This window comes from Pseudoalteromonas sp. C2R02, assembly GCF_018860845.1.
GTDB lineage: Bacteria > Pseudomonadota > Gammaproteobacteria > Enterobacterales > Alteromonadaceae > Pseudoalteromonas.
This window is the reverse complement of sequence record NZ_JAHKQC010000030.1, coordinates 57,672-115,342: the sequence shown is the minus strand read 5'-3', so window position 1 is coordinate 115,342 and position 57,671 is coordinate 57,672. Positions and strand designations below refer to the sequence as shown.

Sequence of the window (57,671 nt, the reverse complement as noted above, 5' to 3'; positions counted from 1 at the left end):
AAAACTTGCTGTGTGGTCATCTCTGTACGGATTTCTTCGCGGTAAGCTTGGTAGTTATCGCCTGAATTTTCTATGGTTGTTCTTAAATCTTCAATGCTACCATTTTGTTCTTGTGCCATTCTCATTAATGTTTGATCTAATTGACCATCAGATATTTTAAGGCCCATTCTATCGGCCATTTGCATTAATAAAGATTGATTGATCAAACGATCGACAGCTTGGCTATAAAGCGCTTTATCTGAAGGCAGTGTTTGAGATTCGGTTTTAGCTCTGCTCTTGACTCGATTAATTATAGTGTTTACTTCGCTTTCTAAAATCACGCCAGAATTCACGATTGCAATGACTTTATCTAGCTCAACTTCTTTTGCGACTAAGTTACTGCTTAGGCCAAAATTGAGACCTATTCCAAATACTGTACTTACTAATAGTGTTTTTAACTTCATTTTAATTTCTTGATTTAATTATTTATAAAATAAGGGCGACGGTAACCAAAAATGCCTTGTTGTAATAACTTTTTAGCATCGTAGTTACTTTTTCCACCCAGCCCTTTAAATACAAAATTCAGTCTAAATCCTGAATTAAATACTGCGTCTTGTTGTCCAAACTCTGAGTCTGATTGATTTAAATCAGTTTCTATTTGTCTATGGCCTGTGAATTGAATTGCCCAACAACATGATTCATATTGCAGTCCTGATAAAATTTCAACACTACGGTTATGCTCTAAGTCCCTTTGATAACTCGCAATAAACTGCCAATTATCAGCAATTGGAATGCTAGTAAAGGCACCCATTTGTTCAATTCTATTATCTGAGACATCATTTGCAAAGCGATGGTTCAATTGTATAAGCTGATTATTATCACCTTTATAATCTAAAGTCATATGTGATTGAACTAACTCTTTGCCTTCAACATCATATTGAATGCCAGCGCCTAAATACCATCTTCTATGCCAATGTAACATGGCTTCACCAGCAAACAAGGAATTATACGTTTTTTGTTCATCTAATTCTTGCTCTGAAGGTTTTGCAGAATCAGATAAATAAAAGGTCTGCCCAGCACTTAAACTGAATAGCTCATTGTTTTTTTCTCCAAAAATACGTGTTGTTGCACCAAATGTAATCTGATTAGCGGCTGCAATGCGGTCAACACCGGAGAATCGTTTATCACGAAATAAACCAAAGAAATCATCTTGTAACTTAGTTGTATCGTATAAACCAATATTAGATTGATCTTTTTTTGGTACGTATAAATACTGAATTTGAGGCTCTAGTACTTGATAGCCATTTTCTACTAACCAAGGTGTTTTTCTTTCTAGGTTTAGCTGTGTATGCAATCTCAGTTTAGGTAAAGTACGGCTGACACTTTTTTCAATATCAGTGCCTTCAAAGTTACCATTTTGTTGGTAATTGGTTTGTAAGAGACTTAGCTCAGATAAAAAGGACCAGCCAAATTCTTGATAATTGTAACGTGCTTTTGGCTCTATGTGTAATCTAGACGCTTCAGTGATCATTAAATCAGTATTCTGAAAATGGCTTAGCTCGCCATTTAACGTAAACTGAATATCGTTCCAATTAAAAGCTTGAATTTGATTAAAAGTAATTTGTGGCATAGCGGAGTAAGAGGCTAAATGATCGCCTAGCACTTCGAAATTTTGTACTTTTATATCTGTTTGCCACATATCACCGAAATGTGTCAGTAATCCTGTTCTATAAAGCTGAGTATCTGTTTTATTAGCAAAATCAGACTCTAAATCAGTTAAGTAGTTGTCATCACTTACATTAGTAACATCTATGCTAGCACGCCAATCATCGTTAAAGTTTGTAACTTGCTGCCAATTAAAAAGGTATCTCTCATTTAATTCTGGTTCAGATTTATCTTCATTAAGATACTCTATACCGATAGAGCCTTGGTGCTTTTCGGTTAGATAACGTACTTTGGTTTTTAATTGCACACCTTGGTTTGCCATATAGCGAGGTGTAATTGTTGCATCAACGTTTTCTGCAATGTTCCAATAGAAAGGTGCTTCAATTTCAAAACCATATTTAGAAGAGGGTCCAAAGCTTGGAATTAAAAATCCTGATTGCCTCTTATCTGAAATAGGGTACGTAAAATATGGTAAATAAAGCACTGGTGTATCGAGTACTTTTAGCGTCATACCATAAGTTTCACCCCAACCCTCTTCTTGAGATAATATTATTTGATCGGCTTCAATTGACCAGAACTCATTATCGACAGGACAAGTTGTAAAACTACCATTATTTAAGATGAATTCATTTTTATTGATTGAAAGCAGTTCTGCGCCACCACGAGCTTGTTGTTGTGTTAACTGATACTGCGCACCTAATAAGTTGATTTGAGAACTACTTAAGTCGGCATTTAAACCAGTACTGCTTATTTTTGAAATCACATCTTGATAGCTAATAGGACCTGTTGCATTAAATAATCCAAGCTGCTTATCAATTAAAGCTGACGTTGCCCTAATATTAAACTTGGCCGAATTAATATCAACATCACCTGAAAATTCAGCACTTTGAGTGCCTAATAGCTCAACATTATCTGATTTAATGTCCATGCTACCAAATTGGATGTTTTTTAAAGGAGACCAAGTATTTAACTGATTTTGAGAATGACACAACAAAGAAGCATCTTCAGCATGGCTTATCATTGGAAAACATAAGCCTGTGAGCAACAAAAGGCTCCTAGTATTGTTCATTTATTAACCTTAATGCTCAGGTGGTTAGGGAGAATTAGATATAATAAAACAATTTGGTCAAATTCTCTAATAAATGAGATTGCAAAATTAGTAAAAAATTGTATTTTACAGGGTATAAATATAAAAACTGTTAAAATAGAGGTAAAGCAATGTGGGGTAAAATACTAGGAACAGCTTTTGGCTTTTTATTTGGTAAGTTTTTAGGAGCTGCATTAGGGTTTTATCTTGGCCATATGTTTGATAAAAGTTTAAAGCAAAATTTTGATAAAGCAGGTGGATTTCAAAGCTTATTTTCAGGTGAGGATGTTCATGAACGCCAAGCTTTATTTTTTTATACCTGTTTTTCAGTAATGGGGCATATCGCAAAATCAAACGGTAGAGTAAGTGAAGTGCATATAAAAGCAGCTTCTCTTTTTATGGATGAAATGGATTTAACAGGGGAAAGTAGGCAAGAAGCAAAAGATGCTTTTGTCGCAGGCAAAGATGCTGAGTTTCCGTTAAAAGATACATTATCTGATTTTAAGGCACGTTTTGCAGGGCGTTTTGATTTATTACAGTTATTTTTAGAAATACAAATTCAGATGGCATTTAGTGATGGACACTTATCAGAAGAAGAAAAATCGCTGCTGCAAAAAGTAAGTAAACAATTAGGTATTTCAAAAACACACTTCATTTTCATTTTAAAGCGTTATCAAGCTGAATTTAACTTTAGACAAGGTCAGCAAAAATCAAACAAGCAAGCACAAACTAATAAAATGGGCCGAAAACAGGCTTTAGAGGTATTAGGTTTATCTGATACTGCAAATGAAAAAGAGATAAAAAAAGCATACCGTAAACTGATGTCACAGCATCATCCCGATAAACTAGTATCCCAAGGTTTACCTGAACATTTGATGGAAATAGCTAAAAGAAAAAGTCAAGATATTCAAGCTGCTTATGAGTACTTAAAATAATAATTCTGCTGCGCAGGTTTATTAAGGCCACTGCGTGGCAAGATACAGAGCTGTCGGTTTGGATTGATCCGTACAAGACAAAAGTAAATTTTCAAATACAAGTAAATTATGCTTGTGGCGAGTATTAAAAGGCTGGGATTATTTATTAAAAGATGCGCAGCTGAAGCCAAGCCTATAGTGTAGATACGTTAATCTATGTCCATAAAAATTGTATCTTATATTCCTATCTTAGTTAAAAACCCGTAAACCTCTTTCAGCAAACGAGCATGTTGGAGTGAGGAGTCGTTATTACCAAATAGTTCTCTTTGTCGATAATCAAGTTTATGTGCTTTTCTATTAGCTTTTTTCCTATTGGAAACCTCGGATAAAACCCAGTTATTATCATGGGTATGGTAAATATCTAGCACCGGGGCTATCACCTTAGCAATCGTATTGCTTAAATCTCTATTTAAAGCGGGATCAGGTAAAAAGCTACTTAGTAAAATGATCGCATCTACTTCTTCTTCTGGCTTAGTCGCCAAAAATTCAGCTATCATGGCTGACGTTGAACCTTGGGCTATGATAATAATAAACCCAGGATGCTCTAAGGCTTGCTGATAAATCGCTTTTATGCGGCTAGTAAGCAGTAATTTATATGTTGAAAGTTCGGCTTCAGATAATACAGGTAGATCTGGCGCATGAAATAAAGCTTCATTGGTGAGCGCTGTAGTGGTATTTAAAGGAATTTGATCGGGAACATTGAGTGCATACGATACCCAACCATAATCATTTAACTCTTTTCTAAGGTAATCTAGACCAAGTTGATTATTTGCAGGTGAGCTCCAATCGGGAAATAACAATACAACCCCTTTAGCTTGGGCGGCAGTATGATCACGATACAAAGCACTAAACTCGCTATCGCCAGCGAGTATTTGTTTTATCTCGTCACCTTGTAAATAATGATATAAATCTTGCTGATAGATACTTTCAAGCGTCGGCGGTGCTTTTACATCAATATCTTCTGATTCAGCCGCCCAAGAAGTACAGCTAATAAAAAATAAACTCAAAATGAAGATGTAAAAAGAAGTGCTTTTCAAAGTATTCCTAAATGTCATAAGGTAATATTTTATTATCGGCTTGTGATTTAAAACCTTGAAGCTAAAAATATATAGAAGCTAATTTAGCAATCACATCGTTATTTTTATTATATAAAAATAAGCTATCACCTGATATTTTATATGAGTTAACTTTTTGCAACATAGGCGCAATGCTGGTCTGTAGTTCCATGCCCTCAGTGCAAAATTTTTCGGTGGTATTTATTTTATTAAATCTAAGTGTTTGCTGTGAGGAGGTGGTATTTACACTATAAGAACCAGTAATGTGGTTACAGCCTGTGAAACCTTTTATTTTATTGTTATGACGCAATTGAATAAATGCTTCTCTTTGCCCTTCACTGACTAAAATTGTTTGCTTATTGACTTCAAGCATCTTCCAGTAAGAATTGATAAGAGGTGCGTTAGATTTGTATGACTGGGCTAACTTCGCTTCTGTTATACTCTGACAGGCACTAATAGATAAAAAGCATATAACGACTATAAGATAAGTGTAAATTTTATATATGCTTTTCATTTAATTCTCAATTACTTATATAACAGGTTAATTAGAAAGGGCTCGGTGCATTGAACTCTAAAATTTCTTCCGTTACTGGATGTCGCACAGATAAAAACTCAGCATGTAGTTGTAATCTTGGCTCAGCTTTTAAAGCATCTTCGTGAGCATAAAGTCTATCACCTAAAATGACATGCCCTTGAGATAACATATGCACTCTTAATTGATGAGAGCGACCCGTTATTGGCGTTAACGCAACACGAGTTACAGTATTGCCACAATCAAGGGTTTGAGTTGATAATACTTGCCAAAGGGTTTGTGATGGTTTGCCACGCTCAAAATCGACCATTTGCTTTGGGCGATTTGGCCAATCACAAATTAACGGTAAATCAACTAATCCAGATTCTGGTGCTAGTGCTCCCCAAACGCGTGCAATATAGCGCTTTTTCGTTTCTCTTTGCTGAAACTGGCGGCTGATATGTCTATGAGCTGGTTTATTTAACGTCATACATAATATGCCTGAAGTCGCCATATCTAAACGGTGCACTATCGTTGCTGTAGGAAAAACACGTTGAACACGTTTTTCTAAAGAGTCTGCATGTTTAGGATCTTTTCCTGGAACAGTTAATAGTTCGCTTGGTTTGTTTAATACTACTAAGTCATCATCTTGGTAGATAATTTCAAGATACGGATCTGTTGGCGGATTGTAATTAAATAACATGCAAAGCTCGTATGTAATAGGAGGGAAGTAGTAAGTTAATGCAATATTAACTTACTACGGGATCAACTTACTAATTAATTTAGTTGTACACGGATAATTTCCGTGTACGCACTGCTTAGTGTGTTACCACGATTAAGCGAATAGCATCTAATTTAAGTTGTGATTTATCTATATATGCTTCTAAATCACTTGCTTGTTTTGTAAAGAAGTTAATTTCTTCATCACGAATATTAGGATTGATTTTTTTCAATGCCGTTAATCGTTCGATCTCTTCTTTCATAGATACTTGCATTTTTGCGGTTGCCTGCTGTTTTAGTTCAGCTAACTGTAGCTCTGCTTTACCAGTCGCATTGGTGATCAAAGGGTGTACTGCACTTTGTAAAGCACCCGCAAGTTTACTTGCCGTTTGACGGCCCACAGCTGATAACTGTTGGTTAAACTGATCAAAACTGACATTACCGGCTAAATCATTACCTGTTTTATCTAAAAGTATACGAACAGGCGTTGGTGGTAAAAAGCGACCCATTTGTAAAGACTTAGGTGCACTGGCTTCAGCAATAAAAATAAGCTCTACAAAATAGTTACCTGCAGGTAGCTTTTTATTCTTTAATAAAGCAACTGAGCTTGAGCCAAAATCATCATTACAGATCATATCCATACAACCTTGCACCATAGGATGATCCCAGCTGATAAGATTAAGATCTTCTTGTGCTAAAGCGGTATCTCTATCAAATGTCACTGTCATGCCATCATCTTTTAACATTGGAAAAGACGGTGTTAGCATATGCTCAGTTGGTTTTAAGATAATCGAGTTTTCACCTTTATCTTCTTGGTTAACACCAAAGATATCGAATACTTTGATCATAAAGATCGCAAGATCTGTTTCATCATCTTTTTCTTCAATGATTTTAACCAATTCTTTTGCACGGCCTTGGCCACTTGAATGTAGCTCTAATAATCGATCTCGGCCTTGTTCCATTTTCTTTTTAAGTTGTAAGTTTTTACTTGCAGCTTGTTCAAGTAATGGAGCTAACTCATCTTCATCACAGTTATGAGCTGCAATAAATTCTAATAATTCTTCACTAAACTCTTTATACAGTAACTGACCTGTTGTTGAAGTTTGCTCAAATGCATTTAGACCTTCGTGATACCAGCGGAATAATACTTCTTGTGCGGTATTTTCAAAATAAGGTACATGAATTTTAACATCTTGAGTCTGACCTATACGGTCAAGTCGACCAATCCTTTGCTCTAACAAGTCAGGGTTTAAAGGTAAATCAAACAGTACAATGTTATGTGAGAATTGGAAGTTACGACCTTCAGAACCAATCTCAGAACATAATAATACTTGCGCAGCATCTCGGGCATCTTCAGAGAAGTAAACGGCAGCACGGTCACGCTCTAAGATGCTCATGCCTTCATGGAATACCGCTGCTTTAATAGCTTCTCGTTCTCTTAATTCTTGCTCTAAAGCCAGTGCTGTTTGTGCTTGGGCACAAATAACCAATACTTTTTCACGTTTAAGTTCTAATAGCTTATCAACTAACCAGTTTACACGTGGGTCAAATTTGGTCCAACTTGCATCACTGCCTTCAAATTCTTGGAATATTTTTTCTGGGAAAAGTGCGCGTAATGCATTTTTTTCTGGCTTTTGTACGCCGCCCATATTACCCATAACTGACATAGCAGTTGCATATTGCTTTGGCATAGCAACTGGATAAGGATGTAAAGTACGACCAGGGAATCCTTCAATGCCGCTACGGCTGTTTCTGAATAATATGCGACCTGTGCCATGGCGATCTAACAGCATATTTAAAATTTCACTGCGAGCAGATTTTTTATAAGTCTCATTGGTATTTTCAGCTTCACTTAATAAAGCTTCAATATTAGTTTCTTTTAACATTGATACTAATGTAGATTTTGAATCATTAGATAATGCTGAATCAGTTAATAATTCATTTGCTGCATCGGCAACTTCGGTATAGTGACTTTCTTCTTCTACAAATTTTTCATAATCATAAAAACGGCTCGGATCTAGCAGTTTTAATCTGGCAAAGTGACTTTCATGACCAAGTTGATCAGGTGTTGCTGTTAATAATATTAAACCATTAATATCTTGGCTTAACTCTTCAATGCGTTTGTATTCAGTACTGGGTTTGTTTTTATCCCAAATAAGGTGATGGGCTTCATCAACGATCATTAAATCCCAGTCAGCTAAAGCAGCCTGTTCAAACCAGCGTTTTTTCTTAGTTAAAAACTCTAAGCTAGTTAAGATCAGTTGTTCAGTTTCAAATGGATTTGGTGAATCTGCATAGGCTTCAGTACAACGTTCATCATCAAAAATAGAAAATTTAAGATTAAAACGGCGAAGCATTTCAACTAACCACTGATGTTGTAGGTTTTCTGGTACAACAATTAATACACGTGAAGCTAAACCACTGATAATTTGTTGATGTAAAATCATGCCAGCTTCAATGGTTTTACCTAAGCCAACTTCATCAGACAGTAATACACGTGGTGCAAATCGTTTACCAACTTCTTCAGCTATATATAATTGATGCGGGATCAAGCTTGCGCGAGGTCCAATTAAGCCCTTTAATTCAGATTGTTGGCTTTGGTACTGATACTGCCACGTATTGTATCTAAGCGTGTATCTATCAAAACGGTCAACCTGCCCAGCAAATAATCTGTCTTGTGGTTTATTAAACTTAATAAAGTGATCTAAAAATGTTTCTTTAAGTTCTGCTTTTTCATCATTATCACAACGTGTGCCGTGATAAGTTAAAATACCATTATTATCAGTGACAGATTCAACTGTTAATTCCCATTCTTCAGTAGATCGGATTTTATCCCCAAGATTAAAAGCAACACGTGTTATGGGTGCTTCTTGCATTGAATAAACGCGGCTATCGCCTGTTGCTGGAAACAATATAGAAAGATGACGCCCTTCAACGGCGACTATCGTTCCAAGTCCCAAGTCTGATTCTGTATCACTTATCCAACGCTGACCTAAGGAAAAATTCATTTATCTACTCTAATCCTACATAAAAAAGGGCGGCTATGTTAACTGCAATCGCACTGAGTTTCACTAAAAAAAAACAATTTACTGTCATAAAAAAGTAACTCATTAAAAATAGACTAAACTTTAGAGGAAAGCATAAAAATTATAGCGTAAAAAAAGGAAATCATTTATGGGAAAAAATTTATCACTTGATCATAAAATGTATGTACTTGATACCAATGTTTTACTACATGAACCGCTCGCTTTTTTATCCTTCCAAGAGCATGACGTCATTATTCCAATGACAGTATTAGAAGAATTAGATCATATAAAAGATAGAAAAAAAGACGTAAGCAGAGATGCGCGTGTCGCGATCCGAGCATTAGATGATGTATTAAGAGATGCAACCCCCGAACAAATGCTAGCGGGTGTTGATTTACCTAAGGTCAGCAATGATGACGATCAGCGTGCAGGTAAGCTAACCATAGTAAATGATCACTTATATGAAGATACCGTATCTGGGCTACCAGGTAATGAAAATGACCATCGCATTATTAATTGTGCTGTGTATCTGCAGGGTAAATATCAAAATGAAAAAGTTGTATTAGTAACCAAAGATATTAATATGCGATTAAAAGCCAAGGGAGCGGGGCTTGAGTATGTTGAAGATTATCGAACAGATCAGCTTATAGATGATATTAGTTTACTGAGTTCTGGTTATAAACGCTTAGATGGCGACTTTTGGCAACAAGTTAAAGAGTGTGAAAGTGAGCAAGTCGGCAGAGAAACATATCATACAATTCCACGCGCTTTAGTTGATGATGTTTTTATCAATGAGTACTTATTAGATGAAACAGGGCACTTTGCTGCCAGAGTTGAAAGCTTTGATGATGAACATATTAAACTATTAGATTTAGGTGTTGAGCGATTAATGTCGCGCATGGCATGGGGAATACGCGCTAAAAATGTATATCAGTCTATGGCATTACAAGCGTTACTTGACCCAGATATAGAGTTGGTTATTTTAACTGGTCCAGCAGGTTGCGGTAAAACATTATTAGCGTTGGCTAGTGCTTTAGAGTTAGTAATAGAGCAAGGTATGTACGATAAAGTCATCGTTACCAGAAATACGCCTGAAATCGCAGAGTCAATTGGTTTTTTACCAGGAACAGAAGAGGAGAAAATGGCTCCTTGGCTAGCTGCGATCACTGATTCATTAGAGGTATTACATAAAGGAGATGAAAACCCTGTTTCAAGCCGTAATTACATTATGGAAAAAGCCAACATTCAGTTTAAGAGCATTAACTTTATGCGAGGACGTAGTATTCAAAATGCAATTGTGATTTTAGATGAAAGTCAAAATTTAACAGCATCACAACTTAAAACGATTATTACCCGCTGTGGTGAAGGCACCAAACTAATTTGTTCCGGTAATTTAGCACAAATAGATAGTAATTATTTAACTGCAGTGACCTCAGGTTTAACTTATTTAGTGGAGCGATTTAAAAACTTTGAAGGGAGTGCAACGGTTAATCTCAATGGCGTTGTAAGAAGTCGTTTAGCTTCATTTGCAGAAGAAAATCTTTGATTTAAAACATGTAATCTTTTTAAACACGCTTACTTATGTAAGCGTGTTTTATACCCAAACCACTTCAATATGTAGAATTCAGTTGGAGTTAGAAGCGCTTTAGGCAAGACATTGATTGCAAAGAATGCTGTTCCCTTTTTAAAAATCAAAAACGCAGCATAAAGCGATTCTAAACCAACCCTACGGGGACTGCAGAGCAATTCATGCTCGTTGTTCCATCTTCTTTTAAGGGAGTAACCATTAACACAAAGGTGCGCCTAGAGCATGAATTGCTTAGAAGTCCTGAAACTCACATATTGAAGAGGCTTGGGTATTATAACGAAAGCTTGTTTTGCCACTTGTTTAAAAGTTTGTCATAGCGGCCATCTGACATGACGAGATCTCTCGCTGTGATAAATTTTTGTACGATACTGTCGTTTGTTTGAAAATTAAAAGCGTAATGCAGTGCGTAATCTTTATTGGGAATGGGGATTTCATAGATGCTTTTTAATTTATTTGAGTTTGAATTATTTTGCAAATAAAGTTCAAAATAACCTTGATATCCAGCTACAAAATCAGCTCTACCATGCAACATTAATTGAATTGATTGTTCCCAATCAGCGGCTTGCAAAACTTGCTTTTTAGGCCAGTGATATTTATCAAGCAGCATTTCAGTTAAGGCATCATTTCTAATTGAACTTACATTATATTGCTTTAAATCATTGAGTGTCTTCACATCATATTGATTTTCTTTTAACGCTAAAAACTCAATTTTAAAGTCTTTTTTATTACTCCAAGGATCTTGTGAATTTTTAAATACAGGTCCAGCCCATTTAAATTGCTTTTCTCTTTTTTTTGTCTTTCTCATACCAAAAATAAGTGTATTGGGTGTTGTTATTGCGGTTTTATAGGCTCTTGCCCAAGGTATAATAATGATTTGTTTGTCTAATTGGGCTTGTTCGAAAATAAGGTTAGTTAACTCAATTAAAAAACCATCAAATTTACCATCACCTAATACAATGGCGTTAGGTGGATAATCTTCGGTAACAGCTAATATTTTAGGTGTGGCATGGGCGGAAAAAGGATTAAAAGATATACACAATAGAATTGAAAGTGATGTAATAAAATTCCATTTTTTAATTAACATATATCTATATTATCTTTTTATTATTTGTACCTGACACTATAACGCATATTTTAAAAGATAATCAATGAGGTAAACATAAAGTAATAGATGTGCCATTTTGCTTGTTAGTTTTCACAGATAAAGTGCCATAAAGAGATTGAGTAACAATGATATAGACGATATGCATACCTAAGCCTATTTTTCCTTTATTTCGCGCTGTAGTATAAAAGGGGTCAAAAATATTTTTTGTCTCTTCATCAGTAAGCCCTCGGCCATTATCTTGAATTTCAATACAGGTGTCATTCTCATCTTGTTGAATACTGATATGTATAGTGCCTGTATGGTTATTAAGGCCATGAGAAATACAGTTATCTATAATATTATTAAAAATGAACTCTAATAATTGTCGATCTGTTTTGATTGTAACCTCAGTATTAGTCGGTAATTCAAAGCAAATGTTATTATTGTTTGATGGAATTTTTTTAATTAACTGCTCACAAAATAAGTTGAAGTTAATATCTTCTAAAACATCTACTTTATGGTAGCTGTTGAGTTGTTTGAATGTCTCTATTAATCCAGAGCAGCGATTTAAATTTTTATCAATAAGTAAGCTACTCTCACTTGCCATGGCTATCATTTGCTCAAAATCTTCTTTGGTAATTGAACCTTTTAGGTATTTTTCTTGGTAAGATTTAAACTGTGAACTCATATGTGAACTAGATGTAATTGCAATACCTAAAGGGGTATTCATTTCATGAGCAACGCCAGAAATAAGCCTTCCCATAGAGGCCATTTTTTCTGCTTCTACCAGTTTATTTTGATTTTCACGAAGCTGGTTTGCCATTTTATTAAAAGCAGAAAATACATGCTGCATTTCATCGTGGGTTTGATAGGTAATTTGTATCTTGAGGTCGCCATCAGCAAGTTGTTGTGCTTTTGATGAAAACTGAGAAATCGTATTTTGCAGAGAATAATAAACACCCACAACTAAGTAAGTGACAAATAAATATAATAATATGGAAAAAGACAGAAATAAAAGAAGCTTATGCTCTTGCTGTTTTATATGTTCTTCTAATTTATCTTCCACTAATGGAATAATTTTTTGACTGAACTGATAAACAGTGATCAGGCTGCTACTGCTGTAGCTGAAAAACTCTTGCCAGTTAACCTTTACTGCCTCGGCTTCAATTATATTGATATAAAAGTAGTCCATGAGTTCATGGCTTTTATCAATTGTATTATCGATATAACTCGCAAGTTCCGTGTTATCTTCTAAGGCTGTATCTTTTACAAAAGCCATACTGTATTCGGCTAAAGACGTTGCTTGAATCAAATCGTCATAAACTTGGTCAAGTAAGGTGTAAGAATGAAAATCAATAGAAGGCATACTCAGTGCATAACTGCCATAAGCTCTTAATCTTCCCAAATTGCGATTTAATAAAGGAATATCATTTAGTAGCATATTTATTAAAAAGAAGTTTGTTAAATTAGGGTCGTGGGCTAACTTACTGTCGTAGGTTATGGCTCTTACTAAAATTTCCATTTCTTGCACTATTTCATCATAATGAAAAAATTGAATATTAGGCCCGCCTTGAACACCTGCAGTTGTGTTAGATAACACCTGCCAGCGTCGATTTATTTTATCTACTTGGGCTTGTATTTTGTCACTGTCTAAATGGTTTTGAATTAAAAAGTTTTTTAATTCAGATAATGACTGGTCAACAAGGTTTTTTTTATCATTTGCAATGACTTTTATTGTAGGGGAGGAATTAACGCGCTGTAACATGGCGTAATCTCTAAAATCAGCTACCCAGAAGAGTAACTCATATGTGTACTTTACAACTTCTAAGCCTTTAAGCTCTATTTTTGATGTTTTTATATTATTTTGAACTTCATCAACTAAAGCAAAGCCTAAAACAGCTAAAGGAAGGCTAAATATGATAATTATCATGGTAAATTTAACTGTAAAAGTTAAATTGCTCATCAATTTAACAGCAGGCTTAAATATAAAAGGTGTAGCCATCTCTCATCCTTTTAATTTTCTTGTAGTTTTTTTATTTGAAGATTACGCAACTTAGTTTTGTGTTGAGAAATCATATTTCTATATTTTTTTTTAGTTAAATCCAACTCCACGCTAAGTTGCATTTTACTGGTGGCGCTTAATTTACCAGAAACTTGTTTCTGTTTTACTTTTCTAACTTGGTTAATGAGTTGCTTTTCTAAAGATTTAATTTGTTTTTCAACCTGTTTGATTTGTTGAATATATTTTTGTTTTTGACTTACTCTATCGATATAAGCATCAGGTTTACTGTTTGTTTGCTGAGTGTGAGATGCTTGTACTTTTTGATTTAAAGCAATAGAGACTTCTTTTTTTAATTTACTAATTTTACGTTTAGCTGCATAAATTTTATTTTTATAAAGCTTGTTAACACTCATAACAGCCTTTTGTTTCGCGATTTTGATATGGTTCTTATCCATTTTTTGCTGGCGTGCTAAGGTGACTTCTTTGTCTATATTGAGTAAATCAGCAGTTTTTTGTTGGTTTAAAAATTTAATGCGTCTTTCAAGTATTTGAATGTCGCGTTTAAGCTCGTCAATTTTTACATAACCAACCATATTTTTAACGCTACTACCGTAACTTGTATGAGAGTTATGCCTGAGTACTGGTGGGGGAGTTAAGTCTATTTCTTCAGATTCATTACCACAGGGGCTTTCGCTAAACATGATAGTGCCATTTACCACACATTTATAAATTGCAGCATCACTGGCATTGCTTGAAAGCAAAATGACAAAGAAAATAAAGGGTTTTATTTTCATAGGCAATTCAAGACCTGTTTAGCAAAGACCGTAAATAAAAGCTTAGCAGTTAGATTTTAAATTGCTGAATTTTACTGTGTAGATGTTAAAAAAGTTTTTACACTTTTAGATATAAAAAAACCCCATAAATGGGGTTTTAAATAATTTGTGTATAAAAAAATGTTTAGCCTATTTTTTTATACTTAATACGCTTAGGTTGCGCAGCTTCTGCACCATAAGTTTTCTTGAACCAAGCTTCATATTCAGTGTAGTTACCTTCGTAGAAGTTGATTTGACCTTCATCACGGTAATCAAGAATATGTGTTGCGATGCGATCTAAGAACCAACGGTCATGCGAGATACACATGATACAACCAGGGAATTCTAAAATTGCATTCTCAAGGGCACGTAAAGTTTCGATATCTAAGTCATTGGTAGGCTCATCCAGTAGGATAAAGTTACCGCCGGCTTTCAATAATTTTGCTAAGTGTAAACGGTTGCGCTCACCACCAGATAAATCTTTAACAAACTTTTGCTGGTCATTACCTTTAAAGTTAAAACGACTTACATAAGCGCGGCTTGGTATTTCAAAGTTACCAATTTTTAAGATATCTTGACCGTCTGATAATTCTTCATAAACTGTTTTTGAACCATCTAAATCATCACGGAATTGATCTACAGTTGCTAATTGAACGGTTTCACCTACTACGATGTCACCAGAGTCAGCTTTCTCATCTTGATTTAGCATTCTGAATAAAGTTGATTTACCTGCACCATTGGCACCGATAATACCAACGATAGCACCTTTAGGTACTGTAAAGCTTAAATCATCAATTAATAAACGATCACCGTAGCTCTTTTTCAAGTTAGATACTTCAAGTACTTTATCACCTAAGCGAGGGCCTGCAGGAATAAACAGCTCGTTAGTTTCATTACGCTTTTGGTAATCGGATTGTTGCATTTCAGTAAAGTTAGCCATACGCGCTTTAGATTTTGCTTGGCGACCTTTTGGATTTGAGCGTACCCATTCAAGTTCTTGTGCAATTGATTTTTGACGTGCCTTTTCAGATTTAGCTTCTTGTTGTAAGCGGGCATCTTTTTGTTCAAGCCAAGAAGAGTAGTTACCTTCCCATGGAATACCTTCACCACGGTCAAGCTCTAAAATCCAACCTGCTACATTATCAAGGAAGTATCTATCATGGGTGATAGCCACAACTGTACCTTCATAATCATGTAAAAATTTCTCTAACCAAGCAACTGACTCTGCATCAAGGTGGTTAGTTGGTTCATCAAGAAGTAGCATATCTGGTTTTTCTAATAATAAACGACAGATCGCAACACGACGACGTTCACCACCAGAAAGTACTGATACTTTTTGATCCCATTCAGGTAAACGTAATGCATCAGCAGCACGCTCTAGTGCGTTATCTAAATTATGACCGTCGCCAGCTTGAATGATTGCTTCTAATTCACCTTGCTCTTTTGCTAAAGCATCAAAGTCAGCGCCTTCAGCAGCATATTCGTTATAAACTTCATCAAGACGTGTTAGTGCGTTTTTAACATCACTAACAGCTTCTTCAACAACTTCACGTACCGTTTTGCTTTCATCAAGCTTAGGTTCCTGTGGTAAGTAGCCGATTTTGGTATCAGGGAATGCATTTGCATCGCCTTCAAATTCTTTATCAACACCCGCCATGATGCGTAAAAGGGTAGATTTACCTGCACCATTTAGACCTAATACGCCAATTTTTGCACCTGGGAAAAATGACAGAGAAATATCTTTTAAAATAGTACGCTTTGGTGGCACTACTTTACTTACGCGGTGCATTGAAAAAATAAACTTATCTGGTAATGGCATTACAAGACCTTTTTATTAGAGGAAAATGAATATTGTCGATATTTTAGATTAATATGACGTAATTAAGCAAACATGTATGCATGTTAAAGTGAGTTACTTTGTTTTTCGACAAATAAAATCACTTTTCCTTGAGAGTTCGTTGATTGGCTACTACCAAATTTTTTATGCCAAGGCGCATTTTTAAGTTGGTGTTCAAATAAATGAGGGGTTTCAAATTTATCACTTATATCGTAGTTAATTTTACAAAGTGTTTGGCGACAATCAATGTTATTTAGTGTGATATGTTCGAGGTAGTCATGGGTAGCAAAAAAATCTTGGATTTGAGTTTCTGTTTGTTCTGCCCAGTTAGAATCTCTATTTTGTGCTAAATGCTGCTCGGCAAAGTGATTATCATTTGGTTTTTGAAGCTTTTTCATAATTGCATTTAGTTGCTGGTGGGCATCAAGTTCAATTTCTTTTACTCGTTTTTCTAATTCGCTCATGACGCCAGCTGTTATTTCTGCTATTTCGGTTTTATGAGTCTCGCGTTCATCTGCTAATTTTTGTTCCAACATTGATATTTTCTCTAATAAAGCTTGTTCATTAGTTGCATTATTTAGTGGTTGCGTCATTTCGCTTGGCTGTTCTATTTTGAGAGAAGGCGCTATCTGGCGCTCAATTTTGTTAACTGGTGTTTCTGCTAAGTTATTATCAAATACATAATAATAAATTGGTGCACTGAACAGTGCGCCGCAAATGAAAGGTATTGTTGTTTTTAGCATGAAAAGTACGTTTAGTATCATATATTGCACTTTATAAAATAACTGATTTAGCTATTAATAAACAGTACCGGTTAGAGGTGTGCATAGAGACTATTGCTGAACAATTCCTTTGCAGGATTATATTTAGATACATTAACTACCTACCGTATTGTACAGAGCGTTTTATGAAATTAATTTACAAAAAATGAAGAGGGAATAGCGAGTCATCTCAATAACAACAATAAAACATTAATTTTATAAATGTTAGTTTGTTATTTATTTGTTTTTTTTATGTAAGTGATAAAAAAACATCATATCAAAAGCACTGTGAAAATTTTTCAATCCCTGTTTAAATATACTCACTTAATCCATATGTACTTGCTATGGGCAAACGCATATAAAATGCGTACAATAGCGCCTCAAACTTCGTACATATTTGCACCTTTATCTTTTATTAGGAGATACCATGTTAGAACGTAACATGAACATAGCTGACTTCGATTCTGAGTTATTCGATGCCATTCAAAAAGAAACCGCTCGTCAAGAAGAGCATATTGAACTAATCGCATCAGAAAACTACTGTAGCCCGCGTGTTCTTGAAGCACAAGGTTCTCAGTTAACTAATAAATATGCTGAAGGTTACCCAGGTAAGCGTTACTACGGTGGTTGTGAGCATGTTGATGTTGTTGAGCAGTTAGCAATTGATCGTGCTAATGAGTTATTTGGTTCTGAATACGCAAACGTACAACCACATGCTGGTTCTCAAGCAAATGCAGCTGTTTTCTTGGCTTTATTAGAAGCTGGCGATACTGTTTTAGGTATGAGCCTTGCTCACGGTGGTCACTTAACTCACGGTTCTCACGTTAGTTTCTCAGGTAAATTATACAATGCTGTTCAGTACGGACTAAATGAAGCAACTGGCGAAATCGATTACGCACAAGTTGAAGCATTAGCATTAGAGCATAAGCCAAAAATGATCATCGGTGGTTTTTCTGCATATTCAGGTATCGTAGATTGGGCTAAGTTCCGTGAAATCGCTGATAAAGTAGGTGCTTACTTATTCGTTGATATGGCTCACGTTGCTGGTCTTATTGCTGCAGGTGTTTACCCTAATCCAGTTGAGCATGCTCACGTTGTAACAACTACAACACATAAAACATTAGCTGGTCCACGTGGCGGTTTAATCATCTCAGCATGTGGCGATGAAGCTATCTACAAAAAATTAAACAGTGCAGTTTTCCCTGGTGGCCAAGGTGGACCTTTATGTCACATCATCGCTGCTAAAGCGGTTGCTTTTAAAGAAGCTTTACAACCTGAATTTAAAACTTACCAAGCGCAAGTTGTTAAAAATGCACAGGCTATGGTTGCTGTTTTACAAGAACGTGGCTACAAAGTTGTTTCTGGTAAAACTGAAAACCACTTATTCTTATTAGACCTGATTGATAAAGATATCACAGGTAAAGATGCTGATGCTGCTTTAGGTAATGCAAACATTACTGTAAACAAAAACTCAGTACCTAACGATCCACGTTCTCCGTTTGTTACTTCAGGTTTACGTATCGGTTCTCCTGCGATCACGCGTCGCGGTTTTAAAGAAGCTGAATCTAAAGAACTTGCTGGCTGGATCTGTGACGTTTTAGATAATATCGAAGATGTTACTGTTCAAGCTGACGTAAAAGAAAAAGTTAAAGCTATCTGTGCAAAACTTCCGGTTTATGCATAATTAGCAATAGCTATGTTATTATAAGGCCGCTTTTTAGCGGCCTTATTTGTTTCTAGGGTTTTATTTATTATCAAAGTTGAGAATTTTTATTATGTACTGCCCATTTTGTTCAGCAAAAGATACTAAGGTGATTGACTCTCGTTTGGTAGGTAATGGCCATCAAGTACGTCGTCGTCGCGAATGTAATGATTGTCATGAACGTTATACGACATTTGAAACTGCTGAATTGGTGATGCCACGTGTCGTAAAGCAAGATGGTAGCAGGGAACCGTTTAATGAAGATAAATTATTAAATGGACTCAATCGTGCGCTAGAAAAAAGACCTGTCAGTACACAACAAGTAGATGATGTCGTACATGCAATAAAATCTCGGTTAAGAGCCACAGGTGAAAGAGAAATATCAAGTCACTTAGTTGGTGAATTTATTATGGATTCATTAAAAAAATTAGATAAAGTAGCTTATGTACGTTTTGCTTCTGTTTATCGCTCATTTGAAGATATCAAAGAGTTTGGTGAAGAAATTGCGCGCTTAGGCGAATAAATTTGCTACACAAATTTATTTAATGCCACTTAGTGGCAATGATTTTGTTAGGAATGATAAAAAGTGCAGTTTACTCCTGAAGACCATATTTACATGGCCAGAGCTATTGAACTGGCAAAAAAAGGTCGTTATACCACTACACCTAACCCAAATGTGGGTTGTGTTTTAGTTAAAAATAATCAAGTTGTTGGCGAAGGCTATCATGTTAAAGCCGGGCAAGGGCATGCGGAAGTCAACGCCATTGCTATGGCGGGTGACAAAACTCAAGGTGCGACGGCTTATGTCACTTTAGAGCCTTGTAGTCATTATGGGCGTACGCCGCCTTGTGCTGAAGGTTTAAAAAAAGCAGGTGTTATAAAAGTTATAGCAGCTATGGTTGATCCTAATCCACAAGTAAGTGGAAAAGGCTTGGCAATATTAGAGCAAGCTGGTATTGAAACCGCGTATGGTTTAATGGAGCAAGAAGCGATAGCACTTAACCCAGGTTTTTTAACAAGAATGAAAACAGAAAAACCCTTTGTTACTTGTAAGCTTGCATCTAGCCTAGATGGTAAAACTGCTTTAAAAAATGGTCAAAGTAAGTGGATCACCAGCTCTGATGCACGTAAAGATGTGCAAAATTTAAGAGCCCAAAGTTGTGCAATATTAACGGGTGCGGATACTGTGATTGTTGATAATGCTAAAATGAATGTGCGTTATGAAGAATTAAAAAATACAGATTTTTCTCAGTTAGATATAAATGAAAGTGAGTTACGACAGCCAATACGCATTGTAATTGACTCGCAAAACAGATTAACGCCCTGTTTAGCTTTTTTTGAAATTGAGAGCCCAGTAATTATTTTAACAACTAAGCTTGATAATTCTATACAATGGCCACACTTTGTAACTCATATGCTCGTGCCTGAATGTGATGGAAAAGTAGATTTAAATATTGCATTAACACTGTTGGCTTCTCACAATATTAATAATCTCTTTTTAGAGGCTGGCCATACATTAGCAGGTAAATTTGCAGAATTAGATTTAGTTGATCAATATATTTTTTATATTGCACCTAAATTATTGGGTGATTGCAGTAAAGGTCTGGTTAACTTACCTGAATTTAAAAATATGTCTCAGGTTACTCAGCTTAAATTTTCTGATGTCACTATGATAGGTGACGATATACGAATCACGGCCTCTTCTAAAAAAGAAGTCGGCTAAATAAGGTAAAACCATGTTTACAGGTATTGTTGAAGCAACGGGTCGTATTGCTGCCTTACAAAATAAAGGCGGTGACTTAGCTGTTACTATTTATACAGACACACTTGATTTTAGTGATGTAAAGTTAGGTGATAGCATAGCAACAAATGGCGTATGTTTGACCGTTGTTTCATTACAACAAAATACATTTAGCGCTGATGTTTCAAAAGAAACATTAGAGTTAACAGGCTTTGCACATTATAAAATGGGGCAAAAAGTAAATTTAGAAAAAGCACTTACACCTAGCTCTAGATTAGGCGGTCATTTAGTGTCAGGTCATATTGATGGTATTGCAAAAATCGTTGCAGTGGAACAAAATGCACGCGCAACCGATTATTGGTTATCAGCACCTAGTCAGCTTTTAAAGTATATTCCTTATAAAGGTTCAGTATGTATTGATGGGATCAGTTTAACCGTTAATGCAGCCCCTGATGAAGAAACAAATAATCGTTTTAAGTTAACTATCGTGCCACATACTGCAGAGCAAACAACGATTGCTGATTTTGAAGTCGGTACATCGGTTAATTTAGAAGTTGATCAACTTGCAAGATATTTAGAAAGATTGATCTTAGCACCAAAAACAGAACACAATGCACCCAAAAGTGCCCCAGACAACGTATCGCTTGATCTATTAGCTCAAGCTGGCTTTATCAAATAAGAAGTAGCGAGTTACCAATGAATCTAAACAGTGCAGCAGAAATAATAGAAGATATTCGACTAGGAAAAATGGTTATCCTTATGGATGACGAAGATAGAGAAAATGAAGGTGATTTAATCATGGCATCAGAGCATATTAGTGCAGATGCAATCAACTTTATGGCAACTCATGGTCGAGGTTTAATTTGTTTAACATTAACACAAGACCGTTGTGAACAGCTTAAATTACCATTAATGGTAAGCCAAAATGGCGCAGCTTTCTCTACAAACTTTACAATGTCAATTGAAGCATCAAAAGGTGTAACAACAGGTATTTCTGCAGCAGATCGTGCTCGTACAGTACAAGCTGCCATTGCAAAAGGCGCAGTGCCAGAAGATATCGTACAACCTGGTCATATTTTTCCAATTATGGCGCAAGCTGGTGGCGTTTTAACACGTGCTGGACACACTGAAGCTGGCTGTGATATTGCACGTTTGGCGGGCTGTGAGCCATCATCTGTTATTGTTGAGATACTTAATGCAGATGGCACTATGGCACGACGTTCTGATTTAGAGATCTTTGCTAAAGAACACGATCTTAAAATTGGTACTATTGCTGACTTAATTGAATATCGTAACTTAAATGAAGCGACAATCGAGCGTGTTGCTAAATGTAAATTACCAACTGAATATGGTGACTTTGATCTGGTAACTTACCAGGATACGATCGACAACCAATTACATTATGTATTACTTAATGGTGAAGTAAAACAAGATGAATCAACTTTAGTTCGTGTGCATTTACAAAGTACTTTTAATGATGTTTTACAATCGGATCGTGTTGCTGATCGCAGCTGGACACTTAATTCTGCTATGAAATATATTGCAGAACAAGGTGGTGCTTTAGTGATATTAGGTCGCCAAGAATCAACTGATGAGCTAACAAATATCGTAAAATCTTTTGAAGCACAAGACAAAGGTGAGTCAGGTCAGTTACAAAAATTCCAAGGTACATCACGTACTGTGGGTGTGGGTTCTCAAATCTTAGCTGATTTAGGCATTCATAAAATGCGCTTAATGAGCTTACCTAAAAAATATCATGCTATTTCAGGTTTTGGCTTAGAAGTAGTTGAATATGTTGAGCCTCCAAAAGCTTAATCTTTATTAGATAAAAATTTAAACGGCTAATTTAAATTCAGCCGTTTTTTTGTGTTACAATGCGCGCCAGATTATTTATAGCGCTATCGCGCTAGCTATAAACCCAATTTCAGAGGTTATAAATGAAAATTATTGAAGGCAATATGCAGTGCCCAGGCAAAAAATTTGCCATTGTTATTTCTCGTTTTAATGATTTTATCGGAAGTAGTTTATTGCAAGGTGCGGTAGACGTATTAAAACGCACTGGTAATGTAAGTGACGACGATATTACAGTTGTTTATGTACCAGGTGCTGTAGAGCTTCCATTAGCTGCACAACGTGTCGCAGCTAAAAAAGAATATGATGCAATAATTGCATTAGGTGTAGTGATCCGAGGTGGCACACCACATTTCGATTTAGTAGCTGGTGAGTCAAATAAAGGCTTAGCGCAAGTATCTCTAAACTATGATATTCCTGTTGCATTTGGTGTACTAACAACAGAAAGCATAGAGCAAGCGATTGAGCGTGCAGGTACTAAAATGGGCAACAAAGGTGGCGAAGCTGCTTTAGGTGCGCTAGAAATGGTTAATGTATTAGATAAAATTTAAGGATTCCTAGTGAAACCAGCTGCAAGACGTAAAGCACGCGTATTAGCGTTGCAAGCAATTTATTCTTGGCAATTAAGCGGTAATGCAATTGCTACGATTGAACAACATATGCTTTTAGAAAATGATGTTACTAAAATGGATGTTGAGTACTTCAAAGACTTAGCACGTGGTGTTTCTGTACATCATGCTCAGTTAGATGAGCTTTTATCACCTCATTTAGCACGTCCTTTTGATGACTTAGACATGGTTGAAAAAGCGATTTTACGTTTATCTGGATATGAACTTAAATTCCGTGAAGATGTCCCATATAAAGTAGCAATCAATGAATCAATTGAACTAGCTAAGTTATTTGGTGCTGAAGACAGTCATAAATTTGTTAACGGTGTTTTAGATAAAGCTGTTAAAGATTTACGAGCTTAGTCCCTGAGAATAAATTTACTAATTAAGGGAGCCGGCCACAGCCGGCTTTTTTGTGTATGGACGAATTTGAATTAATCAGCCGTTTTTTTAAGAATAACGGTATTACCCGTAAAGATGTTGATTTAGGCATAGGTGATGATGGCGCAGTTGTAACTGTACCTGAAAACTGTCAATTAGTTGTAACAACTGATACGCTTATTTCAGGCGTGCATTTTTTTCCTGATATGGATCCGCGTGCTTTAGGGCATAGAGCATTAGCTGTAAATTTAAGTGATTTAGCGGCAATGGGAGCAGAACCTGCTTGGATCTCTTTAGCATTAACATTACCTGAAGCTGATATTCACTGGTTGGAAGAGTTTACTGCTGGTATGCATGAAATTGCTGAATACTTTAATGTTCAGATCATAGGTGGTGATACAACCAAAGGGCCTTTGACAATTTCGGTGTGTGCTAAAGGCACTGTACCTAATGGAAAGGCGCTAAAACGCTCAGGTGCTAAAAATGGCGATTGGATCTATGTATCTGGTCCATTAGGTGATTCAGGTGTTGCTATTGAAGCGCAAAAAGGTAAACACAACCTGTCACCAAGACAGTTAGAAGCCGTTAAAAAACGTTTTGAATACCCAAGTCCTAGAGTTGCTGCTGGCCAAGTTTTACGTGGTTTGGCATCCTCTGCTATTGATATTTCTGATGGTTTAATTGCGGATCTACAACACATTCTTGATTTATCAGGTGTAGGCGCAATTATTGATGTTGAAAAAGTACCTGTTTCAGATGTATTAAAAGAAGCTTTAACACAAGATGAATACTTACCCTATGCCTTAGCTTATGGTGATGATTATGAGTTATTGTTTACTGTTCCAGAAGATAATAAAGGCATGCTTGAAATTAATTTGCGCCAATATGGCGTTGAAGCTGTATGCATAGGTCAAATTAAAGGCAATGCAGGTGAAATTGAGTTATTAAAAAGTGAAGAGCGCTTTGAGATTAACGAAAAAGGTTATCAACATTTTTAATAAGGGTGAGTTTTGAGTACAAAAAGCCAATTTAATTTAAAAAAACCACATCAATTTTTGGCGTTGGGATTTGGTTTAGGTTTAGCACCTAAGGCACCAGGTACATTTGGTACCTTTGCCGCATTACCATTTATATTTTTAACAGCACAATATGGTATTGTTGTGCAGTTACTCACTGCTCTCGTGATCAGTGTAGTTGGTATTTGGTTATGTGGTAAAACAGCTGATGATGTAGGTGTGCATGATCATGGTGCTATCGTTTGGGATGAAGTGGCTGGCTATTATATTACTATGATAGGCGCGGTTATTAGTTGGCAGACCTTGCTTGTTGGTTTTGTACTATTTCGCTTTTTTGATATAGCAAAACCAGGACCTATCAGATGGCTTGATAAAAAAGTATCTGGTGGTTTTGGCATTATGATAGATGATGTACTTGCGGGTATTTTTTCATTAATTTGCCTGCAAGCTTTAATTAAAGCGGGTTATTTAGTATAAATAGCTTTAATTAGGATTAATAATCTTAAAAACCAGAGTCAAAAGCATGGTTAGGGTTTTTAAGAACACAATAAAAGAAGATGTTAAGTGATCAAACAATATGTGAGATCTAGCTTTTTTGTATTTATTTTTATACTTTTAAATGCAATAAGTTCAGGTGCCTTTGCTTCAATTAATGATTATGTTGTAAAGCAATGGAGTACGTTAGATGGCTTAGCATCGCAGTCTTTAAAAAGTGTTGTACAAGACAAACAAGGCTATATTTGGATCGGTACACAGTTTGGTCTTAGCCGCTTTGATGGACAGCAATTTACCAATTTCACAACTTCTAATTCAAAATTTTTACCAAGTAACTCTATTAATAAACTGATGTTAGATCGTGATGGTTTATTATGGGTGGGCACAAAAAAAGGATTAGTTAGATTAGATCCTAAATCACTTAGCTTTACAAAATATAATGTCAAAGGTCCAGTTCGAGATATTTTAGAAGATAATGATAATCGCATTTGGATTGCTGCAAATGGCTTGTATTTATTTTCTCAAGATAAGTTTAAATCTTTAAATCAAATCATTAGTGGCATTTCTTCTAATCGAGATTGGGTGGACCCTCAAGGACGTTACCGTTCAGATAGAGAAAAGCAAAATGCAATTAGTCAGCTAATTGGCTCAGTAAATAAAATGGCATTATCACCTGAAGGAATTTGGCTGATAAATAATCGCTTTTTATTACGTTTAACTAATCTTTCTGATGATCCTGGCGCAGCACTTCGCCTTGAAATTACAGCAAAAGTATCTCTACCCGAACGCTTAGGGCAAGCAATTGTTTATGATTTGTCATGGATTGATGGCAACCTTTATTTAGCCTCAGAGCTGGGTGCTTATTTTCTTGATTTTTTAGGTGCAAATTTTTTAGATGTCGATGAAGAGTTAAGGCCATTTGCACTGCCTCACAGTAGTAATAAAGCTGTTTATAAATTCATGAGTGATGCTGATGGTGCCCTGTGGGTCTCATCATATGGGCGACTATTTTATCGCGATGATTCAGGTGAATGGCAGTGGATTGAGCCTACACAATTGGGGCAGAATATTTGGTTTTCAGATATATTTCAAGATCGAGAAAAAAATATTTGGTTAACCAGTCTCAGTGAAGGCTTGTGGAAAGTACATGCTGGTAACATTAAGCGCCATAAAACAACAGCAGGTCTCACTGAAGCCATAATGGCGGTGACTTTATCTCCTGATGGTCATCTTTGGGCAGCAACACAAAGTGGTGTTGGTTATTTTGATGCAAATAACGAATATGTAAATGAAATCCCTCTTTCTGAACTAGAGCGTTCATCTATTAATGATATGTTCTTTCAAGGTTCAAGATTATATTTAGGAACCGATCGGGGTGTTGTTTATTATCAAGACGGAAAAGTAGAAACCTTACCTGGAAGGGCTTTGCGTTATAACCCTGTATTAGCTTTAGCGCCTTCGTCTAGTGGCGGAATTTGGATAGGTACGGCTCGCGGTTTATTTCGCCAAGCTTATAGTGGTTTAAAGCCTTTTGTTTATAATGCCTTTTTGGATAGTAAGTTTATTACATATGTCATGGATAAAGGCACCTATGGTTGGCTTGGAACTAGTAAAGGCGCTTATTATTTTACTGATAAAGGCATAGAGCGCACAGGTAGTTCAACAGCACTTGAAAATGCCTATGTTACGAGTATTTTAGAAGTGGCTGAAGTAGGTACTTTTATTGGTACTTTAAATGATGGTTTGTTTTATCGAGATCTAAAAAAGCAGTGGCGCCAGTTTGATATTTCAAATGGCTTACCTTATGGCCCAATTTTTAGTTTGCACTTTGATGAAAATTTACAGCAGCTTTGGGTAAGCACACTTAAAGGTGTATACCGCTTACCTGTTATCCAATTCCCTAAAGCGCTTGATAGCTTAAAAGCAGAGCAAGTGATTACCTCTCTAGATCGTCAATTAGATGGTAAACCAAGCCAATGTTGTGCTGGTTATGGTCATGATGCGGTTGCAGATCAAAAAGGATCGTTATGGTACCCAAGTTTGAAAGGTTTGGTAGAAGTACCTAAGAATATAGAGCTATTTGGTTCAGAAGCATTAACACCACATATTGAAAGCATCATTACCGATAAAAGATCCATTGGTTTTATTAATGATGATAAAACAGTATTAGATACCGATGAGCGTAATGTGACGATTAAGTACACTGCAATAGATTATTCAGCACCAAAAAGCATAGAGTTTAGATATAAATTATTAGGGTTAGATAATGATTGGCGTTATGCCAAAATGCGCCGCGAAGCGATTTACACTAACTTATCACCGGGTACTTTTGTTTTTGAGCTATCAGTTAAACGTGTCAGTGAGTCTTGGGGTGATGCGATAGATACTGAGCTTGTATTTGTAGTACCAAAAACGTTTGATGAAACCGTTTATTTTCGTTTAATGATTATTTCAATTTTCTTTCTGGTATTTTATCTATTGTTTTGGATGTACCGGGCCCAAGAGCGTAGAAAACAAATTGAATTAGAAAAGCAGGTAGAAACCCGAACTCAAGAATTAAAGTCGGCCAATGATAAATTAAATAATGCTAACTCCCAGCTAAAAGAAGTGAGCCATAATGATGAGTTAACAGGATTAAGAAGTCGTCGATTCTTATTTGATCAATTGCCTAAAGACATTGAGCATTTCCAGAGAAATAGAGCAAGCATAGAAGAGCAGGGTAAGGCGATGGCGCTGCTTATTATTAATTTAGATGACTTTAGTCGGGTAAATGATACTTACGGTCCTATGGCCGGTGATAGCTGCTTACAGCAAGTTGCCGCTTTACTTAATAGCAAAACGCAAGGCTCGGATTATATTGTACGTTGGAGTGGTGATGAATTCTTATTACTACTAAGAGATATGAGGCGTGATGCAATAACGCGTTATGTGAAACGCTTAGGGCAAACGATTGCTCAGCACAACTTTAAGTTACCAAATGGAAAAGCGATTCATTTGACTAGCTCTATGGGTTGGGCTTTTTATCCATTACCATTATTAGGTGGTCAAATCATTGGCTGGGAAACGTCTATTAATATAGCTGATTTGGCTTTGCATCGCGTAAAAGATAACGGTAGAAATGGTTATGCGACTTTTTCTTTTGATGAGCAATTAGATGCTTTTGAGTTTGAAAATAGCGAAAACATAGAAGTACAATTAAATAACTTGTTAGAAACTGGGTTGTCAGAATTAAAAATATGGCAGTTCTAACATAAACCTGCTCCGCATTTTTGTTAGGGCCACTTTGTGGCTTTTATAATGTAAAGGGAGGTTTGCTACTTATCGGTAATTGCTCCGCGCATTATAAAAATACGCGCGATATTATCGGTAATTGCTCCTGCATTACTCTACTACCTACTTCAATGTAGGCAAAATCCTGCCTACTACATCATTATCATAGCGAAGCTATCATTAATAAAGTACCCCGCATCACATTGTGATGCGGGGTATTTTATTAATCTACATAAAACTTTTGCTGAAACTTCAATTTTTTAAAGTTTTTACCTTGGCTTATTTCTAATTCAAAACGATAAGTTTCTTCATTTCGGTATTTGATTGGTGCGATGTAATACACTGAATCGCCCTCTACAATCTCTTTAAATTCCATCTCTATGCGATGACCAATTAAGTTTCTAGCCACACCTGTTATTTTCACTTTTTGTGCGGGTGTATCTTTGGTGCGGTTATCTAATACAGAAATATTAACGACACCTGCATAACCGCTACGTTCAATGCCATAATGCTTTGCTATTTTAGGTTGTAAAAAAGTAGAGGGAAAAGCGATGTAATGCACATCCCAGTTACCTAAGGTTTTAAATTGGCCACCTTGATCACTTGCTTGCGTAAAAGCGGAAAATAAAAAGAAAGTTACAAATAGCAAAATGACATGATTGAACTTTATCATTGGGTGTCTCCATCGACATTGGCTTTATGAGTGAGTCGCCATAGTTGGCTTTATTCTGATTATAGTATCAGGAATGATTTTTATCTTGTTATTTTTTATAGATTAAATAACTTTTGGTGGGAAAACAGAACAAAGAGGCGCTACTTTTAGCGCCTCTTTAAAAGTAATTTATATTGGGTTTATTTAAACAAATCCATAAACAAAATTTGAATAAACTGAATACCTATAATCAATACTAATACAGATAAATCTAAGCCGCCAATAGGAGGGATGATTTTTCGAATTGGTCTAAGCATAGGTTCTGTTAGTTGATGGAATACAGCTTCCATAGGGTTATTTCCTTGGCTTACCCAGCTTAAAATTGCACGGATAATCAGCACCCAAAATACTAAGTTTATAGCTTCTTTAACAAGTGTAATACCTGAGCCGATTAATGCACTGATAGGCTCCCATGTGCCATAAATCATTAACATTACAACACTTACTTTTGCAAAAGCGATTAAAAAACCTAATACCAAAGAAGCAACATCTATCCCTGCAAAGCCAGGAATGACTTTACGTAAAGGGTTCACTAAAGGAGAGGTGGCCTTAACTATAAATTGACTTAAAGGGTTATAAAAATCAGCTTTTGCCAATTGGAGCCAAAAACGAAGTAAAACCACCATTAAAAATAAATCAAAGGCGATTTCAATTAAAAATTTAAATGCATTCATTGGTTACCTATTTTATTTTCTGTGCTCTTTAACTACAGAGCTTATTAAAGTTCTTGTTCCATTTCTTGTGCGCGCGCAATACATTTATCCATTGCATCTGAAACACTTTGTACTAAACCACTTTGTTCAAACTGAGCAATCGCAGCAGCAGTAGTGCCATTTTTAGATGTCACGTTAGCACGTAAAGTAGAGATTGAAATATCTTGAGACGCTACCATTTGCGCAGCACCTAAAGCTGTTTGCTGTACTAACTGTCTTGCTTGTTCATCACTAAAACCTAACGCTTTTGCTTTTTGTTCTATGGCTTCCATAAACAAAAAGAAATAAGCCGGTGATGAACCCGTTACGGCTGTAATATTATTAATATCTGCTTCTGTTTCAAGCCAAGTAACTATGCCTGTATTTTCAAATATGCTTTGTGTAAAAGCACGTTCTTCATCAGTCGCATTTTCAGTATAAAGTCCAGATACACCTTTACCTAATAAACAAGGCGTATTAGGCATACAACGTATCATAGTCACTTTTTGAGCTAACATTTGTTGTAATCTTTCAATTGTTAAACCCGCTGCCACAGAAATAAATAACTTTTTACTGATATCTATGCCTGAATCAACAAAAGTTTTACATAAATCAGCCATCATTTGTGGCTTTACGCTCAGTACAATAACATCAGATTTTGCTAATGCAGCTAAGTTATCTGTATCAGTTGATATTGCTAATTCTTTGGCTACTTTTGCTAACTTTTCGCTGTTACGGTTGGTGGCGATAATACGGTTTTTATCAAAACCATTTTTAATCATGCCACTGATAATTGCGTAACTCATATTGCCTGTGCCAATAAAGGCGATGGTTTTGTCTGTCATTTATAAACCTTAACTTCTTGCACCAAAGATGTCGGTACCAATTCTTACCATAGTTGAGCCTGCAGCGATGGCTGCTTCCAAATCTGCACTCATGCCCATAGATAGCGTATCAATCTCTTTATATTGGGTCTGTAGCGCATCAAAGCAAGTTTTTAAATGACTAAAAGCCTGGATTTGTTGCTCTAATGATTCCTTTTTCTCAGGGATTGCCATTAATCCTCTGAGCTTTATATTATCTAAGGCATGGATACTGAGTGCCAGTTGGTTTACTTCTGCTAATGTACAGCCGGATTTAGATGCCTCATCACTGATGTTGACTTGTATTAATACATTAAGAGGCGGTAATTCGGGATCTCTTTGCTCACTTAAGCGTTTTACGATTTTTAATCTGTCGATACTTTGCACCCAAGAAAAATTATTTGCAATTAATTTGGTTTTATTTGATTGTATCGGACCTATAAAATGCCATTGAATATCATCAAGATGCGCGAGCTTTTCAATTTTTTCAACAGACTCTTGAACATAAGATTCACCAAATTTTCGGTGACCAGCCTCATAAGCATCTAAAATAAGATCAATTGGCTTAGTTTTACTCACTGCGAGCAAAGTAATACTTTGTTCTGGGCGGTTAAACTTTTTTACTGCTTCTTTGATTCTACCATAGGCGGAATCCAGTCGTTCTGCTATTGTAATCATATACTTATATCTAAATTTATTAGTTTTCGGAGTTTACCCATGGATATTACCGAATTATTGGCCTTTAGTGTGCAACATAATTCTTCAGATTTACATTTATCGTCAGATGTATCACCTATGATACGTGTTGACGGTGATGTTAGGCGTGTCAATATTCCAGCTTTAGAAGCCAAAGATGTCAATGGGTTAGTTTATGACATTATGAGCGATAAACAACGTAAAGACTACGAAGAAAACTTAGAATGCGATTTTTCTTTTGAAGTGCCAAATTTAGCGCGTTTTCGTGTAAATGCATTTAATACTAATAGAGGGCCCGCAGCTGTATTTCGTACGATCCCAAGTGACATTTTGTCTTTAGAAGACTTAGGTGCCCCTGAAATTTTTAAGGAAATTTCAGATAACCCTAGGGGGTTAGTACTGGTTACCGGACCTACAGGTTCTGGTAAGTCTACAACATTAGCTGCCATGGTTGATTATATTAACGCATCGCGACATGACCATATTTTAACAATTGAAGATCCAATCGAGTTTGTACACAAAAATAAACTGAGCCTGATAAACCAAAGGGAAGTACATAGAGATACTAAAAGCTTTAATAATGCCCTTCGTAGTGCATTACGTGAAGATCCCGATGTGATACTGGTTGGTGAGCTTCGTGATTTAGAAACCATACGATTAGCAATGACAGCTGCCGAAACCGGTCACTTAGTATTTGGTACGCTACATACAACCTCAGCACCTAAAACCATTGACCGTATTATTGATGTTTTCCCTGCAGCTGAAAAATCTATGGTACGTTCGATGTTATCTGAGTCATTACGTGCCGTTATCTCACAAACTTTACTTAAGAAAACCGGTGGTGGTCGTGTTGCGGCACACGAGATCATGATAGGTATTCCTGCAATCAGAAACCTTATTCGTGAAGATAAAATTCCACAAATGTACTCATCCATTCAAACCGGAGCGGGTTTTGGTATGCAAACCATGGATCAATGTTTAACAAATTTACTTAATAGGGGCTTGATCAGTCAAGCTGCTGCTGCTGCAAAAGCACATGATAAATCTCAGTTTAATTCTTCAGGGGGAATGTAAATGGAAGCGGGTAAATTAAATTATTATTTAGCAAAAATGTGTGACGCAGATGCATCTGATGTATTTGTTTCTAGTCATTTACCGGTGAGTGCAAAAATAAATGGCGAGCTAACACCTTTAGATGAGCATGACTTAAGTGAAGAAGAGTCTTTGTCTTTAGTCGAATCAGCAATGAGTGAAAAACAAAAAACTGAATTTCATTCAACAAAAGAATGTAATTTTGCCATAGCAACGGATGAAGGCCGCTTTAGGATCTCTGCATTTTGGCAACGAGACAAAGCGGGCATGGTTATTCGCCGCATAGTAACTACGATCCCTGATGTTGGGGATCTTGGTTTACCATCGGTACTCACTGATTTGATAATGGCTAAAAAAGGCTTGTTACTATTTGTGGGTGGTACGGGCACAGGTAAGTCTACTTCTCTGGCTGCTTTATTAGGTTATCGTAATCGTAATCATAAAGGGCATATTTTAACTATTGAAGATCCAATAGAGTTTGTGCATGAGCATGAAAAGAGCATTATTACACAAAGAGAAGTGGGCTTAGATACCGACAGTTTCGATTCCGCTTTAAAGAGCTCATTACGTCAAGCGCCAGATGTAATACTGATAGGTGAAATACGTTCTCAAGAAACAATGGAATATGCATTAAGCTTTGCTGAAACAGGCCACTTATGTGTTGCAACCTTACATGCAAACAATGCTAACCAAGCAATTGACCGTATTATGCATTTAGTGCCAAAAGAAAAACACGAAAAATTAAAATATGATTTAGCACTTAATTTACGTGGCATTGTTGCACAGCAATTAATTCCAACATCCGATGGCAAAGGTCGTGTCGCAGCGATTGAAGTATTGTTAAACTCACCTATGATTGCTGAGTTAGTGAAAAAAGGAGATATTGGCGGTATTAAAGAAACCATGTCTAAGTCTCGCGAAATGGGCATGCAGACTTTTGATCAGGCTTTATTTGATCATTATCAAAACCAAAGAATTAACTATGCGGATGCACTACATAATGCTGATTCGCCAAATGATTTAAGATTAATGATCAAACTAAGAAATAATGATCAGCAAGGCGCTGGTTTCTTACAAGGTGTGACAGTTGATGGTTTAGGTGACGATAACCCTTAACTTTTGTTTTTGTAATAGCTTGATTTTATTGCGTAAAGTGTTATGAGCTCATTTTTAAATGGGCTTTTCTTTTATCTATATTTAGGTTTATACTTTAATACTGATATGTAAATAATGGTGAGGTTCATGATACATAAAACGATATTAATATGTATTGTTTATATTCTTTGTAGCCTAAATACATGTCATGCATATGGTAAAAACGAAATAAAAATGTTTTTACGTGATGATGTATATGAAGATTATATGACTTTTTTAGCCGGTCGAGATCCTTTAGAAATCACCTCTTTCAGTGGTCATAAAATTAGGCGTGATGTGGTTGATATGATAATCGCACAACAAGCGCTTAAATTAGGCGGCTTTCATAAATCCTTTAAATATAAAGTGGGTAAAATTAACTTTAGAAATACAAAGTTATTAGAGCAAGGTACGCTTTTACTTAGCTTTGATACCTATTGGTTGGCAGATGCACATCAATTGAATGAAAAGGTATATATTTCAGATCCGGTAATTAATAAAGGCGAATATCTTGCTGGCATATTTACTAACCCTACAAATGAAAAGGTATTTTCAATAAAGTCTTTATCTGACTTTAAAGGTTTAACATCAGTTTCTACGCCTAGGTGGCGTACGGATTGGCAAACCTTAATGGATTTACCTTTAAAAGAAGTCTTTCAAGAGCATGAATGGTTAGGGCAAACACGTATGGTTAACTTAAAGTGGGCTGACTTTATGTTAATGCCATTTATGCCCGCAAGAGATAATGTATATAAACTCGAAAGCATAGAGTTAAAAGCCGTACCGGGCATTGCAATTATGCTTGATGATAGTCGCCACTTTGTTATTAGTAAAAAGCACCCTGATGGTTTTTTAGCTTATCAAGCAATGCAGATTGGACTTGATAAGCTAAGAGCAAAAGGCTTAATTATGCAAGCTTATAGAGAGGCGGGTTTTATTCCTAAAAAGGGCAGTGTGAAAATTTTAAACCAGTAACTAACCCCATTGATTTTCAAAAAAACTTTCTAAGATTATTCTAGCTGACATACTATCTACATTGCCTTTTTTTAGGTTTTTATAACCGCCGTGTTCAAAAAGTTGCGACTTTGCATCTGTAGTGGTTAATCGTTCATCCTGTGTTTCAACAGGTAAACCATGTTTATTATGTAAACGGTTAGCAAATTTTTTGGCTTGAAAGGTTACTTGTTGATTGCTGCCGTCCATATTTAAAGGTAAACCTACTACAATTAAGTCAGGTAACCATTCATCAACAATCACTTTTATCTCATCCCAATTAGGGATGCCATCTTGTGCTTTAACTGCGCATAATGGTGATGCAGAACCGGTAACTTCTTGGCCCACAGCAATACCGATACTTTTAGTACCAAAATCGAATCCTAATACAGTTCGTTGACCTTTTTCTTTTAGCTGGCGCTTTGCCATTTTTACCTCAATATAAACGTGTTATTTTTAGATCTTTAAGCATGACCTGTTTGCGTACTTAATTTGCTAATATCAATGCCGAGCATCTCAATTGCTTTTTCCCACCTTAAATGTGCGGGAGTACTAAATATAATGTCAGGATCAGCTTCAATTGTGAGCCATGCATTATCCATTAACTCTTGTTCAAGTTGTCCTGAACTCCAACCGGCATAACCTAAAGAGATTAAAAATTTTTCAGGTGCTAACTCAGTTGTAAGTGATGTTAATACATCTTTAGATGTGGTGATCATAACGTCATTGGTGAGTTTTAAGCTTGATTGATAACCTTCTTTAGGGATGTGTAATACAAAACCTTGCTCTTGTTGAACTGGGCCGCCAGAGAACACTGCGATATTGGCTGCGTCGGTTTCTTTATTGTTATCAATTTTTATTTGATCAAGTAGCTCACCTACAGTTAAATCTATCGGTTGGTTAATGACTAAACCCATTGCACCTTGGTCATTATGTTCACAAATATAGGTAACGGAATGTTCAAATGCCGGATCTTGCATATTTGGCATTGCAATGAGAAAGTGATTTTCTAAAGATTGCATAACATTCACCTTAGTTCGTTATTTAAAAAGGTAATACTTTATTTATTATAAGCATTACCTGAGAGATACCGTAATAATATCTTATGATTTTAATCTTTGTTCAATGGCATCAAATAAGATGCCTGTGATTGAGATATCATAAGCTGCTTGAATTTCTTTTACGCAAGTTGGCGCTGTTACATTTATTTCAGTTAACTTATCACCAATGATATCTAAGCCAACAAAAATAAGGCCTTTTTCTTTTAATGTTGGTGCAATCGCTTGTGCAATTTTAAGATCTGACTCACTTAACGGGCGCGCTTCACCACGGCCACCCACGGCTAAATTACCGCGTGTTTCGCCATTTTGTGGGATACGGGCTAAGCAATATGGAATAACTTGGCCATCAACCACTAATACACGTTTATCGCCTTGTTTTATTTCAGGGATATAGTTTTGTGCCATCGCAAACTCACTACCATGTTTCGTGAGTGTTTCACAAATTACGCCTAAATTAGCATCATCTTGTTTGACTCTGAATATTGATGCGCCACCCATGCCATCAAGTGGTTTTAAAATAATATCGCCGTGCTCATCTAAAAAGCTGCGGATCTGCTTTTGACTTCTTGTTACTAAAGTATCCGGTGTAAATTCGCTAAACCAAGCGGTAAATAGTTTCTCATTTGCATCACGCAAGCTTTGCGGTTTATTTACAATTAAAGTGCCTGCAAGTTCTGCGCGTTCTAAAATATACGTTGCGTAAATATATTCGGTATCAAATGGTGGATCTTTTCGCATTAAAATTACATCAAGATCAGCTAAGGCAATGCTTTGTTTTTCTTCTAAATCATACCAATGGTTTTCATCTTCAAAAACTTGGGCTTTTGCTGCTGTTGCAAAGGCTTGACCTTTTCTTAGGTAAAGGTCGTCCATTTCCATATAATAGATTTCATAACCACGGCTTTGTGCTTCTACCATCATGGCAAAACCAGTATCTTTTTTAATATTAAAACCTGAAATTGGGTCTGAAACGATCCCGAGTTTTATGCTCATGTGATGACCTTATTATTTAGCGGGACCTGTGGTCCAAATTTGTTAGTTATAAAGTATATGGGGCTAGTTTATGAAAAAACTAGCCTAAGAAAAGTTTAAGCTAAATCACCAAATTGTAATTGTAATGCACTTAATACTGTCAATGCTGCTGTTTCAGTTCTTAATACTCTTGGGCCTAAACGAATATCCATAAATCCACAGTTTTTAGTTTTTAACATTTCAGCATCGGTAAATCCGCCTTCAGGGCCAACAACAAAGCGTAGACCATTTGATGGTTCTGGAATCGTTTTTATGCTGTGTTCAGCTCTAGGGTGTAGTGTGATTTTTAATTCATCGGATGTTTGCTCTAACCAGCTTTCTATTTTAATTGGTTCATGAATTTTTGTAATGAAATTACGCCCAGATTGCTCGGCAGCTGAAATTGCAATTTTTTGCCACTGTAGATGTTTTTTTTCTAATCTATCACCGCTGAGTTTTACACCACATCGTTCGGTGAAAATTGGGGTGATTTCAGTCACACCAAGTTCGACAGACTTTTGAATTGTAAAATCCATTTTATCGCCTCTTGAAATACCTTGGCCTAAGTGGATTTTAAGGGGTGACTCAACATCTTTTTCAATAAATTCGATTACTTTTACTGAAGCTGATTTTTTACTTACTTCAGATAATTCACATAGGTATTCACCGCCTTCACCATTAAATAGGCAAACCTGCTCGCCAATACCCATACGTAAAACGCGAGTAATATGGCCTGCCGCATCTGGAAGTAAAGCTAAAGTTTGGTTAAGGTTAATTTCGCCAGGTTGATAAATATGTGGAATGCGCATAATAGTAATAAATTAATTTAATGGTGAGTAATGATCATGATACAGATATCTATTGTTTATATCTATTTTCTAGAGTTAAAGGTTATCTTGGAGGGAGTTAGAGGGCTCAATTTGAGCCACTCTATATTTTAAGCTACTTATATTTAAGCTTGATCGAAGTGGTAAGCTAAATGTTGGTGGAAGCGAATAGCGATTTCTTCATGATCTGGCGTCATTTCTAACTCTTTTGCCATCATACGTAATGACTTATCAACGGTTTCCATAAATTTAGCAAAACCTTTATCTTCAATATCATCTTTAGTTGCCGCAAAAATGATTTGTACATAATCAACTAAATGATCATCTTGCCAGTTACAGTAAAATTCATTTTTAGGTTCGATAGGGTCAAAACCTAACATCTGAAGCTCACCTACTTTTTGCTCAGGTTTATTTGAGCTATTACGAATAATCGGTGTTAAGCCATTAGCGATAAATGCACCATTTTTTAAATTATAATGGTTGGCAGATTTTACACATGCATCAGATAATGTTTGGTAAAAATCAGCGTAAGATTGTTCACCAACTAAATTTACATTGCTACGTTTTAATAAACGACGAGAAATCGGCATACTTGCTACTACATAACTCATAGTATCGTTTTGCTCAGGCAAGATAACATCGGCTGCTTTATAACGATTTTTAATGCGTCTTAAAGTATGGCCGTTAGAGCCTTCAACGCCTTTATCTTTTGCAAATAAATCATAAGTTAAATGCTGATGATCACGTAAACGCACAGCGCTTGCATCAACACCCACTTCAGATAAAAGCTTTGTAAGTGTTTCGCGAACTTTTGTATGGTATCCCGCAGCACTTGTGCGAATAGAATCGCCAGATGCTAAAAATAATAGTGATATTTTTTTAGAGCGAACAGCACCATCGAAATGTGACTTATATGACTGATGGTATTCTGGGTTATAAAAAATCAGCATTTGCTGATCTGTTTCCCAGTATCGGATCTCTTGGTTAAAACGAACACGAGGTAATTTATCATTAGCGATAAAATGCACATTATCTATATCAGCCTCTTCACATACGGTGAAAAGTTGCTCTGAGAACTTTTGATAAAAACTCTGCCAAGGCTTTAATTTATCAGAGCTGTCACTACTTTCAAAACGCTCTAATAATTCATCTGTTATTTTAAACTCAGCTAATAAAAATTGGTTATAACGAGAATTAGAAGGTAAATAAACTTTACTAACTTTACTGCGACTACGACGAATAGACATTATTGATCCTTAATTAATAAGCACGCTTTTTATAGGGTTATTATAAAATTCTAATCATTTGATTTATTGTTTTAGAACAAAGTTTTCTCAAGTAGACATTCATTTAATAAAGGAATCAAGTTTAAGATAAAAAATTATACAATTTTATTTATAATTTTACTCAAGGTAGATATTAGGTTTATAAATTTCCATCATGCCCTCGGGATAAATTGGTTTTGCAAAATTATATTGGGCGTATAAATCATGGGCGTCTTTAGTTGCTAAAGTGAAACGTCTTAATCCTTGTAATTTCTTATCTTCTATAATTGCTGTAATTAATTTCTTTCCTATACCTTGGCCTCTATATTTCTCTAAAACGAAGACATCTAATAAATTAGCAAAGGTAGCTTGATCGGTAACTACTCTGGCAAAGGCACATAATGTATTGTTATTTTGAATTACAAAACATAAAGAATTATCACAGGCACGTTTTAAACAGTCTTTTGAGATACCGTTAGACCAATAGCTGCGTTCGCTTAAAAAATTAAAAACAGTTTCAAAATCTGCTTGGTTTAAATTGTATTTAATTTGCATAGTTATCTCCTAAATAAAGATCATGGGAATTGTAAGTAGTAGTAAGCTAGCCATAGTCAAATTGAATTTTTGATTGAAATTAGGGTTTTGTAATTTTTTTGCGATCAGTTTTCCTATTGTTACCCATACAAAAGCACAAGGGATTGATACTGTATTAAATAATAAAATACTGAGAAAAGCAGAAGACCAATAAAGGTCGCCAGCTAGTGTGAACGCAGAACTTGCTGTTAATAACATCGCCCAGGACTTGGGATTAATTAACTGAAACCCCGCAGCTTGAATAATATTAAATGGTTGATGGGCTTTATTTGATGTCGGTGGTTTCGCTTTTGAGATAGTAAAAGCGAGCTTTAGAATATATATGCAAGCAATCAAGCTTAAAACAAACTGTATTTTAGGGTAGGCGATAAAAAGCTGTCCTAAACCAAAAAGAATACATGTTTGCAAACATATCATGCCTATTCGAATTCCTAAAATATGCGGGATCGTTTTTTTGATACCAAAATAAGCGCCAGAATGCGCCAGTAAAATATTGTTTGGTCCAGGGGTGATTGTTGCTATAACTGTAAAAATACTAATAGGTAAAATTAACGCTAAAAGTTCATTTGGCATAATTTGTCCTTGTTAATTTTAAATTGTACGCATACAATTTGTAGTGTTTGTATTGGTTTAAGTTGTCACATTTATTTTTATTAGGCTATAAGTTTATTGTTATGGATACAATTTGGAAGGTAAACCAAGTTCGCTTTATTGAGCTTGTAAAAACTCAAGCAAAATATAAGGCGTTAGTGACTTTAATTGATGAAGCTATTACAGATGGAGATCTAGCTTTTAAGCAAAAATTACCAGCGCAGCGCTGGTTGGCTGATGAGTTAAGCGTCACCCATGGTACGGTCACTAGAGCTTATGAATTAGCGCAAAAACAAGGGCTTGTTAAAGCAAAGTTAGGTGCTGGTACTTTTGTTGATATTGAGAGCAATTCAAATATAACAGAAGAGCTCGTTGTTGATTTTGCATCGAGTATGCAGCCAATGATGGGTCAACAAGCTGTTTTAGCGCAAGCCATGACGGAATTAGCTCAAGATAATAATGCTTTATCTCAAATACTAACTTACTCAATAGATGGTATTACTAAGCATAAAAAAGTATTTAATGATTGGCTTATAAACAAAGGGTTTAAAAAAGCAGATGATTTAATCTTTTTACAGGGCGCACAACAGGGCGTTTATAGCTGTTTACAAATACTGACTGAGCCTGGGGATTTGGTTTTGCATGAATCTCTTTGTTATCCTGGGTTTTATCGTGCGGCTGAGCCATCAGGTTTAAAAATGAAAGGGCTCACGATAACAAATGAAGGTATTGATTTAGATGAGCTAGAGGCTATTTGTAAAAAATACGCGCCAAAAGTGCTTTATATTACGCCAAATAATCAAAACCCGACCAATGTAAAATACACTGAGCAGCAGTTAGATAAAATTTTAGCTTTAAGTCGTCAATATCAATTTTTTATTATTGAAGATGATGTGAATTATTGTTTGCCTAATAATTGGCGTTTACCACTGCAACAAAAAGCCCCAGATCGTGTTTTTTATATATCAAGTTTGTCTAAGTATTTTGCTGGTGGCTTAAGGGTGGGTTATATTTTGGCTCCTGCTTTATTTCAGCAGGTATTAAAGCAACATATTCATAGTCAGTGTTGGATGGTTTCAACCATGAACTTTGAATTAGCATCTCGTTTTATTCAAAGTGATGGCTACCAGTTCAATCAAGACAAACTTGCAAAAGAACTCATTTATCGCCAACAAGCGTTTCAGGTTCTTTTTGATAAATATAAACTCACTGCACGTTTAGGCGGATTAAATATTTGGCTTGAGTTACCTAAAAATATCAATATGCATCATTTGAGCGGCTTATTATTAGCAAATAATGTAAAAATACGTACTGCAGACTTATTTTTAGCACCATCAAGTACGAATAATTATAATGCGATCCGTATCTCATTAGGTGGACCAGAGCATAGAAAGGTATTTGATAAAGGCATAGAAATTATGGATAGGGTTTTTAAGCAATTACACAATAATAATGATGTTGTTATTTAAAACCTATTATCCTAAAACTAAGCTTTATGTTACCCTTGCCACAATTATTTAGACTTAGTTCTTACATATTTTTTTTAAGAGATTTAACTCATGACTATTCGTACTCGTGTAGCACCGTCACCAACGGGTGACCCGCACTTAGGCACAGCTTATATTGCATTGTTTAACTACGCTTTTGCTAAGCAGCAAGGCGGTGAATTTGTATTACGTATTGAAGATACTGATCAGGTTCGTAGTACACCAGAATCAGAACAAGCGATTATGGATAGTTTACGTTGGTTAGGTCTTAATTGGGATCACGGTCCTGATGTGGGCGGTGAGTTTGGTCCATACCGTCAGTCTGAACGTAGTGATTTATATAAGAAATATGCACAGCAACTTGTTGATAATGGTAAAGCTTTTTACTGTTTTGCAACGGCTGAAGAGCTTGACCAAATGCGTGAAGCGCAGATGGCTGAAGGTTTACGTCCAAAGTATGATGGTCGTGGTTTAAAGCTTTCTGCTGATGAAGTTGAAGAAAATTTAGCTGCGGGTAAACCTTATGTGATCCGTATGAATATCCCAGAAGAAGGGACATTTAAATTTAACGATTACTTACGTGGAGAAATTGAGATCCCGTGGGAAAACGTTGATATGCAAGTATTGCTTAAAGCTGATGGTTTCCCAACTTATTTCTTAGCAAATGTGGTTGATGATCACCATATGGAAATTAGCCATATCTTCCGTGGTGAAGAGTGGATCAACTCAGCGCCTAAATTATTAAAACTATATGAAGATTTTGGTTGGACTGCACCAACTTTAGGTCACTTACCATTATTACGAAACCCAGATAAATCTAAATTATCAAAACGTAAAAACCCAACTTCTATTAACTACTATAAAGAAATGGGCTTTTTACCGGAAGCTGTATTGAATTACTTAGGTCGTATGGGTTGGTCAATGCCTGATGAGCGTGAAAAATTCACATTAGCAGAGATGATTGAAAACTTTGACATGAAACGTGTATCACTTGGTGGTCCGGTATTTGATGTTGAAAAATTAAGTTGGTTAAATGGTCTTTGGATCCGTGAAAACTTAACTGACGAAGAATTAATTGGTCGCTTTGTTGATTGGAAGTTTAATGGTGAAACTTTAGGTAAAATTTTACCGCAAGTTAAAACACGTATTAATACATTATCTGATTTAGTTGAGCTTGCAGGTTACTTTGTATCTGGTATGCCAACCTATGAGCCTGAGTTATTAACAGCAGGCAAAGCGGAAGAAGATGTTATTCGTCAAGCACTACAGTTCTTTATTTGGGATCTAGAGGCTTTACGCACTTGGGAAAAATCAGAGATTTTTACGATTGCAAAAAAACTAGCTGATCACCATGAGCTTAAAATTAAAGTATTCTTAGAGCCTATCTTTGTTGCGATCAGTGGTAAGCCATCTTCAACATCGGTTATCGATGCGATGGAAATTTTAGGTTCAGATATGTCTCGTGCCCGTTTACGTGTTGCATTAGGTCATATAGGTGTATCTAAGAAGCAAGCTAAAAAGCTAGAAAAAGCATATAAAGTTTACCTAGCAGAATAAGAAATACTTTTTGCTAAAAACATAAAAGCGACCTTAGAGTCGCTTTTTTATTACTTGGTTTAGCTATTTTTATAAGCATTACCACGACAGTGGAAAGTGAAACTACACTGAGCTTGTTTTACTTTATAACAACTAAGGGTAACAAAAACATTACCATTTAAAACTAAAACTTCACTTTTAAAATCTTCATAAGCAAAAGCTTTAGCTCTATTGATTTCATAATTATCGGATGAATTATTAATCAGTTCTTCCGAAGGGTTTATATTTTCCGTGAGGCAATACTCACCTGTAACTTTAGCTATGAGGTTAGCCCCTGATTCTATTGCATTTTGATCTGAGCTATATTCTTCAAGTGAGTTTAAAACGGTTTGATTAACTATATATGAACCAGCATTTGTGGTGAGCGTTATGTTTTGGCAACCCAGTAAAAATAAACTGTAAAATGTAGCTATTAGGTTGAATAATTTCATTTATCTTCCTTAATTAATAAAATTTAAAATAGTATAAAGAAAGTGAAATGATTAAGATGTAAAAAAATGTTTTTTAACTGATTCGACCTCTATTACCTAAAATCTTGGTAGAATGGTCAGGTTGTAACTTTAGTCATAAAAGAAGTCATTAAAATATGTTAAATCCTTTTTACCATCAGTGCGAAAAAAATAAGATCACTTTTACCCGTGAACAAGGTAGTAATTTTGCTAAATTAATAGCTGATGACTATAATCCTTTACACGATGCTGATGCTAAAAAGTTTTGTGTACCAGGCGACTTACTTTTCTCATTAGTTTTACAGAAGTATGGCATTAGCCAAAAAATGCATTTTACATTTTCAGGTATGGTTAATGAAAATGTCGCATTAGACTTCCCTGAAGCTGCTGATGAATTTGATATCACAGATGGTGATAAAGTTTACTTATCAGTAAAACGCTCAGGTGAAACTTCAGATTGCCCTGCATTAACACAGAGCTTAACTAAAAATTACGTTGAGTTTTCTGGGACAACTTTTCCTCATGTAATCATTCCAATTATGGGTGAGCAAGATGTGATGATTAACCCATCACGTCCTATGGTTATTTATGAATCAATGTCGATCGATTTACAGCGACTAGATATTGAAAGTCCTGAACTTGAATTTGCAGATCCTGTTTTTGAACTTAATGGTAAACGCGGAAAAATCATTTTACGTTTTAATATTTTAGAGCAAGGTGTTGTGGTAGGAACTGGCGTTAAAAATATGTTGGTTTCAGGTATTCGTGAATATTGCCAAGAAACAGTAGATGACTTGATTAATTTCTATAATCAAAGAAAAACAGATTTAAAACCTGAGTAATTACTCAAACTACTAGACTGTTTTAAAAGACGATATAAATAAAAAAGACGCTAAGTGCGTCTTTTTTGCTTTATCTAATTGTTTAAAATATGGCTTTGTAACTTGACACGTTAGAAGGTTTTTTTCGAATAAATAAGATATGCAGTAAAAAAAATTTAAAATTTTTTGAAACTACGCATTTAACAAGACTTTAGTGTTTGACTGCTAAACATTATGGTATATACTGCGTGCAGCTTGAAAGTTCGTTTTAGATTATGCAACACCATTTCGATGTATGTTTTACATCTTCGTCCTGTTTTACATAAGAAGTAACACTTTTAGCAGAACCGCCTTATACAAGGCTTATATTACTTTAAATAAATAGGATATTATTATGTCTACTACTACTACTGGTACAGTAAAATGGTTTAACGAATCTAAAGGTTTTGGTTTCATCGAGCAAGAAAATGGTCCTGACGTTTTCGCTCATTTCTCTGCAATCCAAAGCGATGGTTTTAAAACTCTTGCTGAAGGCCAACGTGTATCTTTCACAGTTACTACTGGTCAGAAAGGTCCTCAAGCTGAGAACATCCAAGCTATCTAATTTTAGCTTTTGCTAATATTAGTAACTTACTTAGTTTAAGTTTTTCTTAATACTAAGATAAAAGGGCAGCCTAAGGGTTTGCCCTTTTTTGTGCTTGTTGATAAATGACAGCATTATTCTAAATGACATTAAACTAATTCAAATCAAAGCCCTTTATATGCCATTTGGTATAAAATACATCTAGATAGATATATTAAAAAATATTGGAAAATAAATGACATTAATTGAAGTTGATAAAAAACGATATCGCGCACATTTAAATCGTGTGATTATCGGATGTATTGCAAGCTTAACGATAGGTAGTTTAGGTATCGCGCAAGGTTTAATTGCATTATTGCCATCTGATTCTGGTAGTCATTTCCATTGGAATCTGATTGGTGTGATTATTACAAGTTTATTAATAGGCTCGCAACTGATCAAATATAAAAAACATGCCTATATGTATGAAGTTGCTTATGTATGGGACTTAAAACAGGCGCTAAATAAGATTACTCGTAAAATGCGTAAAGTAAAACAAGGTGTTGAGCGTGGTGATGTTCATGCTATGCAAGCACTTAACTTTTTTTATGCTGGTTCTCGCCAGTTATGGTTATTAGATGATAATAATATTACCCAAGACGAGCTTACTATTTGGCAAGCTGAATTAGATGTAAAAGCTGCCCAATACAATCTTGAATTAGATGTCACTAAGTATGATGAAGCAACTTTGTCATCAATAAATTAAAAAATACATGCTTTATTAAAAGAGATTTAGCTTTTAAATCTCTTTAATTATTTCAACTTTCATATTCTTATTAAAACTGCTTCTCGTTACTATTTTTGTAATTTTTTAAATTATTACCATTCTTAAATATCTCTTCTATCCTTATTTATGTTTGCTTTATTAAAAACTAAACCCTTTGAATACAAGTGATTATCATTACTTAAAGTAATCCTTAAATTTAGTAAGGTTTATTTAAAAGCATGATCTAAATCAATGCCCTTTTTGTAACAAAATTTAAACTATATATACAAGATAAAACCCGTCAAACAGGAGATCTAAATGAGTGCGTTAGAGTCAATGATTTGGACCGTATTAGGTTATTTAGCAATGCCAACTATATTCATTGTAGGTTTTGCTGGTGTAGCTGCAGTTTCATTGTTTGTTTTGAAAATGCTCGGTGCTAAATCAATTCAGTCTAAAGTTTAAATAGGTAAATTAGTCGTGATTAACTTATTAGAAGAAGAACCTGTTCACATTGCTGGAGTGCTTGTTAAAGCATTTCCTCACAATACCCAAGCAATCGCTCTAAAACTGAATGCACTTCCAGGTACTGAAGTTCATGAGATCAGTGATGATGGCAGTATGGTTGTGACAGTTGAAGCAACAGATAAAGAAAAAAATGTAGTCGACATTATTACTAAGTTAAGTGTTTTTGAAGGGGTGCTTGATGCGTCTTTGATATTCCACCATAACGATGCTGGGCTGGTACCTCATGCAAAAAATAATGACGGTAAAATTAATTTTAAATAGCAAATAGTTTATATCGACTTATATCGTCATATAACTAGTCAGGAGGAGAAGTTGTGAATCAATCAAGACGTGACTTCATAAAAGCAAATGCAATCGCTGCTACCGCTGCAGCAGCTGGTGTAGCAATTCCGGCGTCAGCATCAAATCTGATCACTGATTCAGATGAAAGTAAAATCAAATGGGATAAAGCACCTTGTCGTTTTTGTGGTACAGGTTGTAGTGTTCTTGTTGGCAGCCAAAATGGTAAAGTGGTTGCAACTCAGGGTGATCCTGATGCAGAGGTAAATAAAGGTCTTAATTGTATTAAGGGCTATTTCCTATCTAAAATTATGTACGGTAAAGACCGTTTAACTCAGCCTTTACTAAGAATGAAAGATGGCAAGTTCCATAAAGAAGGTGATTTCCAACCTGTAAGTTGGGATATGGCTTTTGACGTGATGGCTGATAAATTTAAATCAGCATTAAAAGCAAAAGGCCCTACTTCTGTTGGTATGTTTGGCTCAGGCCAATGGACTGTAATGGAAGGGTATGCTGCTGTAAAATTAATGAAAGCAGGTTTCCGTTCAAATAATATAGATCCAAATGCACGTCACTGTATGGCTTCTGCTGTTGGTGCGTTTATGCGTACTTTTGGTATCGATGAGCCTATGGGTTGTTATGATGATTTAGAGCAAGCAGATTCATTTGTGCTTTGGGGCTCTAATATGGCTGAAATGCACCCAATTTTATGGTCACGTTTAACTGACCGTCGTTTAGGTCACTCGCATGTCCGCGTCCATGTGCTATCAACTTATAAACACCGTTCTTTTGAATTAGCTGATAACGGTATGATTTTCACACCAAATACAGATTTAGCAATTGCCAATTATATCGCTAATTACATCATTCAAAATGATGCTGTAGATTGGGACTTTGTTAAAAAGCATACTCATTTTAAACAGGTAACAACAGATATCGGCTATGGTTTACGACCTGAGCATGAATTGCAAAAAGCAGCTAAAAATGCTGACTCAGGTAAAATACTTGATGTGACTTTTGATGAGTACAAAAAGCAAGTTGCTGAATATACTCTAGAAAAAACAGTTGAAATATCTGGTGTGCCAGCTAAGAAACTTGAAGAAATGGCTAAAATGTATGCCGATCCTAAAACAAAAGTAATGTCATTATGGACTATGGGTATGAATCAACATACGCGTGGTGTATGGATGAATAGCTTAGTTTACAATATTCATTTATTAACAGGTAAAATTTCTAAACCTGGTAACGGACCTTTCTCTTTAACTGGTCAGCCTTCAGCGTGTGGTACAGCACGTGAAGTAGGTACTTTCTCGCATCGTTTACCTGCTGATATGGTTGTTAAAAAGAAAAAACATCGTGATATTGCAGAGAAAATTTGGAAACTACCAGAAGGTACTATTCCGCCAAAGCCAGGTTACCATGCTGTTTTGCAAAACCGTATGCTTAAAGATGGTAAGTTAAATGCTTACTGGGTTATGTGTAATAACAATGTACAAGCTGCTCCAAACTTAAATGAAGAAACATTACCTGGTTACCGTAACCCAGAAAACTTCGTTGTTGTATCTGACCCTTACCCAACAGTAACATGTCAGGCTGGCGATCTTATTTTACCAACTGCTATGTGGGTAGAAAAAGAAGGCTGTTATGGTAATGCTGAACGTCGTACACAACATTGGTTCCAACAAGTAAAAGCACCGGGTGAAGCTAAGTCTGATTTATGGCAATTAATGGAATTCTCTAAACGCTTCAAAATTGAAGAGGTATGGGATGAAAAATTATTAGCTAAGGCACCTCATCTTCGTGGAAAAACCATGTACGATGTACTTTACCGTAATGGTAATGTTGATGCTTACCCAATTGAAGAAGCTAAAGAACTTAATGATGATTCACATGATTGTGGCTTCTATGTTCAAAAAGGTTTATTCGAAGAATATGCTGCATTTGGACGTGATCATGGACATGATTTAGCACCATATGAGATGTATCACACAGCTCGAGGCCTACGTTGGCCTGTAGTGAACGGTGTTGAAACTAAATGGCGTTATAGAGAAGGTTCAGATCCTTACGTAGGTAAAGGTAAAGAGTTTGAATTCTATGGTAAACCAGATGGTAAAGCGTTAATTATTTCAGCGCCTTATGAAGTTCCTCCAGAATCGCCTGATTCAGAATATGATATGTGGTTATGTACGGGACGTGTACTTGAGCATTGGCATTCGGGTTCTATGACACAGCGTGTTCCTGAGCTTTATAAAGCTTTCCCTGATGCGGTTGTATTTATGCATCCAGATGATGCTAAAAAACGTAACTTGCGCCGTGGTGATGAAGTGATGGTTGAATCTCGCCGTGGTGAGATGAAAAGCCGCATAGAAACACGTGGCCGTAATAGACCACCGGTTGGTTTAGTATTTGTTCCTTGGTTTGATGCAAGACAATTGATCAATAAGATCACGTTAGATGCAACAGATCCTTTGTCAAAACAAACCGATTACAAAAAATGTGCTATTAAAGTACGTAAAGTGTAGGGAGCATTAATATGAAAAAATTAATAACCGGTTTAGTATTATTAGGTGCTGTGGCAACTGCTGTAGCGCAAAAAGATGAATCATCTAACGATGCATTACTTAGTAATGGTGGTGTTGAGTCTTTGCGTGGTAAAGCACAGCTAAGTGAAACACGTCAACCTGATAAAATGAAACGTGTTTTAAAAGATCGTGAAGTTGTTGAGCGAAACTACGTTCATCAACCGCCTGTGATCCCTCATCAGATCCGTGGTTATAAAGTAGATTTAAACTCTAATAAGTGTTTATCTTGTCATGGTTGGAAGTATGCTAAAGAAGTGGGTGCTACTAAAGTAAGCCCTACTCACTTTGAAACACGTGATGGTATGACGTTATCGGATATTTCGCCTCGTCGTTATTTCTGTTCACAATGTCATGTACCTCAAGTCGATGCTAAACCATTGGTTAAAAATGAGTTTCGCGCAGTTGAATCACTGAGCCATAAATAGCCGTAGGACCTACATATGAATATGTTGAAAAAAATATGGCAAATACTTAAATCTCCAACTTCAGCTGGAGTAGGTGTTGTAGTTGCATTAGGTTTTTTTGGTGGTGTAATATTTTGGGGGGGGTTTAATACAACCCTTGAAATGACCAATACTGAGCAATTTTGTATTGGGTGTCATGAAATGGGTGATAATGTTTATCAGGAATATAAAGAAACGATTCATTATGCTAATCGTTCTGGTGTTCGTGCGACTTGTCCTGATTGTCATGTGCCAAAAGAATGGACCCACAAAATTATCCGTAAAATTGCTGCGAGTAAAGAGGTTTGGGGTAAAATGACGGGTATAATTGATACGACTGAAAAGTTTGATGACCATCGTAAATCGATGGCAATGCGTGAATGGAAACGTATGAAAGAGAATGATTCTCGTGAATGTCGTAACTGTCATAACTTTGAATATATGGATTTCTCTGAGCAAGGTAGCCGTAGTGTGAAAATGCACTCAACAGCTTTAGCTTCAGGAGAAAAAACCTGTATAGATTGTCATAAAGGTATCGCACATAAACTACCAGATATGAAAGGTGTTGAAGGTTGGCACTAAGCTAAGCTAAAACACAAGATCATAAAAAGCTGCGAAAGCGGCTTTTTTTATGGATAAAGGAAAATTAATAGAAAAATAATTAAGTTAGTTTTGGCTTTATCTCTATTGAGCCTTGCGGGCAAACAGAAACACATGCACCACAACTAGTGCAATCAGCTAAAATGATCTCTGGAGTGGGAATTGATGTTTTAAATAAATCAAACTTTATAGCTTCAGTTTCACAGGCATCTTTGCATGACATACAGTGAACTTTATTTACTGCTAAACAGTTACCTGCGATTGATATCTGATTATTAAAAGCTGGGTGCAAGTTATTATTTAACGCTTTTGGTTCACATACATCAGCGCATAAACCACAAAAAGTACATTCATCGATATTAAAATCTATTTCAGGAAACCCAGCAGCACCTTTTTTTATAATGCCTGTTTCACATGCATCAATGCATTTATTACATTGAGTGCAAGACTCTAGAAAAGCATCTTCATTACCACTGTAAGGAGGCCTTAAAGGAGGAGGCGATTTTGGTTTTGCTCTAAAAAATGCGCGACGACTATGATCAATTGCCATGAACTATTACCTTAAAAATATAAACACTGAACGCAGTTATAATTTTAGTTAATTATTTATGTTTTAGTTTGATGATAATCATCATTTCACCAGATAATTGCACATTGTTATCAGTTAACTCTGTAATATGCATTAAATGACCTAAAGCAAGCTCGTTGATCACTTTATCATTGTGAGTTAGCTTGGTTTTATCTGCTAAACAATAAACAAAATAATCATTTCCAGCTTCTAATGAAACTTGTTCTAGAGCAACATTATTGATTGTTTCCACTGAAAACTTATCAGTTCTTACGATTACATTAAAATCTAAAATTTCGCCTTTATGTAACTCACCTGATGTCGCACTAGCACCATCAAATATAGATACATCTAAAATACTTTTTAAACTGTGAGTAACAGAAACATCATTATAGTAATGGTGTAAATCAATGCCGTTACCAGCAATAAGTGTCAGGTTACGAGTATAACCTGCAAAATTAGAAAACAAACCATCCTCAGCAACACTGGCAATGCTCATTCGCCAATCAAAACATTCTAATGTACCACCTTCATTGATTGCTAGCTCAGTTGTTGTGCCTTTGCCATTTTTCCAAGGTACATTTTTAAACTGTGCAGGTGTTTTGATACTTATGTTCATACTTTAAAGCCTTTGAGTAGATGCTATGGATAGTGAAAACTAGCTATTAATACAATTTCATTTTCTCATACGAAAGATTATTTTTATACCTTCAGGTTGAGCATGTATTGCATAAAACAAATAAAAGCAAAATTCTGATTCATATTTTGTACTAGTGGAGTAAATAAATTGTCATTTTTGATAAAGGAAATAATTACTTGATTTCTAGTTCCTGTATGGGGTAAGTTAATTACGTACCCGATATGGGTTTATAATAATTAATAAAGGATTAAAAATGAATAAGTTTTTAAAAGCGGGAATATTAGTAGCGTCTTCAGTTTTTGGTTCACAAGCTATGGCAGCAAATATGCAGTGTTATGTTGATACTCAGGCATATGATCACTTTACAGCAGATCATTGTGAAGCGCTTATTTTTGGAGCAAACAAAGCGACAGCTGTTTTTCGAATTGTAGGAGCATCAAAACCAATAGATTCTGTAATTTGGAAAGATGCAGCTAAGAGCTGTGGAACTTCAGGCACATTTTGTTCTGTATCTATAAGAGCATTTAGAACAAATAAAGCAACTGCAACAATTTTATATTCAGATGGTACTTGGGGTTCTGCTTCTGCGACAGCTTCATTTGAAGATGGTAGATAATCAGTAAATATATAGAGTCATAGTTTTAATTATGACTCTATTGTATTTTTATATCTCCTCTTGTTTTTAATCAATGCCCAAATAGTTAAACTTAATAATAAAAATAAATTATCTTTCGATAAATTGGTCTGAATTCTCCTAAATGGTACAATCATGCTTATAAGTAAGTTTGTGCTTTGAGCTATCTCTAAAATGGCTGAGGTTTGGTTCTGTGGATAATATGAAAGATAACATGACAAATAATAACTCAAATAAATCATCACATCATAAACCAGCAAAAGCGGGCGGGTTTTCCTCTTTAAAATCAACACTAAAACATATTATTAAAAGTCAGCAACCACAAACAAACCTTAAAAATTTACTTATTGCCAATACTAAAGATGGTTTTGATTGCCCTGGATGTGCTTGGGGCGATAAACAAGAGGGCTTTTTACATTTTTGTGAAAATGGCGCTAAAGCTATCGCTTGGGAGTCTACCTCTAAAAAAGTAGATACTAAATTTTTTGCAGAACATACTGTAAGCCAGTTAATAAAGCAAAGTGATTATTGGCTTGAATACCAAGGGCGCTTAACGCAACCTGTTAGATATAATCAACAAACAGATAAATATGAAGCAGTCAGTTGGGATGATGCTTTCTCACTTATCGCAAAGCACTTAAATGGATTATCAAGTCCAGATCAAGCTGAGTTTTACACTTCCGGCAGAGCCAGTAACGAAGCATCCTTTTTATATCAACTATTTGGTCGACTGTACGGTACGAATAACTTTCCAGATTGTTCAAATATGTGTCATGAAGCCAGCGGCGTTGCTTTAAAAGAAACCATAGGAATAGGCAAAGGTACTGTTATATTAGAAGATTTTGATAAAGCAGATGCGATATTTGTATTTGGTCAAAATCCAGGAACAAATCATCCTAGAATGATGAATGCACTACGCTCAGCTGCTCGAAATGGCTGTAAGATAGTGACATTTAATAATCTTAAAGAAGTCGCATTAGAGCGTTTTGCCAGTCCTCAAGATCCAATCGAATTGCTAACACCTAGCGCCACAACAATCAGTCATGCCTATTATACTCCTAGACTTGGTGGTGATATGGCGGCGATCAGAGGTATGGTTAAAGTTATCTTAGCTAAAAATACAGAGTGTTTAGCAAAAGGTTTAACTGAAATTATTGATTCAAAATTTATTAATCAGCACAGTGCAAACTTTGTGGATTATGTTGAAGTGGTGGATAACACCAGTTGGCAAACCATTGAAGAACAATCAGGTTTAAGCCAAGAACAGCTCACCAATGCTGCTGAAGTCTATTTGCAAGCTAACAGTGTAATCTGTACTTGGGCTATGGGCATAACACAACACAAACATTCAGTTGCGACAATTCAAGAATTAGTAAACTTACAATTATTAAAAGGCCATATAGGTAAACCAGGTGCGGGTTTATGTCCAGTAAGAGGGCATTCAAATGTGCAAGGTAATCGCACTATGGGCATTAACGAAAAACCGCCTGCGGAGTTTTTAGCAAAGCAAGCTCAAGTTGTGCAACATGATATGCCAAAAAACTTCGGTCATAATGTGTATCACGCATTAAGTGCTTTTTTAAATAAACAAAGTAAAGTACTTATTTGTTTGGGTGGAAACATAGCACAAGCAGCACCAGATACAGAGCAAACACATCAAGCTTTAAAAAATACTGAATTAAATGTGCAAATTTCTACAAAGTTAAATCGTAGTCACTTATTAATAGGTAAAGACGCATTAATTTTACCTTGCTTAGGACGTACTGAAATTGATAGGCAAGCAAGTGGCGAGCAAAAGATCACCGTTGAAGATACTTTTTCTATGGTGCATGCCTCAAAAGGTAAAGTAGAGCCACTTTCAAAAGAGATGCGTTCTGAAACTAATATCGTAGCTAATATTGCAAAAGCCACATTGCCAGAAGGCCATCTTGATTGGCAGTCAATGACTGATGATTACGCTAAAATCAGACAGCTAATATCAAATATTGTAGGCGGATTTGACGACTTTGAAGCTAAGTTATCCCAACCTGGCGGGTTTTATTTGGGCAATAGCGCGGCAAATAAAAACTGGTTGACTCAATCGCAAAAAGCACAGTTCACAGCAAATAAGTTACCAGAACACTTAATGCATGTGAATATCGATGAACTTAGCCAAGACAATGATAAAAAACACAACAAGATTTTCACTTTACAATCTTTACGTTCACACGATCAATACAATACAACGATTTATGGCATGAACGATAGATACCGAGGTGTAGAGAATGAACGCAAGGTTTTATTTATTAATGAAAAAGATGCAAAAAAACAGGGTTTAGCTGATGGTGATTTAGTTGATATCACGTCTATTTGGCATAATAACCAAACCCGCAGTGTGACAGGTTTTAAAGTGTTTTATTATGATATTCCGCGAGATAATTTAGCAGCCTATTACCCAGAAACAAACCCTTTAGTACCATTAGATAGTTATGGTGATCGCTCTTTTACGCCAACATCAAAATCAATACCTGTTATTTTAACTAAAGCGATAGACAACAGAATTATTTAACTTAGTAATTTAAGCATAAATAACATACCTACCAGCACGTGCAAAACTTATCAGGTTTAAACGGTTTTGTTTTGCAACTGCGATTGCTTTGCTGGTGGGGGCAGAAATAGTAACAAGATGGTTAATATTAGCCGCTATGGTTTTATCTACCATTTCATAACTTGCTCTACTTGATACTAAAATAAAGCCATTTGAGTTCTTTAATTTATGGTTATTGATAGCACCAATCAGTTTATCAAGCGCGTTGTGTCTGCCAACATCTTCTCTAATAATTCTTATATCACCAGTTCCCAAATCACAAAAAGCGGCAGCGTGTACACCTCCGGCTTGTAAATTTAATACTTGTTGTGTTTTAAATTGGGTTAAGGCAGCTTCAATCACTTCAGATGCAAGTGTTTGGCATGCATTTAGAGGCGTTCTGTTTTTATCAATTTGTTGCAAAGATTCTATGCCACATAAGCCGCAGCCGCTGTTACCTGCTAATGTTCTTCGTTTCTCTTTTAATTGTATAAACTTTCTCGAGCTAATTGTTATATTAAGCTCAATACCATGGGCGGTGTGTGTGATCTCTAGATCGAGTAGATCGCTTTTTTGATCTATGATGTTTTCAGATAAACTAAAACCTAAAGCAAAGTCTTTAAGATCACAAGGAGTTGCCATCATAACAGCGTGAGAGATCCCGTTATAAACAAAAGCGATTGCTTGTTCATCTATAACAAGATCTTGTTCAAGATCAGAAGTGTGATCTAGTTGTGTATCACGTACTTGTCGCGATACATTGACTAAACCATTAGGCGGTTTGATATTCTGATCTTGCTTCACTTATAACCTTTTATGCTGTTTTTTCTAAAATTTTAGCAAACTTATTAGCACATATTTCTTCATCTGCATGTTTGCCTGACTCTATTACCCAAGTGCCATTAACCATCACATCCTGAACAGGGTTTTTCTGACTAGCAAAAATTAAGCTATCTAATAAATTTTTGTCGCTATTAGCAAATAGCTTAGTTTGGTTTGCATCTAATACTAATAAATCAGCTTGTTTACCTATCTCTAAGCTACCAGTATTACTATTGGTGCTTTGTGCGCCACCAAGTGCTGCACGCTGCCATAAATTAAGACCAACAGATGCTTGCTCTGATGTTGCTAAAATAGCACGTTGTTGCTTAATTAAGCGCTGCGCATATTCAAGCCAGCGTAATTCTTCAATTGGGTTAACTGAGATATGACTATCTGAACCAATTGCAAAAGTACCATCTTCGGCTAAAAACTCAGTTGTTGGAAAAATGCCATCGCCTAAGTTAGCTTCAGTTGTCGGACAAATACCCGCAATTGCACCTGTTTTAATTATGCCTCTACGTTCATTTTCATCTATATGCGTCGCATGGATCAAACACCAATGTTTATCTAAATCAGCATTATTCAATAACCATTGAACAGGGCGTTCGCCATAATGAGCAAGACAATCATCAACTTCTTTTTGCTGTTCACTAATGTGAATATGTATTGGTGCTTTATCATCTAAGCTACGTACATGATTTACAGCGCTATGTAATGACGCTTTATCAACGGCACGTAAAGAGTGCGGTGCTATGCCGACATTTGTATTGCTGTAATCATTGGTTAAACTAAAACAATCGCTCACTAGCTGATTAAACTGTTCAACAGAATTGATAAAGCGCTTTTGACCATCATTTGGCTCTAGTGGACCAAAACCGCTAAAGCGATACATCACAGGTAACATAGTTAAACCTATACCTGATGTTTTTGCAGCTTTAAATATAGACTCAGCCATAGTTGCAAGCGGTGTATAGTTTTCACCGTCAATTTGATGATGTAAATAATGAAATTCAGCAACGCGGGTATAGCCCATTTTTAGCATTTCAATATAAAGTTGGCTCGCAATGGCTTGAGCATCATCTGCAGATAATTGATCTAAAAATTGATACATGATCTTACGCCAAGTCCAAAAGCTATCTTGTCCTTCGCTACCTTGCTCACTAAACCCTGCAAAAGCACGTTGAAATGCATGGGAATGACAATTAACCATGCCCGGGATCACAGCACCATTAGCAACTTGTGCATCAGAATCTTGGCCATCAGTAATCGCAGTGATCACACCATCTGTAATAGAGATCGTTTTATCATTTGCCCAACCATCATTGAGCAATACTTTGTGTGCGAATAATTTCATTATTTAACTCTTATAATTGTCAGTTTTGATTATTTGGTTTGCGCAAATTTAGCTAAAGCTTCAACTAACGCTCTTAACTTAGGTTTTACTTGTGCTGCTTTAGTTTCGTTATATTCATTACTTGGTTCATTCATATAAGTGATTTGTGATAACTCAAGTTGTAATGCATGAATATTATTTTCTGGCTTACCAAAGTGACGTGTAATAAAGCCACCTTTAAAACGACCATTGGTCACATTTGAATAAGGAGAAAAGTCTAATGCTTCAACTTGTGAGATTAGAGCTTTATCACAGCTAGCGCCATCGCTGGTGCCAAAATTAAAATCAGGTAATTGACCTTCAAAGAAGCGTGGTACATGAGATAAAATAGAGTGTGCTTCAAGTAATACTGCTTTACCAAATTCTTGTTTCATTTGATTTAATGTATCTTCAATCGCTTGATGATATGGACGCCAGTAAAGATCTACACGACGTTGTATTTCAGTCTCATCAGGTTTCATACCTTCTAAGTATAAAGGTGATAAATCAAAAGCGGTTGTCGGGCACAGTTCAGTGGTATTTTGACCTGGGTATAAATTTACGCCATCAGGGTCGCGATTTAAATCAATGACAAATCGACTATATTTTGGATTAATAACATATATACCAAGCTCATCCGCAAAATCATAAAGTTTATCCATATACCAGTCAGTATCGGTAACATTAATACCGACCTCTGTCATAGCATGTTTAATTTCATCAGCAATGGCTTCACCATTATGTGGCATGCTGATTAATAACGGGATTCTACCTTTACTGAGCGTATAACTTGATGCCATTTTATAACCCTTTTTGTTTAATAAGATAACTTGTATATACAAGTTGTAGCTATAATCTATCACGAGTGGAGAAAACAACCAAATTTATCAACTTTAAATATAGGGGAGTTGTTCAGAATATGGAGAGAATGAAAGGTAAATATAGAAATAAAAAAGCCTCAACTGGCTTGAGGCTTTTGGTTTATATACCATTGAAAGGGGAGAGTATATGTATTAATTAACTAAATTTTCTATGCTGCTATCATTTCATGAAAGCCTGTAAGTAAATACGTCCGCGATGTAATGATTAGAAATAAAAGTGTTATTAAATGAAAACAAGTTTATGTTTATGTATCGAGACTTGTACCTATGTCATAAAAATGAAATTTTAATATTTTATTATCCCTTAAAAAACAAGGTGGTAATTTAGATATGAATAAAGCATTTGATACTTACAGTGATGAGTTAATATCACAGTTAA

General features: G+C 35.8%; 56 protein-coding genes (2 of these 56 cut by a window edge). 28 read left to right on the top strand and 28 right to left on the bottom strand.

The window, feature by feature from the left end:
* Both surA and lptD read right to left on the bottom strand, forming a co-directional pair.
* A protein-coding gene (gene surA / locus KO527_RS12115; protein WP_216040555.1) for a peptidylprolyl isomerase SurA crosses the window boundary here: on the bottom strand, nucleotides 1-443 show its start. It extends 865 nt beyond the left edge of the window; only the first 443 of its 1,308 coding nucleotides appear in the window; its start codon is at nucleotides 441-443; its stop codon lies beyond the left edge, outside the window.
* A gap of 14 nt (nucleotides 444-457) precedes the next feature.
* Complete coding sequence (lptD, locus tag KO527_RS12110; protein WP_216040554.1) at nucleotides 458-2,713, bottom strand: LPS assembly protein LptD; 2,256 nt, start codon at nucleotides 2,711-2,713, stop codon at nucleotides 458-460.
* A gap of 149 nt (nucleotides 2,714-2,862) precedes the next feature.
* On the opposite strand from lptD, the gene djlA reads away from it, so the two are divergent.
* The gene (djlA, locus tag KO527_RS12105) at nucleotides 2,863-3,666 is read left to right on the top strand and encodes a co-chaperone DjlA (RefSeq protein ID WP_216040553.1); all 804 of its coding nucleotides are present in this window, start codon (nucleotides 2,863-2,865) and stop codon (nucleotides 3,664-3,666) included.
* Nucleotides 3,667-3,881: 215 nt separating this feature from the next.
* Here djlA and KO527_RS12100 read toward each other — a convergent pair whose 3' ends face one another.
* The 4 genes from KO527_RS12100 to rapA all read right to left on the bottom strand — a co-directional run bounded on the left by KO527_RS12100 (nucleotide 3,882) and on the right by rapA (nucleotide 8,999).
* Complete coding sequence (locus KO527_RS12100) at nucleotides 3,882-4,742, bottom strand: DUF3530 family protein (RefSeq protein ID WP_216040552.1); 861 nt, start codon at nucleotides 4,740-4,742, stop codon at nucleotides 3,882-3,884.
* A gap of 61 nt (nucleotides 4,743-4,803) precedes the next feature.
* Nucleotides 4,804-5,274 (bottom strand): META domain-containing protein, encoded by a 471-nt coding sequence (locus tag KO527_RS12095; protein ID WP_216040551.1) that lies wholly within the window; start codon nucleotides 5,272-5,274, stop codon nucleotides 4,804-4,806.
* A 31-nt stretch (nucleotides 5,275-5,305) separates the two neighbouring features.
* Nucleotides 5,306-5,974 carry a bifunctional tRNA pseudouridine(32) synthase/23S rRNA pseudouridine(746) synthase RluA gene (gene rluA, locus KO527_RS12090; RefSeq protein ID WP_042147402.1) on the bottom strand — a complete coding sequence of 223 codons (669 nt, stop codon included), beginning with the start codon at nucleotides 5,972-5,974 and terminating at the stop codon, nucleotides 5,306-5,308.
* Between the two features lie 115 nt (nucleotides 5,975-6,089).
* Nucleotides 6,090-8,999 (bottom strand): RNA polymerase-associated protein RapA, encoded by a 2,910-nt coding sequence (gene rapA, locus KO527_RS12085; protein ID WP_216040550.1) that lies wholly within the window; start codon nucleotides 8,997-8,999, stop codon nucleotides 6,090-6,092.
* Between the two features lie 166 nt (nucleotides 9,000-9,165).
* Between rapA and KO527_RS12080 the strand changes: the two genes are divergently transcribed.
* Nucleotides 9,166-10,563: a PhoH family protein gene (locus tag KO527_RS12080; RefSeq protein WP_216040549.1), complete on the top strand. Its 1,398-nt coding sequence runs from the start codon at nucleotides 9,166-9,168 to the stop codon at nucleotides 10,561-10,563.
* Nucleotides 10,564-10,876: 313 nt separating this feature from the next.
* Here the strand turns inward: KO527_RS12080 and KO527_RS12075 are convergent, their stop codons facing one another.
* The 5 genes from KO527_RS12075 to KO527_RS12055 form a co-directional block, all read right to left on the bottom strand.
* Nucleotides 10,877-11,689 carry a transporter substrate-binding domain-containing protein gene (locus KO527_RS12075; protein ID WP_216040548.1) on the bottom strand — a complete coding sequence of 271 codons (813 nt, stop codon included), beginning with the start codon at nucleotides 11,687-11,689 and terminating at the stop codon, nucleotides 10,877-10,879.
* A gap of 61 nt (nucleotides 11,690-11,750) precedes the next feature.
* Nucleotides 11,751-13,691 (bottom strand): HAMP domain-containing sensor histidine kinase, encoded by a 1,941-nt coding sequence (locus tag KO527_RS12070; protein WP_216040547.1) that lies wholly within the window; start codon nucleotides 13,689-13,691, stop codon nucleotides 11,751-11,753.
* Between the two features lie 11 nt (nucleotides 13,692-13,702).
* Nucleotides 13,703-14,485 carry a DUF4124 domain-containing protein gene (locus KO527_RS12065; protein ID WP_216040546.1) on the bottom strand — a complete coding sequence of 261 codons (783 nt, stop codon included), beginning with the start codon at nucleotides 14,483-14,485 and terminating at the stop codon, nucleotides 13,703-13,705.
* A 163-nt stretch (nucleotides 14,486-14,648) separates the two neighbouring features.
* A complete protein-coding gene (gene ettA, locus KO527_RS12060; protein WP_216040545.1) occupies nucleotides 14,649-16,322 on the bottom strand; it encodes an energy-dependent translational throttle protein EttA in 1,674 nt (557 codons plus the stop codon).
* An 83-nt stretch (nucleotides 16,323-16,405) separates the two neighbouring features.
* The gene (locus KO527_RS12055) at nucleotides 16,406-17,104 is read right to left on the bottom strand and encodes a hypothetical protein (protein ID WP_216040544.1); all 699 of its coding nucleotides are present in this window, start codon (nucleotides 17,102-17,104) and stop codon (nucleotides 16,406-16,408) included.
* A 424-nt stretch (nucleotides 17,105-17,528) separates the two neighbouring features.
* On the opposite strand from KO527_RS12055, the gene glyA reads away from it, so the two are divergent.
* From glyA to KO527_RS12005, 10 genes are all read left to right on the top strand, one after another.
* Nucleotides 17,529-18,785 (top strand): serine hydroxymethyltransferase, encoded by a 1,257-nt coding sequence (gene glyA / locus KO527_RS12050; protein WP_216040543.1) that lies wholly within the window; start codon nucleotides 17,529-17,531, stop codon nucleotides 18,783-18,785.
* 91 nt (nucleotides 18,786-18,876) lie between these two features.
* Nucleotides 18,877-19,326, top strand: coding sequence for a transcriptional regulator NrdR (nrdR, locus tag KO527_RS12045; protein WP_216040542.1), 450 nt, complete (start codon nucleotides 18,877-18,879; stop codon nucleotides 19,324-19,326).
* Nucleotides 19,327-19,419: 93 nt separating this feature from the next.
* Nucleotides 19,420-20,526 carry a bifunctional diaminohydroxyphosphoribosylaminopyrimidine deaminase/5-amino-6-(5-phosphoribosylamino)uracil reductase RibD gene (ribD, locus tag KO527_RS12040; protein ID WP_216040569.1) on the top strand — a complete coding sequence of 369 codons (1,107 nt, stop codon included), beginning with the start codon at nucleotides 19,420-19,422 and terminating at the stop codon, nucleotides 20,524-20,526.
* A gap of 13 nt (nucleotides 20,527-20,539) precedes the next feature.
* Complete coding sequence (locus KO527_RS12035) at nucleotides 20,540-21,223, top strand: riboflavin synthase (protein ID WP_216040541.1); 684 nt, start codon at nucleotides 20,540-20,542, stop codon at nucleotides 21,221-21,223.
* Nucleotides 21,224-21,240: 17 nt separating this feature from the next.
* A complete protein-coding gene (ribBA, locus tag KO527_RS12030; RefSeq protein WP_216040540.1) occupies nucleotides 21,241-22,359 on the top strand; it encodes a bifunctional 3,4-dihydroxy-2-butanone-4-phosphate synthase/GTP cyclohydrolase II in 1,119 nt (372 codons plus the stop codon).
* A 122-nt stretch (nucleotides 22,360-22,481) separates the two neighbouring features.
* On the top strand, nucleotides 22,482-22,946 hold the full coding sequence (gene ribE / locus KO527_RS12025) for a 6,7-dimethyl-8-ribityllumazine synthase (RefSeq protein ID WP_042147445.1): 465 nt from the start codon (nucleotides 22,482-22,484) through the stop codon (nucleotides 22,944-22,946).
* Between the two features lie 9 nt (nucleotides 22,947-22,955).
* Nucleotides 22,956-23,366 carry a transcription antitermination factor NusB gene (gene nusB / locus KO527_RS12020; protein WP_216040539.1) on the top strand — a complete coding sequence of 137 codons (411 nt, stop codon included), beginning with the start codon at nucleotides 22,956-22,958 and terminating at the stop codon, nucleotides 23,364-23,366.
* Between the two features lie 56 nt (nucleotides 23,367-23,422).
* On the top strand, nucleotides 23,423-24,382 hold the full coding sequence (thiL, locus tag KO527_RS12015) for a thiamine-phosphate kinase (RefSeq protein ID WP_216040538.1): 960 nt from the start codon (nucleotides 23,423-23,425) through the stop codon (nucleotides 24,380-24,382).
* A gap of 12 nt (nucleotides 24,383-24,394) precedes the next feature.
* The gene (locus tag KO527_RS12010) at nucleotides 24,395-24,877 is read left to right on the top strand and encodes a phosphatidylglycerophosphatase A (protein WP_216040537.1); all 483 of its coding nucleotides are present in this window, start codon (nucleotides 24,395-24,397) and stop codon (nucleotides 24,875-24,877) included.
* 87 nt (nucleotides 24,878-24,964) lie between these two features.
* Nucleotides 24,965-28,144 (top strand): diguanylate cyclase, encoded by a 3,180-nt coding sequence (locus KO527_RS12005; RefSeq protein WP_354668618.1) that lies wholly within the window; start codon nucleotides 24,965-24,967, stop codon nucleotides 28,142-28,144.
* A gap of 244 nt (nucleotides 28,145-28,388) precedes the next feature.
* On the opposite strand, the gene KO527_RS12000 is transcribed toward KO527_RS12005, so the two are convergent.
* The 4 genes from KO527_RS12000 to KO527_RS11985 all read right to left on the bottom strand — a co-directional run bounded on the left by KO527_RS12000 (nucleotide 28,389) and on the right by KO527_RS11985 (nucleotide 31,110).
* Nucleotides 28,389-28,838: a DUF4426 domain-containing protein gene (locus KO527_RS12000; protein ID WP_216040536.1), complete on the bottom strand. Its 450-nt coding sequence runs from the start codon at nucleotides 28,836-28,838 to the stop codon at nucleotides 28,389-28,391.
* 179 nt (nucleotides 28,839-29,017) lie between these two features.
* Complete coding sequence (locus KO527_RS11995; RefSeq protein ID WP_216040535.1) at nucleotides 29,018-29,551, bottom strand: YggT family protein; 534 nt, start codon at nucleotides 29,549-29,551, stop codon at nucleotides 29,018-29,020.
* 44 nt (nucleotides 29,552-29,595) lie between these two features.
* Nucleotides 29,596-30,414 (bottom strand): pyrroline-5-carboxylate reductase, encoded by an 819-nt coding sequence (gene proC, locus KO527_RS11990; RefSeq protein WP_216040534.1) that lies wholly within the window; start codon nucleotides 30,412-30,414, stop codon nucleotides 29,596-29,598.
* A 9-nt stretch (nucleotides 30,415-30,423) separates the two neighbouring features.
* A complete protein-coding gene (locus KO527_RS11985; protein WP_216040533.1) occupies nucleotides 30,424-31,110 on the bottom strand; it encodes a YggS family pyridoxal phosphate-dependent enzyme in 687 nt (228 codons plus the stop codon).
* 39 nt (nucleotides 31,111-31,149) lie between these two features.
* On the opposite strand from KO527_RS11985, the gene KO527_RS11980 reads away from it, so the two are divergent.
* The 3 genes from KO527_RS11980 to KO527_RS11970 all read left to right on the top strand — a co-directional run bounded on the left by KO527_RS11980 (nucleotide 31,150) and on the right by KO527_RS11970 (nucleotide 34,329).
* The gene (locus KO527_RS11980) at nucleotides 31,150-32,202 is read left to right on the top strand and encodes a type IV pilus twitching motility protein PilT (protein WP_216040532.1); all 1,053 of its coding nucleotides are present in this window, start codon (nucleotides 31,150-31,152) and stop codon (nucleotides 32,200-32,202) included.
* Nucleotides 32,203-33,336, top strand: coding sequence for a PilT/PilU family type 4a pilus ATPase (locus KO527_RS11975; protein ID WP_216040531.1), 1,134 nt, complete (start codon nucleotides 32,203-32,205; stop codon nucleotides 33,334-33,336).
* Between the two features lie 126 nt (nucleotides 33,337-33,462).
* A complete protein-coding gene (locus KO527_RS11970) occupies nucleotides 33,463-34,329 on the top strand; it encodes a hypothetical protein (RefSeq protein WP_252733655.1) in 867 nt (288 codons plus the stop codon).
* Here the strand turns inward: KO527_RS11970 and ruvX are convergent, their stop codons facing one another.
* The 7 genes from ruvX to KO527_RS11935 all read right to left on the bottom strand — a co-directional run bounded on the left by ruvX (nucleotide 34,330) and on the right by KO527_RS11935 (nucleotide 39,678).
* Nucleotides 34,330-34,776 carry a Holliday junction resolvase RuvX gene (gene ruvX, locus KO527_RS11965; protein WP_216040530.1) on the bottom strand — a complete coding sequence of 149 codons (447 nt, stop codon included), beginning with the start codon at nucleotides 34,774-34,776 and terminating at the stop codon, nucleotides 34,330-34,332.
* A 35-nt stretch (nucleotides 34,777-34,811) separates the two neighbouring features.
* The gene (locus KO527_RS11960; protein ID WP_042147479.1) at nucleotides 34,812-35,369 is read right to left on the bottom strand and encodes a YqgE/AlgH family protein; all 558 of its coding nucleotides are present in this window, start codon (nucleotides 35,367-35,369) and stop codon (nucleotides 34,812-34,814) included.
* Nucleotides 35,370-35,450: 81 nt separating this feature from the next.
* A complete protein-coding gene (gene gshB, locus KO527_RS11955; protein ID WP_216040529.1) occupies nucleotides 35,451-36,401 on the bottom strand; it encodes a glutathione synthase in 951 nt (316 codons plus the stop codon).
* 95 nt (nucleotides 36,402-36,496) lie between these two features.
* Entirely contained in the window at nucleotides 36,497-37,228 is a 732-nt protein-coding gene (gene rsmE, locus KO527_RS11950) for a 16S rRNA (uracil(1498)-N(3))-methyltransferase (protein ID WP_216040528.1), read from the bottom strand.
* Nucleotides 37,229-37,371: 143 nt separating this feature from the next.
* Nucleotides 37,372-38,493: a DUF3083 family protein gene (locus KO527_RS11945; RefSeq protein ID WP_042147488.1), complete on the bottom strand. Its 1,122-nt coding sequence runs from the start codon at nucleotides 38,491-38,493 to the stop codon at nucleotides 37,372-37,374.
* Nucleotides 38,494-38,649: 156 nt separating this feature from the next.
* Entirely contained in the window at nucleotides 38,650-39,066 is a 417-nt protein-coding gene (locus tag KO527_RS11940) for a GNAT family N-acetyltransferase (protein ID WP_216040527.1), read from the bottom strand.
* Nucleotides 39,067-39,075: 9 nt separating this feature from the next.
* The gene (locus KO527_RS11935; RefSeq protein WP_252733653.1) at nucleotides 39,076-39,678 is read right to left on the bottom strand and encodes a LysE family translocator; all 603 of its coding nucleotides are present in this window, start codon (nucleotides 39,676-39,678) and stop codon (nucleotides 39,076-39,078) included.
* 101 nt (nucleotides 39,679-39,779) lie between these two features.
* Here KO527_RS11935 and KO527_RS11930 point away from each other — a divergent pair, with 101 nt between their 5' ends.
* Nucleotides 39,780-41,165 carry a PLP-dependent aminotransferase family protein gene (locus KO527_RS11930; protein ID WP_216040526.1) on the top strand — a complete coding sequence of 462 codons (1,386 nt, stop codon included), beginning with the start codon at nucleotides 39,780-39,782 and terminating at the stop codon, nucleotides 41,163-41,165.
* Nucleotides 41,166-41,255: 90 nt separating this feature from the next.
* Nucleotides 41,256-42,740, top strand: a complete 1,485-nt coding sequence (gene gltX, locus KO527_RS11925; RefSeq protein WP_216040525.1) for a glutamate--tRNA ligase — start codon at nucleotides 41,256-41,258, stop codon at nucleotides 42,738-42,740.
* 59 nt (nucleotides 42,741-42,799) lie between these two features.
* Here gltX and KO527_RS11920 read toward each other — a convergent pair whose 3' ends face one another.
* Nucleotides 42,800-43,210, bottom strand: coding sequence for a hypothetical protein (locus KO527_RS11920; RefSeq protein WP_216040524.1), 411 nt, complete (start codon nucleotides 43,208-43,210; stop codon nucleotides 42,800-42,802).
* 155 nt (nucleotides 43,211-43,365) lie between these two features.
* On the opposite strand from KO527_RS11920, the gene KO527_RS11915 reads away from it, so the two are divergent.
* From KO527_RS11915 to KO527_RS11880, 8 genes are all read left to right on the top strand, one after another.
* The gene (locus KO527_RS11915; RefSeq protein ID WP_216040523.1) at nucleotides 43,366-44,070 is read left to right on the top strand and encodes a DUF3581 family protein; all 705 of its coding nucleotides are present in this window, start codon (nucleotides 43,366-43,368) and stop codon (nucleotides 44,068-44,070) included.
* 373 nt (nucleotides 44,071-44,443) lie between these two features.
* Nucleotides 44,444-44,653, top strand: a complete 210-nt coding sequence (locus KO527_RS11910; protein WP_091978889.1) for a cold-shock protein — start codon at nucleotides 44,444-44,446, stop codon at nucleotides 44,651-44,653.
* Nucleotides 44,654-44,867: 214 nt separating this feature from the next.
* On the top strand, nucleotides 44,868-45,377 hold the full coding sequence (locus KO527_RS11905) for a DUF3087 domain-containing protein (protein ID WP_216040522.1): 510 nt from the start codon (nucleotides 44,868-44,870) through the stop codon (nucleotides 45,375-45,377).
* Between the two features lie 318 nt (nucleotides 45,378-45,695).
* On the top strand, nucleotides 45,696-45,842 hold the full coding sequence (locus KO527_RS11900) for a TIGR02808 family protein (RefSeq protein ID WP_216040521.1): 147 nt from the start codon (nucleotides 45,696-45,698) through the stop codon (nucleotides 45,840-45,842).
* A gap of 15 nt (nucleotides 45,843-45,857) precedes the next feature.
* On the top strand, nucleotides 45,858-46,166 hold the full coding sequence (locus KO527_RS11895; protein WP_216040520.1) for a chaperone NapD: 309 nt from the start codon (nucleotides 45,858-45,860) through the stop codon (nucleotides 46,164-46,166).
* A 53-nt stretch (nucleotides 46,167-46,219) separates the two neighbouring features.
* Nucleotides 46,220-48,706: a nitrate reductase catalytic subunit NapA gene (napA, locus tag KO527_RS11890; protein ID WP_216040519.1), complete on the top strand. Its 2,487-nt coding sequence runs from the start codon at nucleotides 46,220-46,222 to the stop codon at nucleotides 48,704-48,706.
* Nucleotides 48,707-48,717: 11 nt separating this feature from the next.
* A complete protein-coding gene (locus KO527_RS11885; protein WP_216040518.1) occupies nucleotides 48,718-49,191 on the top strand; it encodes a nitrate reductase cytochrome c-type subunit in 474 nt (157 codons plus the stop codon).
* 15 nt (nucleotides 49,192-49,206) lie between these two features.
* On the top strand, nucleotides 49,207-49,791 hold the full coding sequence (locus tag KO527_RS11880) for a NapC/NirT family cytochrome c (RefSeq protein ID WP_216040517.1): 585 nt from the start codon (nucleotides 49,207-49,209) through the stop codon (nucleotides 49,789-49,791).
* A 79-nt stretch (nucleotides 49,792-49,870) separates the two neighbouring features.
* On the opposite strand, the gene napF is transcribed toward KO527_RS11880, so the two are convergent.
* On the bottom strand, nucleotides 49,871-50,359 hold the full coding sequence (gene napF, locus KO527_RS11875) for a ferredoxin-type protein NapF (protein ID WP_216040516.1): 489 nt from the start codon (nucleotides 50,357-50,359) through the stop codon (nucleotides 49,871-49,873).
* A gap of 52 nt (nucleotides 50,360-50,411) precedes the next feature.
* Nucleotides 50,412-50,996 (bottom strand): HutD family protein, encoded by a 585-nt coding sequence (locus tag KO527_RS11870; RefSeq protein ID WP_216040515.1) that lies wholly within the window; start codon nucleotides 50,994-50,996, stop codon nucleotides 50,412-50,414.
* A 274-nt stretch (nucleotides 50,997-51,270) separates the two neighbouring features.
* On the opposite strand from KO527_RS11870, the gene KO527_RS11865 reads away from it, so the two are divergent.
* Nucleotides 51,271-51,633: a hypothetical protein gene (locus tag KO527_RS11865; protein ID WP_216040514.1), complete on the top strand. Its 363-nt coding sequence runs from the start codon at nucleotides 51,271-51,273 to the stop codon at nucleotides 51,631-51,633.
* A gap of 220 nt (nucleotides 51,634-51,853) precedes the next feature.
* Nucleotides 51,854-54,199 (top strand): FdhF/YdeP family oxidoreductase, encoded by a 2,346-nt coding sequence (locus KO527_RS11860; RefSeq protein WP_252733663.1) that lies wholly within the window; start codon nucleotides 51,854-51,856, stop codon nucleotides 54,197-54,199.
* Nucleotides 54,200-54,208: 9 nt separating this feature from the next.
* Here the strand turns inward: KO527_RS11860 and fdhD are convergent, their stop codons facing one another.
* The 3 genes from fdhD to hutG are packed head-to-tail and all read right to left on the bottom strand — an operon-like array spanning nucleotide 54,209 to nucleotide 57,211.
* Nucleotides 54,209-55,021, bottom strand: coding sequence for a formate dehydrogenase accessory sulfurtransferase FdhD (gene fdhD / locus KO527_RS11855; protein ID WP_216040513.1), 813 nt, complete (start codon nucleotides 55,019-55,021; stop codon nucleotides 54,209-54,211).
* A 10-nt stretch (nucleotides 55,022-55,031) separates the two neighbouring features.
* Nucleotides 55,032-56,393, bottom strand: coding sequence for a formimidoylglutamate deiminase (locus KO527_RS11850; protein ID WP_216040512.1), 1,362 nt, complete (start codon nucleotides 56,391-56,393; stop codon nucleotides 55,032-55,034).
* Nucleotides 56,394-56,422: 29 nt separating this feature from the next.
* On the bottom strand, nucleotides 56,423-57,211 hold the full coding sequence (hutG, locus tag KO527_RS11845; RefSeq protein WP_042147524.1) for an N-formylglutamate deformylase: 789 nt from the start codon (nucleotides 57,209-57,211) through the stop codon (nucleotides 56,423-56,425).
* 411 nt (nucleotides 57,212-57,622) lie between these two features.
* Between hutG and KO527_RS11840 the strand changes: the two genes are divergently transcribed.
* A protein-coding gene (locus KO527_RS11840) for a phosphate ABC transporter substrate-binding/OmpA family protein (protein ID WP_216040511.1) crosses the window boundary here: on the top strand, nucleotides 57,623-57,671 show its beginning. The gene runs 1,658 nt beyond the window's last position; the window shows 49 of its 1,707 coding nt (coding positions 1-49); it begins with the start codon at nucleotides 57,623-57,625; its stop codon lies beyond the right edge, outside the window.

Excerpts from the sequence above, each read along its gene's own strand:
- lptD (WP_216040554.1), bottom strand. The coding sequence starts at position 2,713 with ATGAACAATACTAGGAGCCTTTTGTTGCTCACAGGCTTATGTTTTCCA.
- djlA (WP_216040553.1), top strand. The coding sequence starts at position 2,863 with ATGTGGGGTAAAATACTAGGAACAGCTTTTGGCTTTTTATTTGGTAAG.
- KO527_RS12095 (WP_216040551.1), bottom strand. The coding sequence starts at position 5,274 with ATGAAAAGCATATATAAAATTTACACTTATCTTATAGTCGTTATATGC.
- rluA (WP_042147402.1), bottom strand. The coding sequence starts at position 5,974 with ATGTTATTTAATTACAATCCGCCAACAGATCCGTATCTTGAAATTATC.
- rapA (WP_216040550.1), bottom strand. The coding sequence starts at position 8,999 with ATGAATTTTTCCTTAGGTCAGCGTTGGATAAGTGATACAGAATCAGAC.
- KO527_RS12080 (WP_216040549.1), top strand. The coding sequence starts at position 9,166 with ATGGGAAAAAATTTATCACTTGATCATAAAATGTATGTACTTGATACC.
- KO527_RS12075 (WP_216040548.1), bottom strand. The coding sequence starts at position 11,689 with ATGTTAATTAAAAAATGGAATTTTATTACATCACTTTCAATTCTATTG.
- KO527_RS12070 (WP_216040547.1), bottom strand. The coding sequence starts at position 13,691 with ATGGCTACACCTTTTATATTTAAGCCTGCTGTTAAATTGATGAGCAAT.
- KO527_RS12065 (WP_216040546.1), bottom strand. The coding sequence starts at position 14,485 with ATGAAAATAAAACCCTTTATTTTCTTTGTCATTTTGCTTTCAAGCAAT.
- ettA (WP_216040545.1), bottom strand. The coding sequence starts at position 16,322 with ATGCCATTACCAGATAAGTTTATTTTTTCAATGCACCGCGTAAGTAAA.
- KO527_RS12055 (WP_216040544.1), bottom strand. The coding sequence starts at position 17,104 with ATGATACTAAACGTACTTTTCATGCTAAAAACAACAATACCTTTCATT.
- glyA (WP_216040543.1), top strand. The coding sequence starts at position 17,529 with ATGTTAGAACGTAACATGAACATAGCTGACTTCGATTCTGAGTTATTC.
- nrdR (WP_216040542.1), top strand. The coding sequence starts at position 18,877 with ATGTACTGCCCATTTTGTTCAGCAAAAGATACTAAGGTGATTGACTCT.
- ribD (WP_216040569.1), top strand. The coding sequence starts at position 19,420 with ATGGCCAGAGCTATTGAACTGGCAAAAAAAGGTCGTTATACCACTACA.
- KO527_RS12035 (WP_216040541.1), top strand. The coding sequence starts at position 20,540 with ATGTTTACAGGTATTGTTGAAGCAACGGGTCGTATTGCTGCCTTACAA.
- ribBA (WP_216040540.1), top strand. The coding sequence starts at position 21,241 with ATGAATCTAAACAGTGCAGCAGAAATAATAGAAGATATTCGACTAGGA.
- ribE (WP_042147445.1), top strand. The coding sequence starts at position 22,482 with ATGAAAATTATTGAAGGCAATATGCAGTGCCCAGGCAAAAAATTTGCC.
- thiL (WP_216040538.1), top strand. The coding sequence starts at position 23,423 with ATGGACGAATTTGAATTAATCAGCCGTTTTTTTAAGAATAACGGTATT.
- KO527_RS12000 (WP_216040536.1), bottom strand. The coding sequence starts at position 28,838 with ATGATAAAGTTCAATCATGTCATTTTGCTATTTGTAACTTTCTTTTTA.
- KO527_RS11995 (WP_216040535.1), bottom strand. The coding sequence starts at position 29,551 with ATGAATGCATTTAAATTTTTAATTGAAATCGCCTTTGATTTATTTTTA.
- proC (WP_216040534.1), bottom strand. The coding sequence starts at position 30,414 with ATGACAGACAAAACCATCGCCTTTATTGGCACAGGCAATATGAGTTAC.
- KO527_RS11985 (WP_216040533.1), bottom strand. The coding sequence starts at position 31,110 with ATGATTACAATAGCAGAACGACTGGATTCCGCCTATGGTAGAATCAAA.
- KO527_RS11980 (WP_216040532.1), top strand. The coding sequence starts at position 31,150 with ATGGATATTACCGAATTATTGGCCTTTAGTGTGCAACATAATTCTTCA.
- KO527_RS11975 (WP_216040531.1), top strand. The coding sequence starts at position 32,203 with ATGGAAGCGGGTAAATTAAATTATTATTTAGCAAAAATGTGTGACGCA.
- KO527_RS11970 (WP_252733655.1), top strand. The coding sequence starts at position 33,463 with ATGATACATAAAACGATATTAATATGTATTGTTTATATTCTTTGTAGC.
- ruvX (WP_216040530.1), bottom strand. The coding sequence starts at position 34,776 with ATGGCAAAGCGCCAGCTAAAAGAAAAAGGTCAACGAACTGTATTAGGA.
- KO527_RS11960 (WP_042147479.1), bottom strand. The coding sequence starts at position 35,369 with ATGCAATCTTTAGAAAATCACTTTCTCATTGCAATGCCAAATATGCAA.
- gshB (WP_216040529.1), bottom strand. The coding sequence starts at position 36,401 with ATGAGCATAAAACTCGGGATCGTTTCAGACCCAATTTCAGGTTTTAAT.
- rsmE (WP_216040528.1), bottom strand. The coding sequence starts at position 37,228 with ATGCGCATTCCACATATTTATCAACCTGGCGAAATTAACCTTAACCAA.
- KO527_RS11945 (WP_042147488.1), bottom strand. The coding sequence starts at position 38,493 with ATGTCTATTCGTCGTAGTCGCAGTAAAGTTAGTAAAGTTTATTTACCT.
- KO527_RS11940 (WP_216040527.1), bottom strand. The coding sequence starts at position 39,066 with ATGCAAATTAAATACAATTTAAACCAAGCAGATTTTGAAACTGTTTTT.
- KO527_RS11935 (WP_252733653.1), bottom strand. The coding sequence starts at position 39,678 with ATGCCAAATGAACTTTTAGCGTTAATTTTACCTATTAGTATTTTTACA.
- KO527_RS11930 (WP_216040526.1), top strand. The coding sequence starts at position 39,780 with ATGGATACAATTTGGAAGGTAAACCAAGTTCGCTTTATTGAGCTTGTA.
- gltX (WP_216040525.1), top strand. The coding sequence starts at position 41,256 with ATGACTATTCGTACTCGTGTAGCACCGTCACCAACGGGTGACCCGCAC.
- KO527_RS11920 (WP_216040524.1), bottom strand. The coding sequence starts at position 43,210 with ATGAAATTATTCAACCTAATAGCTACATTTTACAGTTTATTTTTACTG.
- KO527_RS11915 (WP_216040523.1), top strand. The coding sequence starts at position 43,366 with ATGTTAAATCCTTTTTACCATCAGTGCGAAAAAAATAAGATCACTTTT.
- KO527_RS11910 (WP_091978889.1), top strand. The coding sequence starts at position 44,444 with ATGTCTACTACTACTACTGGTACAGTAAAATGGTTTAACGAATCTAAA.
- KO527_RS11905 (WP_216040522.1), top strand. The coding sequence starts at position 44,868 with ATGACATTAATTGAAGTTGATAAAAAACGATATCGCGCACATTTAAAT.
- KO527_RS11900 (WP_216040521.1), top strand. The coding sequence starts at position 45,696 with ATGAGTGCGTTAGAGTCAATGATTTGGACCGTATTAGGTTATTTAGCA.
- KO527_RS11885 (WP_216040518.1), top strand. The coding sequence starts at position 48,718 with ATGAAAAAATTAATAACCGGTTTAGTATTATTAGGTGCTGTGGCAACT.
- KO527_RS11880 (WP_216040517.1), top strand. The coding sequence starts at position 49,207 with ATGAATATGTTGAAAAAAATATGGCAAATACTTAAATCTCCAACTTCA.
- napF (WP_216040516.1), bottom strand. The coding sequence starts at position 50,359 with ATGGCAATTGATCATAGTCGTCGCGCATTTTTTAGAGCAAAACCAAAA.
- KO527_RS11870 (WP_216040515.1), bottom strand. The coding sequence starts at position 50,996 with ATGAACATAAGTATCAAAACACCTGCACAGTTTAAAAATGTACCTTGG.
- KO527_RS11865 (WP_216040514.1), top strand. The coding sequence starts at position 51,271 with ATGAATAAGTTTTTAAAAGCGGGAATATTAGTAGCGTCTTCAGTTTTT.
- KO527_RS11860 (WP_252733663.1), top strand. The coding sequence starts at position 51,854 with ATGAAAGATAACATGACAAATAATAACTCAAATAAATCATCACATCAT.
- KO527_RS11850 (WP_216040512.1), bottom strand. The coding sequence starts at position 56,393 with ATGAAATTATTCGCACACAAAGTATTGCTCAATGATGGTTGGGCAAAT.
- hutG (WP_042147524.1), bottom strand. The coding sequence starts at position 57,211 with ATGGCATCAAGTTATACGCTCAGTAAAGGTAGAATCCCGTTATTAATC.